Annotated in this window: 70 protein-coding genes (2 of these 70 cut by a window edge); 65 read left to right on the top strand and 5 right to left on the bottom strand. The window is 30.6% G+C overall.

The features are described from left to right. The 16 genes from IAI10_RS08145 to IAI10_RS08070 all read left to right on the top strand — a co-directional run. Nucleotides 1-203, top strand: partial view of a DUF881 domain-containing protein gene (locus tag IAI10_RS08145; protein WP_315672804.1) — the end only. 514 nt of this gene lie to the left of the window's left edge; the window shows 203 of its 717 coding nt (coding positions 515-717); its start codon lies off the left edge, out of view; its stop codon occupies nt 201-203. A gap of 16 nt (nt 204-219) precedes the next feature. Beyond that, the gene (locus IAI10_RS08140; RefSeq protein ID WP_315672803.1) at nt 220-558 is read left to right on the top strand and encodes a small basic family protein; all 339 of its coding nucleotides are present in this window, start codon (nt 220-222) and stop codon (nt 556-558) included. Nucleotides 559-571: 13 nt separating this feature from the next. Beyond that, complete coding sequence (locus IAI10_RS08135) at nt 572-1,306, top strand: DUF881 domain-containing protein (RefSeq protein WP_315672802.1); 735 nt, start codon at nt 572-574, stop codon at nt 1,304-1,306. 92 nt (nt 1,307-1,398) lie between these two features. Then, complete coding sequence (locus IAI10_RS08130) at nt 1,399-2,064, top strand: YggS family pyridoxal phosphate-dependent enzyme (RefSeq protein WP_315672801.1); 666 nt, start codon at nt 1,399-1,401, stop codon at nt 2,062-2,064. Between the two features lie 20 nt (nt 2,065-2,084). Then, a complete protein-coding gene (locus IAI10_RS08125; protein WP_315672800.1) occupies nt 2,085-2,534 on the top strand; it encodes a cell division protein SepF in 450 nt (149 codons plus the stop codon). A gap of 15 nt (nt 2,535-2,549) precedes the next feature. After that, nucleotides 2,550-2,795, top strand: a complete 246-nt coding sequence (locus IAI10_RS08120; RefSeq protein WP_315672915.1) for a YggT family protein — start codon at nt 2,550-2,552, stop codon at nt 2,793-2,795. An 8-nt stretch (nt 2,796-2,803) separates the two neighbouring features. Continuing rightward, the gene (locus tag IAI10_RS08115) at nt 2,804-3,571 is read left to right on the top strand and encodes a YlmH/Sll1252 family protein (protein ID WP_315672799.1); all 768 of its coding nucleotides are present in this window, start codon (nt 2,804-2,806) and stop codon (nt 3,569-3,571) included. Between the two features lie 16 nt (nt 3,572-3,587). Next, nucleotides 3,588-4,190 (top strand): DivIVA domain-containing protein, encoded by a 603-nt coding sequence (locus IAI10_RS08110; RefSeq protein WP_315672798.1) that lies wholly within the window; start codon nt 3,588-3,590, stop codon nt 4,188-4,190. Between the two features lie 164 nt (nt 4,191-4,354). Next, nucleotides 4,355-4,966 carry a TraR/DksA C4-type zinc finger protein gene (locus IAI10_RS08105; RefSeq protein ID WP_315672797.1) on the top strand — a complete coding sequence of 204 codons (612 nt, stop codon included), beginning with the start codon at nt 4,355-4,357 and terminating at the stop codon, nt 4,964-4,966. 27 nt (nt 4,967-4,993) lie between these two features. Further along, a complete protein-coding gene (lspA, locus tag IAI10_RS08100) occupies nt 4,994-5,440 on the top strand; it encodes a signal peptidase II (protein ID WP_315672796.1) in 447 nt (148 codons plus the stop codon). After that, nucleotides 5,440-6,357, top strand: a complete 918-nt coding sequence (locus IAI10_RS08095; protein WP_315672795.1) for an RluA family pseudouridine synthase — start codon at nt 5,440-5,442, stop codon at nt 6,355-6,357. Before lspA ends, IAI10_RS08095 begins: the two co-directional genes overlap by 1 nt. Nucleotides 6,358-6,568: 211 nt before the next feature. After that, nucleotides 6,569-7,111, top strand: a complete 543-nt coding sequence (pyrR, locus tag IAI10_RS08090) for a bifunctional pyr operon transcriptional regulator/uracil phosphoribosyltransferase PyrR (protein ID WP_315672794.1) — start codon at nt 6,569-6,571, stop codon at nt 7,109-7,111. 29 nt (nt 7,112-7,140) lie between these two features. Beyond that, complete coding sequence (gene uraA, locus IAI10_RS08085; RefSeq protein ID WP_315672793.1) at nt 7,141-8,430, top strand: uracil permease; 1,290 nt, start codon at nt 7,141-7,143, stop codon at nt 8,428-8,430. 83 nt (nt 8,431-8,513) lie between these two features. Continuing rightward, nucleotides 8,514-9,278 carry an exodeoxyribonuclease III gene (locus tag IAI10_RS08080; protein ID WP_315672792.1) on the top strand — a complete coding sequence of 255 codons (765 nt, stop codon included), beginning with the start codon at nt 8,514-8,516 and terminating at the stop codon, nt 9,276-9,278. Nucleotides 9,279-9,347: 69 nt separating this feature from the next. Further along, entirely contained in the window at nt 9,348-10,463 is a 1,116-nt protein-coding gene (locus IAI10_RS08075) for a class I SAM-dependent RNA methyltransferase (RefSeq protein WP_315672791.1), read from the top strand. Between the two features lie 111 nt (nt 10,464-10,574). Beyond that, nucleotides 10,575-11,453 (top strand): polysaccharide deacetylase family protein, encoded by an 879-nt coding sequence (locus IAI10_RS08070; RefSeq protein ID WP_315672790.1) that lies wholly within the window; start codon nt 10,575-10,577, stop codon nt 11,451-11,453. A gap of 18 nt (nt 11,454-11,471) precedes the next feature. On the opposite strand, the gene IAI10_RS08065 is transcribed toward IAI10_RS08070, so the two are convergent. Further along, nucleotides 11,472-13,196, bottom strand: a complete 1,725-nt coding sequence (locus tag IAI10_RS08065) for an NFACT RNA binding domain-containing protein (protein ID WP_315672789.1) — start codon at nt 13,194-13,196, stop codon at nt 11,472-11,474. 178 nt (nt 13,197-13,374) lie between these two features. On the opposite strand from IAI10_RS08065, the gene IAI10_RS08060 reads away from it, so the two are divergent. The 38 genes from IAI10_RS08060 to scpB all read left to right on the top strand — a co-directional run bounded on the left by IAI10_RS08060 (nt 13,375) and on the right by scpB (nt 43,463). Beyond that, nucleotides 13,375-14,892: a GspE/PulE family protein gene (locus tag IAI10_RS08060; protein WP_315672788.1), complete on the top strand. Its 1,518-nt coding sequence runs from the start codon at nt 13,375-13,377 to the stop codon at nt 14,890-14,892. Further along, nucleotides 14,879-16,069: a type II secretion system F family protein gene (locus tag IAI10_RS08055; protein WP_315672787.1), complete on the top strand. Its 1,191-nt coding sequence runs from the start codon at nt 14,879-14,881 to the stop codon at nt 16,067-16,069. The genes IAI10_RS08060 and IAI10_RS08055 overlap by 14 nt, the downstream gene beginning before the upstream one ends. A 15-nt stretch (nt 16,070-16,084) precedes the next feature. Then, entirely contained in the window at nt 16,085-16,462 is a 378-nt protein-coding gene (locus IAI10_RS08050) for a prepilin-type N-terminal cleavage/methylation domain-containing protein (protein WP_315672786.1), read from the top strand. Next, nucleotides 16,458-16,904 carry a Tfp pilus assembly protein FimT/FimU gene (locus tag IAI10_RS08045; RefSeq protein WP_396334359.1) on the top strand — a complete coding sequence of 149 codons (447 nt, stop codon included), beginning with the start codon at nt 16,458-16,460 and terminating at the stop codon, nt 16,902-16,904. Before IAI10_RS08050 ends, IAI10_RS08045 begins: the two co-directional genes overlap by 5 nt. Continuing rightward, nucleotides 16,888-17,325 carry a hypothetical protein gene (locus IAI10_RS08040; RefSeq protein WP_315672784.1) on the top strand — a complete coding sequence of 146 codons (438 nt, stop codon included), beginning with the start codon at nt 16,888-16,890 and terminating at the stop codon, nt 17,323-17,325. Before IAI10_RS08045 ends, IAI10_RS08040 begins: the two co-directional genes overlap by 17 nt. Then, nucleotides 17,282-17,791 (top strand): prepilin-type N-terminal cleavage/methylation domain-containing protein, encoded by a 510-nt coding sequence (locus IAI10_RS08035; protein ID WP_315672783.1) that lies wholly within the window; start codon nt 17,282-17,284, stop codon nt 17,789-17,791. The genes IAI10_RS08040 and IAI10_RS08035 overlap by 44 nt, the downstream gene beginning before the upstream one ends. A gap of 77 nt (nt 17,792-17,868) precedes the next feature. Next, nucleotides 17,869-18,183 (top strand): hypothetical protein, encoded by a 315-nt coding sequence (locus IAI10_RS08030; RefSeq protein ID WP_315672782.1) that lies wholly within the window; start codon nt 17,869-17,871, stop codon nt 18,181-18,183. Nucleotides 18,184-18,202: 19 nt separating this feature from the next. Then, a complete protein-coding gene (locus tag IAI10_RS08025) occupies nt 18,203-18,874 on the top strand; it encodes a hypothetical protein (RefSeq protein ID WP_315672781.1) in 672 nt (223 codons plus the stop codon). 40 nt (nt 18,875-18,914) lie between these two features. Then, nucleotides 18,915-19,325, top strand: coding sequence for a hypothetical protein (locus IAI10_RS08020; protein WP_315672780.1), 411 nt, complete (start codon nt 18,915-18,917; stop codon nt 19,323-19,325). A 4-nt stretch (nt 19,326-19,329) separates the two neighbouring features. Next, nucleotides 19,330-19,722 (top strand): hypothetical protein, encoded by a 393-nt coding sequence (locus IAI10_RS08015; RefSeq protein ID WP_315672779.1) that lies wholly within the window; start codon nt 19,330-19,332, stop codon nt 19,720-19,722. 202 nt (nt 19,723-19,924) lie between these two features. Continuing rightward, entirely contained in the window at nt 19,925-20,482 is a 558-nt protein-coding gene (gene efp, locus IAI10_RS08010; protein ID WP_315672778.1) for an elongation factor P, read from the top strand. Between the two features lie 25 nt (nt 20,483-20,507). After that, on the top strand, nt 20,508-20,903 hold the full coding sequence (locus IAI10_RS08005; protein ID WP_315672777.1) for a CD1247 N-terminal domain-containing protein: 396 nt from the start codon (nt 20,508-20,510) through the stop codon (nt 20,901-20,903). A 143-nt stretch (nt 20,904-21,046) separates the two neighbouring features. Next, nucleotides 21,047-21,964 carry a stage III sporulation protein AA gene (spoIIIAA, locus tag IAI10_RS08000; protein WP_315672776.1) on the top strand — a complete coding sequence of 306 codons (918 nt, stop codon included), beginning with the start codon at nt 21,047-21,049 and terminating at the stop codon, nt 21,962-21,964. Nucleotides 21,965-21,966: 2 nt separating this feature from the next. Further along, complete coding sequence (spoIIIAB, locus tag IAI10_RS07995) at nt 21,967-22,482, top strand: stage III sporulation protein SpoIIIAB (RefSeq protein WP_315672775.1); 516 nt, start codon at nt 21,967-21,969, stop codon at nt 22,480-22,482. 57 nt (nt 22,483-22,539) lie between these two features. Continuing rightward, a complete protein-coding gene (gene spoIIIAC, locus IAI10_RS07990; protein WP_315672774.1) occupies nt 22,540-22,737 on the top strand; it encodes a stage III sporulation protein AC in 198 nt (65 codons plus the stop codon). Between the two features lie 8 nt (nt 22,738-22,745). Then, on the top strand, nt 22,746-23,129 hold the full coding sequence (spoIIIAD, locus tag IAI10_RS07985) for a stage III sporulation protein AD (protein ID WP_315672773.1): 384 nt from the start codon (nt 22,746-22,748) through the stop codon (nt 23,127-23,129). Between the two features lie 8 nt (nt 23,130-23,137). Continuing rightward, on the top strand, nt 23,138-24,295 hold the full coding sequence (gene spoIIIAE / locus IAI10_RS07980; RefSeq protein WP_315672772.1) for a stage III sporulation protein AE: 1,158 nt from the start codon (nt 23,138-23,140) through the stop codon (nt 24,293-24,295). 39 nt (nt 24,296-24,334) lie between these two features. After that, nucleotides 24,335-24,886: a stage III sporulation protein AF gene (gene spoIIIAF, locus IAI10_RS07975; RefSeq protein ID WP_315672914.1), complete on the top strand. Its 552-nt coding sequence runs from the start codon at nt 24,335-24,337 to the stop codon at nt 24,884-24,886. 55 nt (nt 24,887-24,941) lie between these two features. Beyond that, entirely contained in the window at nt 24,942-25,538 is a 597-nt protein-coding gene (spoIIIAG, locus tag IAI10_RS07970) for a stage III sporulation protein AG (RefSeq protein WP_315672771.1), read from the top strand. Between the two features lie 42 nt (nt 25,539-25,580). After that, complete coding sequence (locus IAI10_RS07965) at nt 25,581-26,108, top strand: SpoIIIAH-like family protein (protein WP_315672770.1); 528 nt, start codon at nt 25,581-25,583, stop codon at nt 26,106-26,108. 80 nt (nt 26,109-26,188) lie between these two features. Beyond that, complete coding sequence (locus IAI10_RS07960; RefSeq protein WP_315672769.1) at nt 26,189-26,581, top strand: Asp23/Gls24 family envelope stress response protein; 393 nt, start codon at nt 26,189-26,191, stop codon at nt 26,579-26,581. Between the two features lie 132 nt (nt 26,582-26,713). Next, nucleotides 26,714-27,121, top strand: coding sequence for a transcription antitermination factor NusB (gene nusB, locus IAI10_RS07955; RefSeq protein ID WP_315672768.1), 408 nt, complete (start codon nt 26,714-26,716; stop codon nt 27,119-27,121). 9 nt (nt 27,122-27,130) lie between these two features. Then, complete coding sequence (locus IAI10_RS07950) at nt 27,131-27,976, top strand: tetrahydrofolate dehydrogenase/cyclohydrolase catalytic domain-containing protein (RefSeq protein WP_315672767.1); 846 nt, start codon at nt 27,131-27,133, stop codon at nt 27,974-27,976. Further along, nucleotides 27,966-29,168 carry an exodeoxyribonuclease VII large subunit gene (xseA, locus tag IAI10_RS07945; RefSeq protein WP_315672766.1) on the top strand — a complete coding sequence of 401 codons (1,203 nt, stop codon included), beginning with the start codon at nt 27,966-27,968 and terminating at the stop codon, nt 29,166-29,168. Before IAI10_RS07950 ends, xseA begins: the two co-directional genes overlap by 11 nt. Before the next feature lie 2 nt (nt 29,169-29,170). Beyond that, nucleotides 29,171-29,395: an exodeoxyribonuclease VII small subunit gene (locus tag IAI10_RS07940; RefSeq protein WP_315672765.1), complete on the top strand. Its 225-nt coding sequence runs from the start codon at nt 29,171-29,173 to the stop codon at nt 29,393-29,395. Continuing rightward, complete coding sequence (locus IAI10_RS07935; RefSeq protein WP_315672764.1) at nt 29,392-30,261, top strand: farnesyl diphosphate synthase; 870 nt, start codon at nt 29,392-29,394, stop codon at nt 30,259-30,261. The genes IAI10_RS07940 and IAI10_RS07935 overlap by 4 nt, the downstream gene beginning before the upstream one ends. A gap of 25 nt (nt 30,262-30,286) precedes the next feature. Beyond that, nucleotides 30,287-32,146, top strand: coding sequence for a 1-deoxy-D-xylulose-5-phosphate synthase (gene dxs / locus IAI10_RS07930; protein WP_315672763.1), 1,860 nt, complete (start codon nt 30,287-30,289; stop codon nt 32,144-32,146). An 18-nt stretch (nt 32,147-32,164) separates the two neighbouring features. Next, complete coding sequence (locus tag IAI10_RS07925) at nt 32,165-32,989, top strand: TlyA family RNA methyltransferase (RefSeq protein WP_315672762.1); 825 nt, start codon at nt 32,165-32,167, stop codon at nt 32,987-32,989. 11 nt (nt 32,990-33,000) lie between these two features. Then, nucleotides 33,001-33,858, top strand: a complete 858-nt coding sequence (locus tag IAI10_RS07920) for an NAD(+)/NADH kinase (RefSeq protein WP_315672761.1) — start codon at nt 33,001-33,003, stop codon at nt 33,856-33,858. A 3-nt stretch (nt 33,859-33,861) separates the two neighbouring features. Beyond that, entirely contained in the window at nt 33,862-34,314 is a 453-nt protein-coding gene (locus tag IAI10_RS07915; protein ID WP_315672760.1) for an arginine repressor, read from the top strand. A 19-nt stretch (nt 34,315-34,333) separates the two neighbouring features. Then, entirely contained in the window at nt 34,334-36,043 is a 1,710-nt protein-coding gene (recN, locus tag IAI10_RS07910) for a DNA repair protein RecN (protein ID WP_315672759.1), read from the top strand. Between the two features lie 252 nt (nt 36,044-36,295). Beyond that, nucleotides 36,296-37,525 (top strand): SpoIVB peptidase, encoded by a 1,230-nt coding sequence (gene spoIVB, locus IAI10_RS07905; RefSeq protein WP_315672758.1) that lies wholly within the window; start codon nt 36,296-36,298, stop codon nt 37,523-37,525. Nucleotides 37,526-37,856: 331 nt separating this feature from the next. Beyond that, nucleotides 37,857-38,666, top strand: coding sequence for a sporulation transcription factor Spo0A (spo0A, locus tag IAI10_RS07900; protein ID WP_315672757.1), 810 nt, complete (start codon nt 37,857-37,859; stop codon nt 38,664-38,666). 175 nt (nt 38,667-38,841) lie between these two features. Then, nucleotides 38,842-39,501, top strand: coding sequence for a stage II sporulation protein M (spoIIM, locus tag IAI10_RS07895; RefSeq protein ID WP_315672756.1), 660 nt, complete (start codon nt 38,842-38,844; stop codon nt 39,499-39,501). Between the two features lie 271 nt (nt 39,502-39,772). Beyond that, nucleotides 39,773-40,654, top strand: a complete 882-nt coding sequence (locus IAI10_RS07890) for a site-specific tyrosine recombinase (protein ID WP_315672755.1) — start codon at nt 39,773-39,775, stop codon at nt 40,652-40,654. 106 nt (nt 40,655-40,760) lie between these two features. Beyond that, nucleotides 40,761-41,927 carry a D-alanyl-D-alanine carboxypeptidase family protein gene (locus tag IAI10_RS07885; protein WP_315672754.1) on the top strand — a complete coding sequence of 389 codons (1,167 nt, stop codon included), beginning with the start codon at nt 40,761-40,763 and terminating at the stop codon, nt 41,925-41,927. 194 nt (nt 41,928-42,121) lie between these two features. Beyond that, on the top strand, nt 42,122-42,877 hold the full coding sequence (locus tag IAI10_RS07880; RefSeq protein WP_315672753.1) for a segregation/condensation protein A: 756 nt from the start codon (nt 42,122-42,124) through the stop codon (nt 42,875-42,877). After that, entirely contained in the window at nt 42,864-43,463 is a 600-nt protein-coding gene (gene scpB / locus IAI10_RS07875; protein ID WP_315672752.1) for an SMC-Scp complex subunit ScpB, read from the top strand. The genes IAI10_RS07880 and scpB overlap by 14 nt, the downstream gene beginning before the upstream one ends. A gap of 111 nt (nt 43,464-43,574) precedes the next feature. Here scpB and ytfJ read toward each other — a convergent pair whose 3' ends face one another. Both ytfJ and IAI10_RS07865 read right to left on the bottom strand, forming a co-directional pair. Next, entirely contained in the window at nt 43,575-43,970 is a 396-nt protein-coding gene (gene ytfJ / locus IAI10_RS07870; protein ID WP_315672751.1) for a GerW family sporulation protein, read from the bottom strand. Nucleotides 43,971-44,005: 35 nt separating this feature from the next. Continuing rightward, nucleotides 44,006-44,491, bottom strand: coding sequence for a DUF2953 domain-containing protein (locus tag IAI10_RS07865; protein ID WP_315672750.1), 486 nt, complete (start codon nt 44,489-44,491; stop codon nt 44,006-44,008). Nucleotides 44,492-44,726: 235 nt separating this feature from the next. On the opposite strand from IAI10_RS07865, the gene IAI10_RS07860 reads away from it, so the two are divergent. The 7 genes from IAI10_RS07860 (at nt 44,727) to rd (ending at nt 52,495) form a co-directional block, all read left to right on the top strand. Beyond that, nucleotides 44,727-45,821 (top strand): D-alanyl-D-alanine carboxypeptidase family protein, encoded by a 1,095-nt coding sequence (locus IAI10_RS07860; protein ID WP_396334358.1) that lies wholly within the window; start codon nt 44,727-44,729, stop codon nt 45,819-45,821. A gap of 284 nt (nt 45,822-46,105) precedes the next feature. Beyond that, on the top strand, nt 46,106-47,092 hold the full coding sequence (locus tag IAI10_RS07855) for a sulfide/dihydroorotate dehydrogenase-like FAD/NAD-binding protein (protein WP_315672748.1): 987 nt from the start codon (nt 46,106-46,108) through the stop codon (nt 47,090-47,092). Continuing rightward, complete coding sequence (locus IAI10_RS07850) at nt 47,089-48,366, top strand: FAD-dependent oxidoreductase (protein WP_315672747.1); 1,278 nt, start codon at nt 47,089-47,091, stop codon at nt 48,364-48,366. The genes IAI10_RS07855 and IAI10_RS07850 overlap by 4 nt, the downstream gene beginning before the upstream one ends. Nucleotides 48,367-48,667: 301 nt before the next feature. Continuing rightward, nucleotides 48,668-51,079, top strand: coding sequence for a PEP/pyruvate-binding domain-containing protein (locus IAI10_RS07845; RefSeq protein ID WP_315672746.1), 2,412 nt, complete (start codon nt 48,668-48,670; stop codon nt 51,077-51,079). A gap of 632 nt (nt 51,080-51,711) precedes the next feature. Continuing rightward, nucleotides 51,712-51,906, top strand: a complete 195-nt coding sequence (locus IAI10_RS07840) for a hypothetical protein (protein WP_315672745.1) — start codon at nt 51,712-51,714, stop codon at nt 51,904-51,906. 79 nt (nt 51,907-51,985) lie between these two features. Next, nucleotides 51,986-52,114 carry a hypothetical protein gene (locus IAI10_RS07835; protein ID WP_315672744.1) on the top strand — a complete coding sequence of 43 codons (129 nt, stop codon included), beginning with the start codon at nt 51,986-51,988 and terminating at the stop codon, nt 52,112-52,114. A 216-nt stretch (nt 52,115-52,330) separates the two neighbouring features. After that, a complete protein-coding gene (gene rd / locus IAI10_RS07830; protein WP_315672743.1) occupies nt 52,331-52,495 on the top strand; it encodes a rubredoxin in 165 nt (54 codons plus the stop codon). A gap of 56 nt (nt 52,496-52,551) precedes the next feature. Here the strand turns inward: rd and IAI10_RS07825 are convergent, their stop codons facing one another. Then, entirely contained in the window at nt 52,552-53,043 is a 492-nt protein-coding gene (locus tag IAI10_RS07825; RefSeq protein WP_315672742.1) for a QueT transporter family protein, read from the bottom strand. 270 nt (nt 53,044-53,313) lie between these two features. Here IAI10_RS07825 and IAI10_RS07820 point away from each other — a divergent pair, with 270 nt between their 5' ends. Genes IAI10_RS07820 through IAI10_RS07810 form a run of 3 tightly spaced genes read left to right on the top strand, consistent with a single transcriptional unit; the run spans nt 53,314 to nt 56,415 of the window. Further along, on the top strand, nt 53,314-54,558 hold the full coding sequence (locus IAI10_RS07820) for a pitrilysin family protein (protein ID WP_315672741.1): 1,245 nt from the start codon (nt 53,314-53,316) through the stop codon (nt 54,556-54,558). A 12-nt stretch (nt 54,559-54,570) separates the two neighbouring features. Next, a complete protein-coding gene (recX, locus tag IAI10_RS07815; protein ID WP_315672740.1) occupies nt 54,571-55,203 on the top strand; it encodes a recombination regulator RecX in 633 nt (210 codons plus the stop codon). 30 nt (nt 55,204-55,233) lie between these two features. After that, nucleotides 55,234-56,415 carry a transglutaminase domain-containing protein gene (locus IAI10_RS07810; RefSeq protein WP_315672739.1) on the top strand — a complete coding sequence of 394 codons (1,182 nt, stop codon included), beginning with the start codon at nt 55,234-55,236 and terminating at the stop codon, nt 56,413-56,415. A gap of 31 nt (nt 56,416-56,446) precedes the next feature. Here the strand turns inward: IAI10_RS07810 and IAI10_RS07805 are convergent, their stop codons facing one another. Then, nucleotides 56,447-56,803, bottom strand: coding sequence for a tetratricopeptide repeat protein (locus IAI10_RS07805; RefSeq protein WP_315672738.1), 357 nt, complete (start codon nt 56,801-56,803; stop codon nt 56,447-56,449). 291 nt (nt 56,804-57,094) lie between these two features. Between IAI10_RS07805 and IAI10_RS07800 the strand changes: the two genes are divergently transcribed. Further along, nucleotides 57,095-57,671, top strand: partial view of an acyl-CoA dehydratase activase-related protein gene (locus IAI10_RS07800; RefSeq protein WP_315672737.1) — the beginning only. The gene runs 3,707 nt beyond the window's last position; 577 of the gene's 4,284 nt are visible here — the first part of the coding sequence; it begins with the start codon at nt 57,095-57,097; the stop codon falls past the right edge of the window.

The following is a 57,671-nucleotide window of genomic DNA, read 5'->3' as shown; positions in this document are numbered from 1 at the left end:
GTGATAAAATATCTCCTAGTCAAAGAATAACGATTAAGGCTATAGGAGATAAGACAAAATTGGAGCAATCTTTAAAATTTGCGGGGGTATTTGATTATTTAGATTTACCTAATTATACTTATGAAATATCCACATCAGATTCTGTAAAGATTCCAAAATACAGTAAAGAATATAAAAATGATTATTTAAATCCAGTAAAATAGTTTATGAGGTGAATTTATGGTTGCTATATTAGGAATGTTAGTTGGTATTATAATAGGAATAGTTTGGAATGTAAATATTCCAGAAAAGTTTTCGCCATACATCTCTGTGGCTATTTTAGCCTGTCTTGATTCTGTATTTGGAGCTATAAGGGCTAACCTATCTAAAAATTTTCAGGCAGATATATTTATATCTGGTTTTTTCGGCAATGCTGCTTTAGCAGCGGCTTTGGCTTATTTAGGAGATAAATTAGGTATTCCCATATACATAGCAGCAGTTATAGTTTTCGGAGGAAGAATATTTGATAATTTTGCAATTATAAGAAGACTGCTAATAGAAAAAGCAAGATCCCGCTAATGAGGTGATGTATGTGAAGGCCAATGAAATGAAAATATTTGTTTTTATTGCATGTGTTATAATAGGAATAATGATATCTATGAATATAAGTTTTGCTAATACTACACCTACGGTTATACTTAGTGCTGAACAATATAAGCAGGCTATAGATGAAAGGACCCAATTATACAATCAGATATCTGAATTACAAAGCCAGTATTGGAAAAATAATTCTAAGTTAAAGGATTATACCAACATCGATACTTCTAGTTCAAAGGTTGTAAGTGACATGAAAAATGAATTGGAAAAAAATGATGTCATATTAGGCAATGAAGCAGTTACTGGAAAAGGATTAAAAATAATGTTAGATGATGCAGACACTAATTTTGATAGTACTGAGACCGTGAGCGAAGAAGAGAGATGGGTAAGAATAATTCATAATACAGATATTTTGGAAGTGATAAACAGTCTAAGAAATGCAGGAGCCCAAGCAATATCCATAAATGATCAGCGTATACTTAGTAATTCGGAAGTATATTGCTGGGGACCATTTTTGAAAATAAACAATGTAAATTTATGCGCTCCATTTTATATAAATGTTATAGGAAATTCAAATGCAATAAAAGATTACATGACAAATGATGAGGGATATCTTACTTATTTAAAATATCGAAACATAAGAGTAAGTGTGGATACAGTAGATAATGTAAAAATTCCGGCTTACATAGGAGACATAGATAATAAGTATGTTAAAGAAACCAAAAAATAAATATAAATTTTAATAAAAATTAAAGGGAAATTTGATTTTATGAAGAATATATATTTGAGAAGAGAATTTTCCTACTGTAGGAGGGGTATATTTTGGAAATAAGAGAAAATGTTAGGGCCCTAAATAACCTCTTTAGATCTCAAGTGAAATTAATCGCTGTAAGTAAGACTAGAAGCTTGGAGGAAATGGAATTAGCCTACTTGGAGGGAATTCGAGATTTTGGAGAGAATAAGGTTCAGGAACTTGTGGATAAACATGAAAAATTTCACACTGATGTTAGGTGGCATCTTATAGGTCACTTACAAAGAAATAAGGTGAAATATATAGTAGGCAAGGTATATCTGATACAATCTCTAGACAGTTTAAGGCTATTAGATGAAATTGAAAAGCAATATGCAAAAGAAAATAAGATTGCTAATGTGCTTATACAAATAAATATAGCCAAAGATCCTAATAAGTCAGGTGCTTTTGAGGAAGAAATAGATGAGATGATTTCTGCTATAGAAAATTGCAAGTATGTGAAAGCAAAAGGTCTCATGGCTGTAATTCCTAAGGGAGACGAAGTAGAATGCAGAAACTACTTTGGAAAAATGAAAGGTATTTTTGAGAATTTAAGTAGTAAAAAATTAAAAAATGTTACTATGGAATACTTGTCTATGGGGATGACAGGAGATTATATGTGGGCTGTAAAAGAAGGCTCAAATGTAGTCAGGATTGGTGAAGGCATATTTGGAAAAAGAAATTATAATAATATATAATATATAGGAGGTATATTTTTATGGCAAAAGTATTTAACAAGGTGATGGGATTTTTAGGATTGGAAGATGAATATGATGATGTAGAAGAGGTAGTTGAAACTGAAAGAGAGGAAGAAGTAGAAGTAAATGCTCCAGTTTCTCAGTTTAACAAGAAGCAAAGTAAGGTTGTAAATATACATAGTTCAAATTCTGCAAAAGTTGTAATCATGAAGCCTGTTACATTTGACGAAGTAACTAATATTTGTGATGATTTAAGAAATAGAAAGATAGTTGTAGTAAATACTACAAGCTTGGATCCTAAAATTGCTCAAAGAATGTTAGATTTTATGAGTGGTGCTAGCTACGCTTTAGATGGTGAATTGCAGGAAGTTGAAAGAGGAGTGTATGTATTATCACCTTCAACTGTTGAAGTTACTAATGAATTAAAAGGTGAATTGTCAAGTAAAGGATTGTTTAGCTGGGCAAAATAAGGGGAGGCGTTCGCAATTTTTATAAGTACATTCATCACTTTACTTATAAATCTTCTTGAATGGTGCATCGCTATAGATATAATAATTTCTTGGGTTATGCCGGATAAAAACAATACATTTATATCTGTACTGAAAAGTTTAACAGAGCCATTGTATTATCCAGGAAGAAAAATTCAGGAAAAAATATTGCCAGACCTTCAATTAGATTTATCGCCAATTGTTGCATATTTTATTTTAGCATTTATAGGAAGTTTGGTGTAGTTATAAATATGAAAAAAGATGACTTTATTAGCATGCTTAATTTAGCTGACAATGAATCAGCGTTAAAGCTTTTTGACAGATTTTCTTTAGCAGAGAAAACTGGAAAAACAGTTTTTTCAACAGATTTTTACCCTCCTAATGTCTGGGCAAGAGTTATTTCTTCTGCTGAAAGTTTAAGAATTCCTATAGAAGCTTTTGGAGCTTTTCAAGAAGCTGAACGTAGGATGTTAGCATTTAACTTTGACACTAATATGGATTTTCCGATGATTTTATTTAAAATAATTAATAAATCTAAGTTTTCTCAGCTTACTCATAGAGATTATCTTGGAGTTCTAATGTCATTAGGGATAAAAAGAGAGAAGCTGGGAGATATTGTTGTCAGTGATAATGAGTGTTATGCTGTAGTTTTCGATGAACTATATTCATACATAGAATCTAGTGTAAAACAAATTGGAAAGTCACCTTGCAGTGTGGTTAGATTGGAATCTTTTGATGATGTTCCCTCAATTAATTTTGAGGAAAGCATTATCATATCTACTTCTATGCGATGTGACAGTATAGTAAGTGCTATAACAAGATTATCAAGAGCCAAAGGTGTGGAGCTTATTAATGGCGGTAAGGTTCTTGTAAATTATGTAGACATACGTGAAAAAGACTATGAAGTAGAAGTTTTATCTACTGTTACTATAAAAGGATATGGAAAGTATAAGATATATGAAGTGATAGGTAGCAGCGGCAGTGGAAGATTAAAAATTAGGATAAAAAAATTTGTATAAGTTGAGGTGTTAGCTAATGAAATTAACAGCAATGGATATAAATAATAAAGAATTTAAAAGATCCTTAAGAGGTTATAGTGCAGAGGAAGTTGATGAATTTATAGAAAAAGTAGCAGAGGATTATGAAGCAATATATAAAGAAAATTCTAATTTAAAGGAAAAGTTATCTTCACTTAATGAAAAAGTAGATCACTACTCAAAAATAGAGTCCACTATTCAGAATACATTAGTTCTAGCTCAAAATGCTGCGGAGCAAGCAAAGGCTTCTTCACAAAAAGAAGCTGAATTTATAATAAAGAATGCTAATGACACTGCACATAAAATCATCGAAAAGGCTCATAATGATATAATAGATGTCAATAAAGATTATGATAAGGTTAAACAGGAATTTGTTAAATTTAGAGCTAAGTTCAGAAACTTTATGAAAGTTCAAGTAGATACTTTTGATGAACTGGAAAAGGACTTTATAAAAAATTATAGCGTAGGTTCCGTTATTGAAGATGTTGAAGAAAAAGAGATTGAAGAAGATACAAAGATGGATATAAACAATCTTGAAGACACAGCTTTTGATAATGATGAATTAAACGAAATTAAAAAGTTTTTTGTAAAAGATAATTAATATAGAATATAAGATTATAATTTTAATTATTAACTTATGCATTTATATGCATAAGTTAAGTTTTTATCATTGGAATATACTGGCGTTATAAAAATTCGTACCCTTGGTAGAATAAATATATAAATTAATAATGAAATCTACCAAACTAAGAGAGGTGAAAGGGTATGGATAATAATAGATTAAATTTTTATAAAAATGCCTTATTGAAGGAAAGAAAGCGAATTGAAGATTTAATTGAACAGCTAAAGAGAAATCAAGTAATAGGAACAAATTTTGAAGCATCTTCGGAATTGTCATTTTATGACAATCATCCTGGTGATTTGGCATCAGAAATGAATGATTTGGAACGAGGAAGAGCTTTTGAGAATAACGAAATAGCTATATTAGAAAAAATAGAAGATGCATTAAAAAGCATAGGCAAAGGTGATTACGGAATATGTAAGAATTGCGGAGATAAGATTTCTGAGGAAAGGCTAAATTTTATACTATATACTAGATACTGCATAAAGTGTCAAAATACTATAAGTGATATGGCCGAAACCAGGGATTTATATAGAAATGAGACTCAAAATTATCTCCTAAAGCCTTTTGGCTATGGGCACGATGACTATCATGAACAATTAATTTTTGACGGCGAAGATACATACCAAGCTGTTGATAAATTCAATAAATTAAAAAATGTTTATGAATATTTTGAAGAAAACGAAGAAGAAGGCTACGTAGAGCCCATAGAGAAAATAAGCAATGATCAATATAGGAGTCAATTACCGGACTAAGTTTTATTGTTTACAAGGGGGATGTAAATGGAGTTTATCATAATAGTATTAGGCATAATAGCAGACCGAGTTACTAAAATAGCAGCAGCAAAAGCACTTTCAGGTGGAAATGAAGTAGTAATTATTAAAAATCTCTTTTCTTTCTCATATGTAGAAAATGTCGGAGCTGCATTTGGCATATTTGCAAATAAGCAGATAATACTAAGCATTATAACTTTGATAATACTTTCTTTAATTATCTTTTATATGTATAAATCCAAGATTAAATCCAAGTTTTTTAGGATAGGCGCATCCTTAGTAATTGGCGGTGCCATAGGAAACTTAATTGATAGAATATATAGAGGATATGTAATAGATTTTATTTTACTTCACTACAAAGATGTATATAGCTGGCCCAATTTTAATGTAGCAGATATTTGCGTAGTGTTTGGAACAATTTCATTAGCAATATATATATTAAAGGATGTCAAGTAATGGAACAATTTTTATACAATGTTGATGAAAGTCAAGCAGGAATGCGAATAGATAAATATTTAAGCGAATTAATAACAGATAAATCAAGATCTTATATACAGGAAATAATTAACCGTGGTAATGTAAAAGTAAATGATAAAATTGTAAAAAGTAATTATAAGATTAAAAATGCTGATTCTATACTAGTTGATATTCCAGAGCTTGAAATTTTAAGCGTTGAACCTGAAGATATTCCTCTAGATATTATCTACGAAGACAATGATATAATAGTAGTAAATAAACCTCAAGGCATGGTGGTGCATCCTGCAGTTGGTAACTATTCAGGAACTATGGTTAATGCACTTCTGGCTCATTGTAAGGATCTATCGGGAATAAATGGAGTTATAAGACCTGGAATAGTTCATAGGATTGACAAGGATACCTCTGGAGTTCTTGTGGTAGCCAAAAATGATTGTGCTCATAATAGTCTTAGCGAGCAGCTGAAAGACCATACAATGAATAGAATATATATAGCTTTGGCTGAAGGAGTAATAAAGCAGGATGAAGGTAAAGTAGATGCCCTATTAGGAAGACATACCGTTGACAGATTGAAATTTGCGGTAGTTAAGGATGGCAAGAAAGCAATTACTCATTTTAAGGTGCTGGAAAGATACAATAATGCTACCTTGATTCAATGCAAATTAGAGACTGGAAGAACTCATCAAATAAGAGTTCATATGGCTCATATAGGGCACCCGCTGGTTGGAGATCCACTGTATGGATATAAAAAACAAAAATTTAATCTGCAAGGACAAATGCTACATGCAAAAACCTTAGGTTTTATTCACCCTACCACTCATGAATATATTGAGTTTAATTCTGAGCTGCCAGGGTATTTTGTAAAAATACTCAACATTTTAAAAAGCGAGTTGAAATAATATTTGAATTGTGATATTATTTCTATGATATATAGGATTTAAATTTAATACCGCTACCTTTAAACGATCCTGTGAGGTCGTAAGGCTTATTTAGATAAATTTGGGATATTCAATTGCCTTACCCTTTTTGGGTTGGGCAATTTTCTTTTATTAATAAATATCATACTAATAGCCAAGCAGTAAATAATAAAATGGGGAAGAAGGTGAATTTGTGGAATTAAAGTCAGTGCTTTTAGATGAAAAAGCTCTTCAAAGGACTCTTACAAGAATTTCACATGAAATCATTGAGAAAAATAAAGGCGTAGAGGATGTAGTACTAATCGGAATAAAGAGAAGAGGATATCCTATAGCTGAAAGAATATCTAAGAAAATTGAGGAGATTGAAGGAATAAAAATTCCTGTTGGAAGTGTGGATATAAGCTTGTATAGAGATGATCTTAAAAAAATAGCTGATGTACCTAAAATTAATGATAGTCATTTGGGGGTAGCTGTAGAAGATAAGAAAGTTATATTAGTGGACGATGTTGTATATACAGGAAGAACTGCCAGGGCTGCCATTGATGCAGTAATATCTGTAGGAAGGCCACAGATGATAGAGCTTGCAGTGCTTATAGACAGAGGGCATAGGGAGCTTCCTATAAGAGCAGATTTCGTGGGAAAGAATGTACCTACATCAAAATCTGAAATTATAGCTGTAGAATTAAAAGAAAGTGATAATAAAGAGGACTCTGTTAAAATATTTGATATTAATTAAAAATTTTAATATATAACTAGGGGGAAAAGATGAAAGATTTTGTAGATGTAGAAGAAAAACTTCCGTTAGGTAAAACTATACCGTTAAGTTTCCAGCACCTATTTGCTATGTTTGGTGCCACTATACTTGTACCTAGCATGTTCCATATTAATCCTGCCATTGCGTTGCTTATGAATGGAATAGGAACTATACTTTACACAATAATAACTAGAGGAAAAATACCTGCTTACCTAGGATCTAGCTTTGCATTTATAGCTCCTGTAACAGCGATAATTGCATCAACTTCCTTTGCTCATGCTCAGTCGGGATTTATATTCTTTGGTTTATTCTTTGTGATAATGTCTTTCGTAATAAGATATGCAGGAACCGCTTGGATAGACATAGTTATGCCTCCAGCAGTTATGGGATCTGTAGTAGCAGTTATAGGCTTAGAACTTGCACCTAATGCTGCAAGTCAAGCTGGACTTGTAGTAGCAGCAGGTGCTACGCTTCCTAAATATACTTTGCTTGTATCCATGGTTACATTGGCAGTAGGAGTTATAGGAACTGTTGTATTTAGAAGATTTATGAAGGTTATTCCAATACTTATTGCGGTTGTGGTTGGATATATTTTAGCTTTGCCATTAGGTTTAGTTAAAACCTCTGTAATAGCTCAGGCACATTGGTTTGCACTTCCTAAGTTCACTGCTCCAGTATTTGATTTGAATGCAATAATCATGATAGCCCCAGCTTGTCTAGTGGTATTTGCCGAACATGTAGGACATCTTATTGTTACAGGTAATGTTACAAATAAGGATCTAATTAAAGATCCAGGGCTTCACACTTCATTGTTAGCAGATGGTTTAAGCAACATTGTTTCAGGCTTTGCTGGTTCACCTCCAAATACAACTTATGGTGAAAATATCGGAGTTATGGCAATCACTAGAGTTTATTCTGTTTGGGTTATAAGAGGAGCAGCGATTCTTGCTATATTGTTTTCTTGCATAGGAAAGATTGCAGCCATAATTCAAGTTATACCTGATCCTGTAATGGGAGGAGTAACGATTTTACTTTATGGAGTTATAGCTATATCAGGAATAAGAATGTTAGTAGAAAACGCTGTAGATTTCAGCAAAAATTATAATATGGTGTTAGCAGCTGTTACTTTCGTAATAGGAGTTAGCGGAGCTTCTATAAAACTTGGACGTACTGGCGCAACAATCAAAGGAATGGCGCTTGCAGCAGTGGTTGGAGTTATATTGTCCTTGTTGTTTTATGTTTTGGATAAGCTAGGACTTATGAATGAAAAATATGAACCTAACCCTTCAAATAAAAAATAATAGTTTATATTTTCTTAGTAACTGATATAATCTATATATGATATAGATTATATCAGTTATTTTTTTAATAAGAGGTGATAAACTTGGAAATATTATCATGGAATGTTAACGGTCTTAGAGCTGTTATGAAAAAGAATTTTAAAGAATGGCTGTTAGAAGCCTCTCCAGATATATTATGTATTCAAGAAACAAAACTGCAGGAAAATCAGCTTATAGAAGATATAACTAATATAGGTGAATATAAATCCTATTATAGCTTTGCAGAGAAAAAAGGTTACAGCGGAGTTGCCACCTATACAAAGGCTGAACCTAAAGCAGTAAGGCATGGTATTGGCATAGAGGAGTTTGACTGTGAAGGAAGAATACTTATTACAGAATTTGAGGATTTTGAACTTATGAATATATATTTTCCTAACGGTCAGCGAGACGAAGAGAGATTGGATTATAAATTAAGGTTTTATGATGCGCTGCTGGATTTTGCAAATGGGGAAGTTAAAGCAGGAAAGAAGCTTGTCATTTGTGGAGATTATAATACAGCTCATACAGAAATGGATATAAAGAATGCCAAAGCTAATGAAAAAACTTCAGGATTTTTGCCCATAGAAAGAGCTTGGATTGATAAATTTATTGGTGAAGGATATACGGATGTATTTAGAAAGCTTAATCCAGATACAATAAAATATTCCTGGTGGAGTTATATGTTTAAGGCTAGAGAGAGAAATACAGGCTGGAGAATAGACTATCATTTCGTATCTAATAATCTGATGGATAATGTAGCTGAAGCTGATATATTAAATGAGGTCATGGGATCCGACCATTGTCCTGTAAGTATAAAATTAAACTTATAGAGTATATTAGAACAACACTGATTTAAAACAGAGCCTAAAAAAATTACATAGTTGAGCAAGGAGCATTATATGGAATATGAATTAATAGCAACCTCTACTTTTGGCATAGAAGCTATAACAGCTAGAGAGCTAAAAGACTTGGGATATGATGATTTAAAAGTAGAAAACGGCAAAGTAACTTTTAAAGGGGACGATATGGATGTAGCCATAACTAATATATGGCTTAGAACAGCAGATAGAATTCTTATAAAGATTAAGGAATTTACTGCTAGAAGCTTTGAAGAGCTATTTCAAGGTACAGTAAATATTCCTTGGGGAGATATTATACCTGTAGATGGCAAAATGCATGTGGTAGGAAAATCTATAAAGTCTACTTTGTTTAGTGTTTCTGATTGTCAATCTATAGTAAAAAAAGCTGTTGTTGAATCTATGAAGCACAAGTATAAAAGAGATTGGTTTGAAGAAGATGGACCTATTTATAAAATTGAAGTTGCACTCTTAAAGGATGTAGTTACTCTGACTATTGATACATCTGGCGCAGGGCTTCATAAAAGGGGATATAGAGAAAATGCTGGAGCAGCACCTTTGAAGGAAACCTTAGCTGCTGCATTAGTTATAATAAGTAAATGGGATAATAGCAAAGTTCTGTCTGATGTGTTCTGTGGTTCAGGGACAATACCTATTGAAGCAGCAATGATAGGAAGGAATATGGCACCAGGCATAAATAGAAGCTTTGTGTGTGAAGAATGGCCCTCTATGGACCCTGCTATCTGGAATCAAGTAAGAGAAGGAGCTAGGAAGGCTGTTAATTCAGAGGATTTTAAAATATTTGCTTCAGATATTGATGGAAGAGTTCTTAAAACTGCTAAAGAAAATGCAGAAAAGGCAGGAATATCCCAACATATATTTTTTCAGAAGCTGCCTATGCAAGAATTTTCTTCTAGCAAAAAGGGAGGATATATAATAACTAATCCTCCTTATGGAGAAAGGTTAGGAGAGAAAAAAGAGGTTGAAGAGCTTTATAAAATCTTAGGAAGCAAATATGAAAAACTTAACAACTGGCAATTTTATGTTCTTACAGCTTATGAAGGATTTGAAAATATTTTTGGATATAAATCAAGTAAAAATAGAAAACTTTATAATGGCAAGATAAAATGTTATTATTATCAATACATGAATAAATAGTTTTATTTTTAAATAAGGGAAGGCATATTGCATTCCCTTATTTCATATTTATCTATAAATTTATGAAACTTTAATTTAGATTTGTAGTATTATTTATAGGGGGATGATAGCTTGAAAAAAAAACACATCAGAATTAATAAAAAAAGGTTCTTAAAAACTATAGGGACAGTTACGGCTTTAGCAATTATTTTTTTCATAGGTTTTTTTTCAGTAAACAAGTTAATTGAAAATAAAAAACCCAAAACTGCTGCTGTAAATGTAAAATCAGTTCAATCTGCTGCAAATAATAATACCGTACCTAAAAATGAAGTTAAAGAAAATAGTGCTAATCCAGCTTTCACTACTAATGTTCCTGCAGGTGAGTACAAGCCTTGGCAGGAAAGAAGAGGTGATGGTAAAAAGATTGCTTATCTGACTTTTGATGATGGACCGTCTATTAACACTCTTAAAATATTAAATATTTTAAAGCAAAATAACATAAAGGCAACCTTCTTTCTTATAGGAAAGAATGCAGAGAGCAATCCTGATTTAGTAAAAGAAGAGATAGCAGAGGGACATGTGGTTGGCAATCACACATATAGCCATCCCATAAGCTATTGGAAAATAGGCCCGGAAAAGCTTATGGAAGATGTGAATCATGCTGATAGAGTATTGAAATCTATTTTAGGCGATGAATACAATAAAAAGCTGGTTAGATTTCCGGGAGGCTACATGGGGCATGGTGAAGTAGTGACTCCTTATAAAGAGGCAATGATTAAAGCCGGATATCATTTTGTGGATTGGAATGATGAAACAGGAGATGCAGACCATAATAATGTACCAGTAAATATGCTTGTAGCAAACCTTAAGAAATACACTAATATTGCTAATAGCAATACCTTAGTGGTACTTATGCATGATGCTGCTGCAAAGAGTACTTCTGTGCAGGCACTTCCGCAGGTAATAGAATATTTAAGAGGAAAAGGATACGATTTTGGGGTATTAGAATAAAAGCGGCATAGGCCGCTTTTATATTTTTTCTAATTTAATATCATAAGGATCTACATATAAAGTTTTGTTTGTTGAGTAAATAACCATTCCAGGTTTAGCTCCAGCTGGCTTTTTAACATTTCTTACTTCAGTATAATCTACAGGAACTTTTGTAGAATTTGAAGCCTTACTGTAGAAAGCAGCTAGTATAGCAGCCTCTGTTAATGTGTTATCAGGAATATCTTTTGCTTTAGCTTTTATTATTACATGTGAACCTGGAATATTTTTTGTATGCAGCCAAGTATCTGTTTTATCCGCAAACTTTAAGGTCAAATGATCATTTTGAATGTTATTTTTGCCTACATAAATCTCTATTCCGTCATTGGACTTAAAGTGAAGGGGACGAGAAGGCTTTATTTTATTTTTCTTGGAGCTCTTTTTATATCTTATATATCCAGATTCCACCAATTCCCTTCTGATTTCTTCTATATCATCATAATTTTCACTGGCAGAAACATTAGTCAATACAGAATTTAAATAATCAAGTTCATCTTGATTTATTTTAAGCTGAAGGATTGCACCTTCTTCAGATTTTTTCAGTTTATTATACTTCTTGTAGTAATATTGAATGTTTTCAGAAGGAGTTTTGTTGGAATCCAAAGGTATATCCACATATTCGCCATTATCAATATAATAATTCAATAATTTTACAGATTTTTCACCAACTTTCAACGAATAAAAATTTGCAGTTAAAAGCTCTCCGAAAAGTGAATATTTATCTTTTTCTTTGCATTCTTCTAATGTATGTGTTAATATAGCAAATTTTTTATTGCATCTTTCAATATTGTTCATAAGAAGTTTATGCAAATCTGAGCTTTTTTGATTAAGCCTATCCTGCTTATCTTTTTCATAATAAAAAGTATCTAAAAGTCCGCTGGCAGTATTGAAACTTTTGGTATTTAGATGCTTAAGAACTTGAAGATTTATGCAGTGAAAGTCTTTATAATTATTTTTATCATCAAAATATAAAGTAAACTCAAAAGAAGAATTTTTCATTTTTGAAAAAAAAGCAGAACATACATCATAGTAAGCTTTCCATTCGTTAGAAATTTCTTTTAAGCATAAGCCGTGAAGCTCCTTTGACACTAAGGAACTGACTCCTGAAAAAACATTAGAAAATAATTTTTCATTAAAGCTAAGCTCATGAGATTTTATATAGCTTTCAAATTCATCATAAGAAAAAGACATTGGATTTAGCTTATCCGTACTTGGGGGATATACATAGGTAGTATTTGGATACAAACATCTATATGTATTTATATCAGGAGTAATATGTTTAATACTATCCATTACTATGTTGTCTCTCTGCCTTACAAGGCTTATATTGCTGTGTCTCCCCATTATTTCAATAATAATAGAATAAATGCTGTTAAAACCCATTTCGTCTGTATTTTCTACATCTATGATAAGAATTCTATCATTGCCTAGCTGATGTACATCTATTATTCTTCCACCCACTAAATATTTTCTCAACACCATGCAGAACATAGGTGCTTGAATAGGGTTTGGTTTTGTTATATTGGTAAAGTGTATCCTAGGATAAGAAGAGCTTGAACTTATCAATAATTTCTTGCTGTAGGAACTGCAGCGAATTCCCAAAATCACTTCATCTTTTTCGGGTTGATTAACTTTATCTATTCTTCCATCAATGATGCATTTAAGCTCATTGTAAAGAGCATTTAGAAATATACCATCTAGTGCCATGTTGCAATCATCCTTTCGTAAAACATGCAATTGAAACGGTTTTATTTATATGTTATGCCATATTAGTTTAATGTGTCAAGTAAAGCATTCAAAACAAAGCCAAAAAATAAAATTTATGACCTGATTAAAAAATATTATTTTGTAAATAATTTGAATAAAATGCTTCGTTGGAGGTAATATGGAAAATAAAAATATTCAATGCATAAATTTGGACAGCATAGATAAAGCACTCTTTTCTATCATTCCCATGGAATTTGTACTTAAAAATAAGATTTTGCCTATAAAGCAAGAAGAAAATACTCTTTTTGTTGCTGTATCTGCTTATGATGCTGAAGTATTAGGTCAGCTTAAGATAATGACTAGATTAAACATTAAGTGTATTAAAATTGAGGATATGAAATTAAAAAGTTTGATTAAAGAAGCTTATCAAGTAATAGGCATAAATAAAGCTATGAAAGACTTATTGGAAAGCATAAAGAAAGTAGAAGGGGCTTCTGCTTCGAAAATAGGAACCAAGGCAGAGATAATGGAATCTCCAGCAGTAAAATTAGTTGAATATATGATAAATGAAGCAATAATTAAAAATGCTAGCGATATACATATAGAGCCAGGTGAAAATGAAGTCAAAGTCAGATATAGAATTGATGGTAAATTATTTGATGCACTGACTATACTTAATGAAATATACAATAATATTGTGGTTAGAATTAAAATTCTTTGCAATATGGACATATCAGAAAAAAGGATTCCACAGGATGGAGGCTGCCAATATAAACTTAAAGAAGCGGATTATGATTTAAGGATATCTACTATACCAGTAATATTTGGAGAAAAAATAGTAATAAGGATTCTTTCTAGCAAAGATGAATTTTCTTCAATAGAAAAATTGTATTTAAACAAAGGAGATGTAAATTTATTAAGAAAGCTTTTATTGAAAAGCCATGGAATCATACTAGTTACAGGACCTACTGGCAGCGGAAAGACAACTACTCTATATTCCATGCTGAATGAATTAAGAAAAAGGAATCTTAATATTACTACTATTGAAGACCCAGTGGAATATACATTACAGGGTATTAATCAGATAAATGTGAATATAAAAGCAGGGATAACCTTTGCCAGGGGACTAAGGAGCATCCTCAGACAAGACCCCGATGTGATAATGATTGGAGAGATAAGAGATGAAGAAACTGCTGCCATAGCTATAAGAGCGGCTATAACCGGACATTTAGTTATATCCACGCTTCATACCAATGGCACCTATGCTACTATAGATAGACTTTTAGAGATGGGTATAGAAAAATATCTTTTAGCAGATGCACTAATAGCAGTTATATCTCAAAGATTAGTGAGAAAGATTTGTACTAAGTGTAAGAAAATATATATCCCAAATGAAGAAGAAAGGAATATTCTAAAAGAAAGCTTAAAGGGAAATGCTTATAAAGGGACGGGATGCATCAGCTGCAATCACAGTGGTTATCATGGGAGAGTGGCTGTGAGTGAAATCCTTATGGTAGATGATGAAACTAAAAGATTTATAATGAAGAAAAATAATATTTACATAAAACCTCAACAAAGCAATATGATAAAAAATGCTATGGATATGATAACAGAAGGTATAACAACTATAGAGGAATTGATGATTTTATCAAACGGAGACATTCACTTAATGGGTGAGCAATGTGAAAAAATATAAATATGTTAGCCTGACTCAGGCAGGAAAAATAAAAAAAGGTATATGTAATTTTAATGATGAGGAAGAATTAAGGAAACATGTTTATGGCAAGGGTGAATATTTAGTACAGGTCAAAGAAATCAAGAAAATTTATTTAGCACAATATAAAGGCAGGATAAATTCAATGGAACTTTCGGTGCTATGCAGACAGATATCCTCAGCATTGGAAAGTGGAATAGGAATTTTACCAGCCTTAGGAATGGTTTCTAAACAAATTAATAAGGGAAACATATTAAGAAAATTTAATGAAGTAATTGGATATTTAGAGCAAGGATTGATGCTTCATGAGGCTTTATATATTTTATCGGATTTTTTTCCTAAATTTATGATTGATATGGTAAAAATAGGAGAAAGTACAGGTAGATTAGATACCGTGTTTGATAAACTTTCAAAGCATTATTACGATGAAAGCTGTCTTAAGCAAAAGCTTATAGGAGCAGCTATATATCCTCTATTTATTTTTATCACATGTATAATAACAGTAGCGATTTTAATGATGACAGTTATACCTAGTATGGTGGATATGATAAACAGTTTGGGTGGAAAAATTCCAATTGTTACAGAAATGATTTTAAACTTTAGTATATTTCTAAAGCATAATATAATAATTTTAATATTTATGATTTCTTTGGTGATTATTACTAGTTACTACTTTATAAAAAACAATAAAATAGATTTCTTTATGATAGTAAAACGTCTGCCACTTATTGGAAAAGTATGTGTAAGAAAAGAGATTTATAAAATAATTGAATGTATAACCATACTATATGGAAGTGGGTGCAGTATTTTAAAATCCCTTGAAATAGCTTACGAAATTACTAACAGCAATCATGTGAAAAGGGAAATATTTGAGGCAATAAAGGTTATGAAGGAAGGTGGAAGTGTATATGATACGTTCTCATCTATAGACATCATGGATGAACTTACTATTTCATTTGTAAGCCTAGGCGAGGATACAGGAAAATTAGATTACATGCTTACAAAATTGCTGAAAATAGTAGAAGAAGATATCAACATAAGACTTCAAAAAATAACTCAAATGATAGAGCCTGTTGCCATAATAATAATCGGAGTATTAGTAGGAGGAATAATAATATCTATAGTAATTCCTATGTTTAGTATTTATGATAGTGTATAGAAAAAGGTGAGAGCAGTGAAAAAATCTCAAGGATTTACTTTAATTGAATTAATCATTGTATTGGCGATCCTAGCTATAATAGCATCAATAGCAGAAGCTAATTATTCCTATATTATTGGTAGTGCCAAAAATAAATGCGCGGTAAGTAAAGGAAATGAGATATATGAGGCTGCAGTTATAATATATGTAAATGATGAAAATACCATAGTAAAAACAGACGTAATAAAGGGAGTTAAGGATATTACTGATGAAGATATAACTATAAATAATATTGAAGATAAAAAGATGTCAATTGAGTATTTATACGATAACAGAACATATTCTATGAACATTAATTTCTCAAAAGAGGAATTTAATATAATGGATAAAGATGGGAGATGTATAAGCAATTAAAAGAAAAGCTGTTACTTTAATCGAACTTATAATAGTTTTAGCCCTAATGTGCATTTTATCAACTATTTTTGCTGGATATATAACTAATTATAAAAAAACTACAAAATTGCTAGCTGAAAAAAGTTTTAGCAATAATATTATAGGCTATGTAAATAATGCTAAAAGTTATTGCTATGAGAATAGGGTTGACGCTACTTTATCTGGTGATGTTCTTGGGAATAAGCTAATACTTTCTAATGGAGTAAAACAACTAAGCATATTTAAATTTCCTAATAATTATAAAATCATAAGTGCTGTTAATTTAAATGGAAAGGGTTTTATAATGATTCACAGCGATGGATCAGTCTCATCTAAACTTAGAATCAATTATCAAGATAACGATAATAAAAAAAATAAAGCTATAACAATAAGCTGGGGTATCGGGTATGTGGAATTTTCATAAAAAGGGCTATATGCTGCTAGAAGCTTTAGTAGCCTTATCAATGGTTATGGTATTTATAACTACTGCTCTGTCTATAGAATTATCAACATTAAAGTTAATTAAATATGACAAAAAATTAGAAAATTATATGGATATTATAGATATTATAGAGGCTTCTATTGATAATAAGTATAAATATGATGAGATAGAAAAATTAAAGGAAAGCCCTATATGGTACATCAATGATGATGATTTAAATTATAAATCCATAGAAGATAGGGGATTTGCGGAAGCTTTAAATCCAATTGCATTTACTCCATCAAATATAGCTATAGATGTAAGCGGAGAGAAAATATTAACTGTTCACATAGTTGCAAGAGTAAAGGAAGGTACCAGAAGTGAAGTTTTGGAACATAGATGTTATAAAGCACAATACAAATAAAGAAAAGGGATTTACATTAATTGAATGTATTATAGCTTTGTCTATATTAACTATAGTATTTTTATGCATAGCGAAGGTATTTAGTCATTATAGCTCTCTATACGGCAATTATAATATCAGTCAAAAGGAAGAGTCTAATGTGGATGAAGCCTTTAGGATTATATCCAGTGCAGTTGAAAAAGGCAATGATGAAATAAGAACTGCAAGTGGCACTATAAGGATGCATAAGGTAGTAGAAAGCGATGATATAGTTTGTTTTTTACATACTGAAGATAACAATTTAAAATTTGAACATATAGTTAATGGTAAAAAAGATGGCACTGGCGGGTTGATATTGGAAAGGATAGCCAATATAAATATAGAGCAGTATAGTCAGACAATATATATAGAAATTGTAATGGAAACGGGGAATAAATATACAAAATGTTTAAATGCCAATCATCAAAATGTAGTAGAGGATATGTAATTATTTATGCATTATTTATTGGAATTATAATATTGAGTTTGATTCTATCTATTTATAAAATGGCGGTTTACAAAGATATGAGATTAGCTCAAAAAGCAAGCAAATATAATTACAATGAAGAGAGAACACTTGAAAGAGAAACTATTTTTAATCAACTATTTATATCATTAAAAGATAAAGGAGTATTAAGCAGCAAGGAAGATACTATAAAGTGTATGAGAGATAATCCTACTCTAGTTGATATTATATGCGGTAAATCTAATTCTAAATTTGATAATGCAGGTGATTTAATAAGGCTGGAATACAGGGGAAGTTCTTACGAGGATGTAATACAATATTATGATATAAGGGTTTCTATGAATAAAATGGATTTTATTTTAAAAAAATTCTAAAGGAGTTATATATTTTAAAGTGAAAACAAAGGTGTTAATATTAAAAGAGGATAATATTGGAGAAGCAAAGCAAAGAATTAGTTCGGATAGTAAGGCAAATTACTGTTTTGTCTTATATGAAGAAGACATATGTATTATTAACATAAAATTGCCTAAAGTAAAAAAGAAACTTATGGACAAAATTGTAGAAAATCAAATGCTGCATAAATTTATGAACATGGAACAAATAAGCTTCAGTTATTCAATTAATAATATAAACAATAATATTTGTGATGTTTTTGTATACTGCATAAATAGTTATAAATTGGAAATATTAAAAGAAATGAATAAAAAAAGAAGAGTAAGAGGGATATATTTAATACAATTCTGTTATATGGAATATGTTATTAGAAATTTCAATGTCAACACTTTCTTAATAGCAGCGAAATCAGGAGATACTTTATATTTTATAGGCTGCGAAAAAGGAAAGCTTAAGTATAGCTCTATTTTAAAAATAAATGAACTTCAGGATGTAAACAGTTTTTTTATTGCTGCATTACAAAGTGCATTTACAAATAATGATGATGAACAAGTGTATTTACTAAATTGCAGCGAATATTTTGATACTAGCTTTCCTAAAACTCATATAATAAGAGTAGATTGTTTTCAGGAGGAGATTTTAATAAAAAAATATGTTGAAGAAATTAAATGAAAAAAATGATTTTACTCCGCTGTGGTACAGAAGAAAGTCTATGGGAAAAGAGATTAAAATACGAATAGGCGTCATATTAATTATTTTCGTATTAGATGTCTTTATATATTTGTTTTATATAAAAGATGAAAAGAGTTATTATAGCAATGAGAAAATAAATTTGACTAACAGCACTATACCTAACAAACCTAATGAGGTTATTCATCAGCTAGACAGTTATGACTATTATGGTTATATAAAAAAAGATTTAGTTAAAGATATTAATATTAATGAAATTGATTGCGCAGGTAATCAAATAGATATGAAGGTAAGCAGTAACAAGCAACAGGTACTTTTGGATTATATTTGTGCTATAGGAAAGGAACAGAATTTAAAAATATCTGAATTATCACCTATAGAAAGCAGTAAAGATGGTTATAATATGAGAATAAAGATATTATTCAAGAGGTAGCTGTATGAGAAAAAATGTATTGAATGTATTGGGAATAATTTTTATATTATTTATGTTTGTAGAAATTATTTTTATTCATAATAAGATATATTCTAAAAAAGAAATAGAAAATATCCATAAAGATAAACCTATTAATAATATTGTTTCTGCTGAAGGTTTATCAGATGGAAAATTGGAATTGGGAGATTTATTGAATAATTTGTATGCTATTGAGAAAAATATAAAAGTAAAATCAATATCATTGAACAATAATGAAGCTAAGGTAGATTTAGAAGTCATGGATGAAAAAGGTATTGAAGATGTAAAAGCAATTAATTCAAAAGTTAAAATTCAACATATAAATAAAAAGGCAGATTCAAACATGAGTATTACATGCATATTTGAAATAGAAAAGTAATTAAAATATGTATAAAACAAGCATATTTTAAAATAATAATTGCAAATACAAAATAGTTTTGATAAAATAGGATTGGTCTGTAAGTATTTAATATACATAAAGTTTAATATAGGTATGGTAAATGAAGTTGGATTAAAAAACTTATCCTATTCATAGTGCTATTTACCTTTAGTTAATTAATTTGATTTTGGAGGGATACTGAATGATTTCAGCAGGAGATTTAAGAAAAGGAACTACTTTTGACCTAGATGGACAAGTATATACAGTAGTTGAATTCCTACATGTTAAGCCAGGAAAAGGAGCAGCTTTTGTAAGAACTAAACTTAGAAATGTTATTTCTGGAGGAGTTACAGATAGAACTTTTAACCCTACAGAAAAATTGCAGGATGTTGTTATTGAAAGAAAAGAAATGCAGTATTTATATACTGATGGAGAACTTTATTATTTCATGGATCAGGAAACATTTGAACAGATTCCTTTAAACTACGAAAAAGTAGAAGATGCAATTAAGTTTTTAAAGGAAAATATGTTTGCTGTTATAAAATTCTACAAAGGAGAGGCTTTTTCAGTAGAAGCTCCAAATTTTGTTGAACTTCAGATAATTGAAACTGAGCCAGGTTTCAAAGGAAATACAGCAACTAACACATTAAAGCCAGCTAAAGTAGAAACAGGAGCTGTAGTAGGTGTTCCTTTGTTCGTAAATGAAGGAGATATGATAAGAATAGACACTAGAACAGGGGAATACATGGAAAGAGTTTAATCCTTATAAAAAAGGGAGTGGTTATATGGAATCTATAAAATCTAAGATGACTTATATTCAAGGTATGATTGAAGGTCTTGAGTTAGATTCACAATCTAAAGAAGGAAAAGTTATATGTGAAATAGTAAAGGCACTTGAATTAATATCGGATAAAATATCAGATATTGAAGAAACTCAATTGAATTTACAGCTTTATTTAGAAGCTATTGATGATAATATGCAAGATATAGATGAAAGCTATGATGAATGTTCAGAGTATGAAGATGAATTTGATGAAGATTCATTTACAGAAATACAATGTTTAGATTGTGGTGAAAAAATTTATGTAGATAAATCCATAATAGATAACCATGAAAATATAAAGTGCCCTAACTGTAGTGGAGATATAATAAAAAATTATTTTAAAAATATAAATCAATAGTAAATATTCAACAAAAAAATCCTTAAGGAAATCCTTAAGGATTTTTTTGTTTGTTAGTAATAAATTGGGCACTAGTAAAATATGAATTAAATATGAAAGGAGGTGAAATATTACTCTGAAATATTTTTAGAGTGATAAAAATTATGAACACAAAAGAGATAAGAGATATTTTGCCTGAAACCATAAAAAGAGCTTTATTTGAATATAGTAATATGGATTACCTGCAAGAGATAAGAATAAAGGTTAACCAACCAATAATAGTACAAGATAGAAATGAAGAACACATAATAAGCTATAAGGTAAATAAAGAAGATATGAAAATAATGATGCAAAGGATTAGTAATTATTCCATATATGCCTTTGAGGAAGAAATAAGACAGGGCTTTATAACTATAAATGGCGGGCATAGAGTTGGGCTATGTGGAAAATGTGTTGTAGAAGACAATAGGGTTAAAACCATAAAAAATATATCATCCATTAATATAAGAATATGTAGACAGATTATTGGGTGCTCTGATCGATTTATGAATTATCTATATGAAAAAAACCGAATGCTTAATACTATAATTATTTCTCCGCCTAAATGCGGGAAAACTACTATATTGAGAGATATTGCAAGGAATGTATCTAATGGCATGAGAAGTATTAATAGTACAGGTAAAAAGGTTTGTATAGTAGATGAAAGAAGCGAGATTAGTGCCTGTAGTGAAGGCATTCCACAGTTAGATGTAGGAATAAGGACTGATGTACTTGATAATTGTATGAAATCCGAAGGCATAATGATGGCAATAAGAAGCATGTCTCCTGATGTTATTATATGTGACGAAATAGGAACAAGTAAAGATATGGAAAGCATACTTTCTGCAATGAGCTGCGGAGTATCTATAATAACAACTATCCATGGGGACGATATTCAGGATTTTTTACAAAGGATAGTATTCAAAGAACTCATTGACAATCATGTGTTTAAACGAGCTATAGTGCTCAGTAATAGGCGGGGAGCAGGTACTTTGGAGAATATATACAACCTTGAAAAAATGGCTTCTGCTATGGAGGTATAAAAATGATTAAAACAATGGGAATATTGATAATAATATTATCCAGTACCGCTTTAGGATTCATGTTAGCAGAAAATATAAAAAAGAGATACATACAACTTAAGGAGTTACAAGCGGCAGTATTTCAACTTCAAAATGAAGTGTTTTATACAAGAACAGAACTGCCGGAAGCTTTTAGGAGAGTGGGTGATAAATGTAAATTTCCTATAAATAACTTGTTTAACAATGTTTCCAGGATGCTTGTAGAAAATGAAATAAATAGTGTATACGAAGCTTTCGACTATAGCATGGATAAAGATAAAAATCTTTATATAACAAATGAAGATAAGGATATACTGCTGAATTTAGCCAGATCCTTAGGCGAATCTGATTTAGAAGGACATAGAAACTCTTTTGAACTTACCAATAATGATTTAAAATACAGAATTGAAGAAGTAAATATGAAGTTAAATAAAGATAAAAAGATGTACAGATATTTAGGGTTTTCTTTTGGGGCAGTGGTAGCGATATTGCTAATTTAAAGAGTTCTTTTAGTGCTATTGTTAGCGTCTTAACAAAATACAAGGAGGTAAAGTGAAATGCTAGATGTGAGTCTACTTTTTAAAATAGGGGCCACAGGAATATTGTTAATAATATTAGATAAGGTACTTAAAAGTAATGGTAAGGATGACATAGCAGCCATAACAAATTTAGCGGGGATAGTAATAATATTAATGATGGTTATAAATCTTATTAATAAACTTTTTGAAGCAGTGAAAACTATGTTTTCTCTTTAGGTGAAAAAATGGATATTGTTAAAATAGTTCTATTCGCTTTCATAGCTCTTTTCATAATCCAAATTTTTAAGGGGAAAAGAGATGACATAGCTATACAGATAAGTATGGTTGCCGGAGTAGCTATATTTTTGTTTATGATTTCAAAAATAACTGCTGTAATACAGTTTCTGCAACAATTAGCAATTAAAGCAAATATAGATGTAACTTATTTAAACATAGTAATAAAGATTTTAATTATTGCTTATTTAGCTTCGTTTTGCAGTGAAATATGTAAAGATGCAGGGGAAAGCAGCTTAGCTTCGAAGGTAGAGTTTTGCGGAAAAATATTAATATTAGTTATGGCAATCCCAATTTTAATGGCTGTATTGCAGTCAATTCTAAAGATACTGTAGGTGAAAAAATGAAAAGGTACATAGTTATTTTTGTATTGATAATGATATTTTGCGTCCCTTTGAGGGTATGTGCAGATACTAATAATGCTGGACTAAACAGTAATGAGCAAGCAAAAGTTGACAGCCTTTATGACTATATAAACAATATGAAAGATAAATTAGATGGGTTAAATGATTTAGATATAAATCAGTATGTAAATAATTATATAAGCAGCGGTAAAAGTGATATTTCCATGAACAAAATATACGGTGTTGCCATTAAGTATATTTTTAAAGAATTACTTGCATCTGCAAAATTAATGGTGTCCGTAGTAGTTATTGCAATATTGGCAGCGCTAATAAATAATCTGCAGTCAGCTTTTTCAAATGATAAGCTGGCTAATATAGCTTTTTATGCATGCTATTCTGTTTTGATATTGGTTATATCTAAAAGCTTCTTGTTAGGGATAGACCTTGCAAAGACTACAATAAACGGAATGGTAGATTTTATGATGTCTCTAATTCCCGTACTTATAATGCTTATTGCAGGAAGCGGAGGAGTATCTGAAGCAACGGTTATGGATCCTATAATAGTGACAGGAATTAATGTGGCGGCAAGAATATATGTTACAGTAATAATTCCACTAATATTAGCTGGATTCATATTACAATTTGTAAATAATATATCTGATGAATACAAAGTAGACAAGCTAAGCAAGCTAGTAAATCAATTTGCACTTTGGGCTCAAGGAATACTGATGACCATATTTATTGGAGTGATTACTATTAGAGGCATAACCTCAAATACAATGGATGTGGTGACCACTAAAACTGCTAAGTTTGCTGTGGACAATTTTATTCCTGTGGTAGGTAAATGCCTTTCAGATGCAATATCCACAGTGGCAGGATATTCTCTTTTACTTAAAAATGCATTATCAACTTTAGGACTTATAATAATTGTCATAGCTATGGCATTACCCATAATAAAAATATTTATTATGGCTATGCTTTATAGATTTACAGCAGCTATGGTAGAACCCATAAGTGATAAGAGGATAGTTAATTGTATAACCTGTGCAGGAGAATCTTTAATACTTATTATGTCATGCCTTATATCTGTTACGGTAATGTTTTTTATTATGATTTCCATACTAGCCTCTTCCGGAAAAGTATTAGTAGGAAGCTAAATATTCTACACTAAAGAAAGGATGTTTAATTTGGAGAGTATGCGTGGATGGATAATTAATATTTGTACAGCTGTATTTTTTATTACGGCGGTAGAAATGATTATGCCAAATAATAACTTTAAGAAATATTCAAAATTTGTATTAGGGCTCATACTTATAGTTGTTATTATGAATCCTTTAATAAAAATGCTAGGCAATAATAATATGGATACCTACATTAATCAGGGAATAAATAGTCTTTATTCTACCAGTAACAACTTGACTGAAGATAATAATAGTACTCAAAGTACAGTTGATACTTTTGAAGAAAACTTAAAAAAAGTTTGTGAAGATAAATTAAAGCAAAAATATCCTAAAGAAAGTTTTGGGGTGGAAGTTAAAGCTAAATACGATAAAGATAAGAAAATCTACAATATTGCTAATATTGATATTACTGAAAATTCTGATGCTGTAAAGCCTATTGAGAAAATAGAGATAGGAAAAAGTGAGCAGGAAGGCAGTGATAAAAAAGAAACTGAGCATGCCTCAGAAATAAAAAGTTTTTTAGGCAGCGAATTAGGTATATCACAAAATATTATAAATGTAAGCTGAAAATATGATTTGAATTTCACAATGGAATCATAAAACAAACAAGGAGGATAGGGAGATGGACTTTAATAAATTAACAGAGTTGTTAAATAAGTTGACTAATAAAAAGAATATGTCTAATATAATTATACTTTTTTTAGCGGGCGTATTGCTGTTAATTGTTTGCGATTTTTTTAAAGGAAGCTCAAAAGAATATAATGCGGATACCAATGCGGCTAAGACAGCGGCTACTGCATCTATATCAGGAAGCAGCGATTTAGATGCATCAGAAACTAAGCTTGAGTCTGAATTAAAGAATATTTTATCAGGAATAAAAGGAGTGGGAAAAGTAGATGTTATGATACATTTTTCTAGCGGGGAGGAGACGGTACCGGCTATAAATTCTCAAAATGGCAAAAGTACTACTACAGAAACTGATAATCAAGGAGGGAAGAGGGAGACAACACAGAACAACGAAAGCACTACTGTTGTTATGAATTCGGATAACGGAGAAAACAAACCCGTTATAACAAAAAAAATGACCCCGGCTATATCAGGTATTGTAATAGTAGCACAAGGAGCTGATGATGCAGATGTGAAAGATGATATCACATCCGCGGTTTCAAGTTTGTTTGGAATACCAAATTATGAGGTGAGTGTATTTTCCATGAATTAGAAGCATATAATTTATTAGAAAATAGATGGGAGGAATAGATATATGAATAAAAAACAAGCAGGGATAATAGTTACTTTATTAGCACTAATAGTATGTGCTGGAATACTGGCAGCAAAGGTGAATGGATCTTTAAATCAGGTTACAGGAGATGGTTTTGATACTTCGGGCTTAGCTACGTTTAACAAGGATAATAAAACTTCGAGCACAAAAACAACTAATGATTATTTTACAGTGGCTAGAAATAAAAAGGTGCAGGATGATAACCAAAACCTGTCTCAACTTAAAACTATAGCTGATGACAAAAACATGACAGATGAAAACAGAAAGCAGGCTCAACAAAAACTATCAGAAGCAACAACTGCCAATAACTATGAAAAAAGAATAGAAGAGGTGCTTAAATCAAAAGGTTTTGAAGATGCAATATGCTATTTAGAAAGTGACAATAAAAAGGCAAGAATTATAATTAAATCAAATTCAAATGAACTTTCTCCAAGTCAAGGAGCTCAAATACAGGATACTGTTAAAAGCGTGGCAAATATAACAAATGTTGAAGTTCAAATAAAGCAATAATATTTGTAAAGCTGAAGCATATTTGATATAATTAACTAAAGAAAAATATTTTGCATTTAGCAAAATTAGGAGGGTCGCATATGGACGAAAATTTAAACAACTTACCTAATACAGGTATAGTGAAGATATCTGATGAAGTTGTTAGCGTAATAGCGGGTTTAGCTGCTGCTGAAATAAAGGGCATAACTGGAGTTAACGCAGGTATAACAGGTGGTATAACTCAGATATTTTCAGGAAGAAAAAATCCTTCAAAAGGTATAAAAGTTAATATGGATGAAAATAGTGCTTCCATTGATATGATGGTAGGCGTAGAATACGGACTGAAAATACCAGAAGTAGCAAAGAACATTCAGGAAAATGTTAAAAAGGCGGTAGAAACTATGACTGGTCTCAATGTTTCTACAGTAAATATTTATGTGCAGAATGTAATTGTACCAAAGAGTGAAAATAATATAGAAATAGAAGAAGAATAAAGTTACACCCTCTGTATTAAGAGGGTGTTTCCATGTTTACATATTTTTTTAGATTAATATATTTTAATATATATTTTTTGTAAAATAGTTGATAATAGAATAATAATATATAATTTATTTAAGGAGATTAATATGAACAGAAGTAAAAGCAGAGAAGAAGCTATGAAATTATTATTTCAAATGATGATAAATAAAAATACAATAGATGAAGAGATAGAAATTTATAATGAAGACGGAGAAGATAAGGCAGGAGTAGATATGAAGTATATCGAAAAGGTACTTAAAGGCGTGGATGAAAACCTGGAGCAGGTAGATAAAAAAATAGAAGAAAATCTTGTAAATTGGAAGATAAATAGACTATCTAAAATAAATCTGGCAATACTTAGAATATGTGCTTACGAAATGATTTATGATGAAGAAATTCCAAAGGCAGTTGCTATTAATGAAGGGATTGAATTAGCTAAAAGATATTCTGATGATAAGTCCGGTAAATTTGTAAATGGCGTTTTAGATAAGATTAATAAAGGATTATTATCATAGGAGGCTGTTATGGCTAATATAATCGATGGTAAAAAAATAGCAGAAGAATATAAAACTGAAATAAAAGTACTTGTGGATGAGCTAAAGATGGCAAACAAGCAAATTCCTTGTTTAGCAGCTATAATTGCAGGAAATGATGGAGGATCACATTATTATTTAAATAGCGTGATAAAAAACTGTAATTTGTTAGGAATCCAAACGGAAGTAAAGAAATACGATGAATCTGTCACAGAAGACGAACTTATAGAAGCCATAAAAAGTATGAATAAAGATGATAAAATTCATGGAATAATGTTATTTTTACCATTGCCTAAAGGTATAGATGAGAAAAGAGTCAGCTCGGCCATTTCATATAAGAAAGATGTGGACTGCTTAACGGATATTAACAACGGGAAATTTTATAAAGGGGAAAAAAGCTTTAAACCCTGCACTGCTCAGAGTGTTGTAAACCTAGCTAAAAGCACAGGAATAACTTTAGAGGGTAAAAATGTGGTTATAATAGGCAGAAGTAATATAGTTGGAAAACCTACGGCTCAGCTTATGTTAAATGAAAATGCTACTATAACTATATGCCATTCAAAGACGAAGAATTTAGTTGAAATCTGTAAGAGAGCAGATATATTAGTATCCTGTATAGGAAAAGCAAATTTTATAACAGGAGAATATATTAAAGAAGGAGCAATTGTAATAGATGTGGGCACATCATCTGTGAATGGTAAAATAACAGGAGATGTTTTATTCCAAGAAGCAAGTGAAAAAGCCAGTTTTATAACTCCTGTACCAGGAGGAGTGGGAGCTGTTACAACCACTTTGCTCATAAAAAATGTTTGTGAGGCGTTTTTAAATGTATATTAAAGTATTAACGGTCACTGAACTAAATGGTTATGTAAAAAAAATAATGGACAATGATTTTATTTTAAGTAACATAAGTGTAAAGGGTGAAGTATCCAATTTAAAATTTCACAGCAGTGGTCATATATACTTTTCTTTAAAGGATGAGTACTGCAAAATTAATGCTATAATGTTTAAAAGTGATGCTGAAAAAATTGATTTTAAATTAGAAGATGGCATGAATGTTGAAATTCAAGGAAGAGTGTCAGCTTATACAAAAGAGGGAGCATATCAACTGTACTGCACTAAAATTAAGCAAGAAGGTATAGGTGATCTCTATGTTGCCTTTAATAAGCTGAAAGAAAAACTAGGTAAGGCTGGGCTATTCAGCGAGGATCATAAAAAGAGCATACCAAGGTTTCCTGAAAAAATAGCTGTTATAACTTCACCTACAGGTGCGGCTATAAGAGACATTATAAATGTAGCCACACGAAGAAATAAAAATATGGATATACTTATCTATCCTTCACTTGTTCAAGGGAAAGATGCGCCTTATAGCATTGTAAAAGGAATACAATTTTTAAATACGCTAAAGGATGTGGAAATTATAATCCTTGCTAGAGGGGGTGGATCTATAGAAGAATTGTGGGCCTTTAATGATGAAGAAGTAGCATATGCTATCTACAATTCTAAGAAACCTATAATAACAGGTATTGGTCACGAAATTGACTTTACCATTGCAGACTTCGTCAGTGACAGAAGAGCTCCTACCCCATCATCAGCAGCGGAAATTTCTGTACCTTTGCAGGATGATTTATTAAAAATGGTTTTTGAAAAACAGGATAAGTTAAAAAGATTGTATGAAGGTATAATTTCAGAAAAGAAAAATAATGTTGATAAGCACAGAAGATTGCTAGAAATAAATGATCCTTCCAATTATATAGTAAATGCGTATAATTATATAGATAATCTTAAAACACGTATGAAAAACAATATGAAAACTAATATAAAATTGCGAGAAGAAAAACTTGCAAAACTTAATGCTTTGCTAAGTGCACATAATCCACTAAATATTTTGAATAAAGGATATTCCGTTATACAGGATGATCAGAACAACATTATAAGCAGCAAAAGTGAGCTTATAAAACAAAAAAGTGTTTTAATTACTCTAAAGGATGGAAGAGTAATGATGGATGTAGAATTCAAAGGAGAATGATTATGGCTAAAAAAAAGGATAGTTATGAAAGCCTCATGGCCAAGTTACAGGAAATTGTTGAAAACATGGAAAAAGGAGAATTATCATTAGAGGATTCTATAAGATTTTATGAGGAAGGAATAAAAACTAGCAACTCTTTATATAAGATGCTTAAAGAAGCAGAGGGAAAAATAACTATTTTGAATGAAGAAAAAGAAACTAGTTTTGAGGATGATGATCTAAAATGATTTTAAATGATTTAAAAGATGAAATAGATATATGGCTTAACAATTATTTTTGCGGAAAAGAAGGGTATAATGAAAAAATCTATGAAGCTATGGCTTACAGCATTAATGTTGGAGGGAAAAGAATCCGACCAATTCTTATGCTTTTGACCTATTGTCTATATAACGAAAATTATAAAGATATAATGGAAGTTGCTGCTGCGGTAGAGATGATACATACCTATTCACTAATTCATGATGATCTGCCTTGCATGGATGATGATTGCTTAAGAAGAGGAAAGCCAACTAACCATAAAGTTTTTGGTGAAGCAATAGCTGTGCTGGCAGGTGATGGACTTTTAAATGAAGCTATGAATATAATGTTTAAGTATTCTTCTAAGCATGATTGTGCTGCATTAAGAGCCTGCGCTATGATTTCAGAGAGCAGCGGAGTGGAAGGTATGATAGGCGGACAGGTAGTAGATATACTGGCTGAAAATAGAAAAATAACAGTGGAAGAATTAAGTTATATGCATAGAAAAAAAACAGGTGCGCTCATTAAAGCTTCTATATTATCTGGAGCAATACTTGGAAATGCTCCTTCCTCAGATATTGATATATTAGAAAAGTATGGAGAAAAATTAGGACTTGCATTTCAAATTAAAGATGATATATTGGATGTAATAGGCGATGAAGATACTATGGGGAAAAGTGCGAAAAAAGATGAAAATGAAAATAAAAGCACATATGTTTCAGTATTTGGTATAGATGAGTGTATAATTAAATGTGAAAAGCTTACGAATGAATGTATTAAGCTTTTAGATTCAGTTTCAAAAGACACTTCCGAGTTAAAGCAGTTGACAAAATTCCTTTTAGATAGGAAAAATTGATTTTGAGCGAAAAGGAAGATAAAAAATGTATGATATACTAAAAAGGTATAGTAAACCATCCGACATTAAAAATATGTCTATGGATGAGCTTAATAAATTTAGTAGTGAAATAAGAAGTTTTTTAATTGAAAAGGTGTCTAAAACCGGCGGACATCTAGCATCAAATCTAGGTGTGGTTGAAATAACCTTAAGTTTATATAATGTATTTGATTTTTCAAAAGATAAAGTTATATGGGATGTTGGACATCAGTCCTATGTTCATAAAATACTTACAGGAAGAAAAGATAAGTTTGATACTCTTAGAAAATTTGGTGGGATTAGTGGGTTTCCTAAGCCGGAAGAAAGTGAATATGATTCCTTTAAAACAGGTCACAGCAGTACTTCTATATCGGCTGCTTTAGGAATGGCGATTTCCAGAGATTTAAATAATCAGAAGCATAATGTGATAGCTGTTATAGGAGATGGTGCCCTAACAGGAGGTATGGCTCTTGAGGCACTTAATTATATAGGATACAAAAAAACAAAATTGATAATAATTTTGAATGATAATCAGATGTCTATTGGTAAAAATGTAGGAGGAATATCTACTTATTTAAGTACGTTAAGATTGGATCCTGCATATAACAAGTTTAAGCAAGAATTTAATTCTACTCTTTTAAAAACTAATATAGGTAAAGGAGTAGTTAATAGTATAAATAAAATAAAGGACAGCATAAAACAATTTATTGTGCCAGGAATGCTGTTTGAAGAGATGGGCATAAGATATATGGGACCTATAGATGGTCATAACATTAGAGAAATGAGCAAAGTGCTATCCATGGCAAAAAATTTGGATGAGCCTGTTATCATTCATGCAATCACAAAAAAAGGTAAAGGCTGTGAGTATGCAGAAAAAAATTCTGATAAATATCATAGCGTAGGTCCTTTCAATTGTGATAATGGAGAAGCTTGTGCAACAAAAACTGAAACTTACTCAGATGTATTTGGAAAAGAGATTGTAAGCCTTGGGGAAAAAGACAGTAAAATCGTAGCTATAACGGCAGCCATGAGAGATGGCACAGGGCTTAAGGAATTTGCTAACAAGTTTGATGACAGATTTTTTGATGTTGGCATAGCAGAGCAGCATGCTGTAACTATGGCAGCAGGCATGGCAAAGGCTGGATTAAGACCATTTTTTGCAGTATATTCCACTTTTCTTCAAAGAGCCTATGATCAAGTTCTGCATGATGTTTGTATTCAAAATTTACCAGTAGTTTTTGCTATAGATAGGGCTGGAATTGTTGGCGAGGATGGAGAAACACATCATGGCGTGTTTGACATATCTTACTTATCACATATGCCCAATATGACAATATTGGCACCTAAATGCAAGAATGAACTAAAAATTATGCTTAGGTGGGCTGCAAAGCAAAATTCACCTGTAGCTATACGATATCCAAGAGGTGGAGATGTAAGCGGCACACAGCTTAAGGCTATAGAAAGCGTAACTCCTGGAAAATGGGAGAGCTTATGTGAAGAAGGAAATATAGTTTTAATAGCCACAGGAAGAATGGTTGGTCAAGCGATTTTGGCTAAAAATAAATTAAATGAAAGAGGAATAAATGTATCAGTAGTTAATGCTTATTCAGTAAAACCTATTGATACTGACATGATTAAAAATTTTTGCGAGAAAAAATATAAAATAGTTACAATAGAAGATAATATGATGATAGGTGGTCTTGGAAGCATCGTAGATGAATATGTAAATTCCTTAGATCTTAAAACAACAATCATGAACTTAGGCTTCAAAGATGAATTTATTCAACATGGCAGTGTTGATATATTATATAAGTTATATGGACTAGATGTAGATGGAATAGTTTCCTCCGTAGAAAAGCTTATATAAAAACTTAAAGGAGAAAGTATGAATCAGGAAAAAGCAAGATTAGATGTGATTTTGGTAGAGAGTGGAGTGTTTGAATCTAGAGAAAGAGCAAGAGCTAGCGTAATGGCTGGTGAAATATTTGTTAACGATGTTAAAGTTACCAAATGTGGACAACAGGTAAATAAATCAGATAATATTGTTTTTAAAGGAAATAAAATGCCATACGTAAGCCGAGGTGGATATAAATTAGAAAAAGCTATAAAAGAGTTTAATATAGATTTAAATGGTAAGGTATGTATGGACATTGGAGCTTCTACAGGTGGATTTACTGATTGCATGCTTCAGAATGGAGCTTCTAAGGTATTTGCTGTAGATGTAGGGTATGGGCAATTTGCTTGGAAACTTAGGACAGATGAAAGAGTTGTATGCATGGAAAGAACAAATATAAGATATGTAACCAATGAACAAATTGGTGAGTTATGCGATTTAGCATCTATAGATGTATCTTTTATATCTTTAAAAAAAGTTATACCAGCTGTGTCTGCACTTTTAAAAGAAGATGGTGAAATTTTGGCGCTTATAAAACCTCAATTTGAGGCAGGGAGAGAAAAAGTAGGCAAAAAGGGTGTTGTCAGGGAACAGAGCACTCATAAGGAAGTTATTAGTGAGATAGTTCAATTTGTAAAAGGTGAAGGGCTAAACACTTTAGGATTGGAATATTCACCTATAAAAGGCCCGGAAGGCAACATAGAATACTTACTGTATATTTCTAAAGATTCCTCTATAAAAAGCGAATTAAATGAGAAAACTATAGATGAAATAGTTAAAAGTTCTCATGATAGCTTAGAGCAAAAGCAGCCATAATAGGAGGAAATATGAGAGAGATAGGATTAAATATTAATAGTTCAAAAGAGAATAGTACTTACATTTTAGCTGATGTTTGTAATGTTATAAAAGATACTTTTGGTAATGAAGCTAATATACACATATTTGAAGATGGCGAAATCGAGGAGTATGTCCAAAAGAACGATTTAGAAATAATGATAGTATTGGGCGGAGATGGAACTATTATAAGAGCAGCAAGGGCTTTATGCAAATATAGCATTCCTATATTAGGTATAAATATTGGAAACTTAGGTTTCCTTGCTAGTGTTGAAACTGGAGATATAAAAAAGGCTTTTGAATATATTAAGGAAAATAAATATAATGTAGAGGAAAGAATGATGATAAGCTGCAGCATAAATCATGAAGGGCAGCTTAAAGAGTTCTTTGTACTTAATGATGTAGTGGTGTCTAAAGGTGCATTATCAAGAATGATTAAGTATAAGATTAGTGTAGATAATAATCTATATGCTGATTTTAGTGCTGATGGTATAATCATATCCACTCCTACTGGATCAACAGCTTATGGATTGTCAGCAGGGGGTCCTATTATTCATCCTTCTTTAAATTTGATAGAAATAATTCCTATATGTCCTCATGTAGCTGGAATGAGGCCTCTTATCATAGATTGCAACAGTGAAGTAATAATAGAAACCAAAGGATGGAAAGAGAGTATTTTTATGACTATAGATGGTCAGGAGTCACTAAAATTACAAGAAGATTCATTAATAGGTGCTAAGATGGCTCCATTTAAATGTAAGCTTATAAGGTTACAAGATTATGATTATTTTAAAGTTTTAAGAGAAAAAATCATATGGAGAACTAGAGAAATAGGATGTGAAGGGGAATAAGATATGAAGGTTTTACGGCATGCTAAAATTATAGAAATAATTAACTCAAAAGAAATTGAAACGCAGGAAGAATTAGCTGAAGAGTTAAAAAAATGTGGTATGGATGTTACTCAAGCTACCGTATCCAGAGATATAAAAGAGCTAAAATTAATTAAGGTTTTATCTAACAGCGGAAAATATAAATATGTTGCTATAACTCCTGAACAAAATTTTTTATCTAACAAGCTAGTAGCTATATTTTCTCATACAGTATTATATGTGGAAAATGTAGAAAATATGGTGGTGCTTAAAACTATTTCAGGTTCAGCATCAGCTGCAGGTGAGGCTATTGATTCATTGGGATTTGATGAAATCGCAGGAACTATAGCGGGAGATAATACCTTATTTATATTAGTAAGAACTAAAGAAAAAGCTCAGGAGCTAGTAAAGAAAATAAAGAAGCTCTTAAATAATTAGGTGATAGGAGGTATAAGGAGTGCTTCTCCAAATCAATATTAAAAATTTTGCTTTAATAGAGAATTTAAGCATTAACTTTGATGATGGCTTTAATGTTCTTACTGGTGAGACTGGTGCAGGTAAATCTATATTAATAGATGCAATAAATTTTGTCTTAGGTGGAAAATTTAATAAAGATATAATACGTACCGGCGAAAATAGTACATTTGTAGAAGCTATATTTACTATAGATTTTACTAACGAAAATATTATTGATGCTCTAAAAGAACTTGACATAGAATACGACGACTTAATAATCATAAGTAGAGAAAGCTATAACAGTGGCAGAAGTATAATAAAAATTAATGGAAAAACTGTTATTCTTTCTGCGCTTAAACGAATTAGTGAATTGCTTATAGATATACATGGTCAGCATGAAAATGTTAGATTATTAAATTCAGCAACGCATATTACATATTTAGATAATTTTTGCTTAGATGAGCTTAAGGAGCCTTTGAAAGAATATACTTCAAATTATGACAAGCTTCAATATATTATTCATAAAATTCAGGAGCTTGAATATGGTGAAGAGGATAAAGAAAAAATTGTTAGTTACATAAAATTTCAAATTGATGAAATTGAAAAATCTAAATTGTATGTAGGTGAGGATGAGGAACTAAATGAGAAAATAAATATCCTCACAAATTCTGAGAAAATAAGCAGGGTTCTGAATAAAAGCTATGAAGCCTTGTATAATGGGAACGAAGAAAGCCCTTCATTATATGATTCCTTAGACTATTTAATTAAAGAACTTAGATCAATAGAAAATACAGTGAAGAAGGTTAAGGATATTTCAGATAGCTTAGAAGAAGCATATTACAATATTGAACAAAATATTTCTGAAATAAGATCTATAAAAGATAACTATAATTATGATGCTAACGAGTTAGAAGAAGCGAATTCAAGGATATACGAGATAAGCAGATTGAAAAAGAAATATGGAGATAGTGTAGAGGACATATTGGCTTATAAAAATAAACTTCTTGAAGATTATGAAAATATAATAAATAAGGCAGAAATAATAGATAAGCTTAATAAAGAAAAAAAAGCTATTGCAGAAAAGTGCATGGAGATAGCTGGGAGGATGCATGATATCAGAATAAAGAATGCAATGATTCTGGAAAAAAGCATCAAGGAAGAGCTAAGTTATATTGGTATGGGAAAAAGTACTTTTAAGGTCAGTATAATAAAAGAAGAAAGCTTAAGAAGCAATGGTTTATCAAAAGTACAATTTTTAATATCTACGAATCCAGGTGAACCCTTAAAAGCTTTAGATAAAATAGCTTCAGGAGGAGAACTTTCAAGAATAATGCTTTCGCTTAAAAGTGTTTTTGTAGATAAGGATAATATACCAACAGTGATTTTTGATGAAATTGATACAGGAATAAGCGGAGCTGTGGCGCAAAGAGTAGCTGAAAAGATGTATAAAATTTCTCAAAAACATCAAGTGTTTTGCGTAACTCACCTTCCTCAAATTGCTTCTATGTCTGATATTCATTATTCAGTATCTAAGAAAGTAGATAAAGATAAAACTTATACTATTGTAAAAAAATTGAGCTTAGATGAAAAAGTTACGGAAGTAAGTAAGATGATAGGCGGAGTAGAAGTTACTCAAATCACTTTAAACAATGCAAGTCAACTTATTGACATGGCGAAGAATATAAAGAACACCTTAAAACATAGCAAATAATGAATAAAAAACAAAATAATAGAAATAATATAACCGTAGAACTTAAACTGCGGTTATATTTTTTTGCATAGTTTTAGCAAAATTTATACATATAAATAAATTTGTATTCTCAAAAAAGGTTTTTTTAATACAATAGTGTGACTTGAAGATTCTATAGGGTAGTTATGGAATGAACACTATATTTATTATAGCATAAGAGTCATCAATCTAGGATAAATTAAATGCATAAGAAAATAAAAAGGAGGTAAAATCGTGAGGAAAAATAAAAGAATTAAATTAATATGTATTTTAACTCCTATAATAATTTTTATTGCATTTAGCTGTTTCTCCATATATAAGGTACCAGACACAGTATTTCTTCATAGCAATCAAAATATCAATTTAAAATATGTAAATAGTTTGTTTACGTGTAACGATTCAATAGCTGTAGATACCATAGGAAACAAAAGTCAACAAAAAGAAAAATTGCAGCTGAAACTCTTAGGATTACTTCCTGTAAAAAATGTGAATGTTCAAAGAATACCTGATATGCAGGTATATCCAGGAGGAAATAGTGTAGGAGTAAAATTGAATACTAAAGGGGTTTTAGCTGTAGCACTTAACGATATAGATGGTGATAATGGTAAAATAACCAGCCCAAGTGCAAAAGCAGGTATAGAAATAGGAGACAATATATTAAGTATTGATGGAAAAAAAGTAAGTGGAGCTGAAACATTGGCAAAATATATTAACGATAGTAAAGGAAAAGAAATTAAAGTAGAATTATTAAGGAAGGGGCAAATATTGTATAAAAGTTTGCTTCCTGAGTATGTTAAATATGATGAAAAATATAAAATAGGCCTATGGGTGAGGGATAGTAGTGCAGGAGTAGGAACACTTACCTTCTATGATCCTCAAAGCGGTATATTTGGTGCATTGGGACATCCGGTTACAGATGTGGATACAGGCACTAATTTAAACATTGAGAATGGAGAATTAGTTAATTCATCAATTGTAAAGATAAAAAAGGGAGTAAAGGGAACACCTGGAGAATTAAAAGGTATATTTGTAAATGAAGAAAATATTTTAGGAAACGTAAAAAAGAATACTGAATGTGGAATTTTTGGAGAAGCTAGTAAAGAAATTGTATCTAATTGTAACACAAAGAAAATGAAAATAGGCTTAAGAGATGAAATAAAAATAGGAAAAGCATATATATTAACAACTATAGATAGTGAAGGACCTAAGGAATATGATATAGAAATTGAAAAATTGTTGAGTCAAGAAAAGCCAGGACCTAAAAGTATGGTTATAAGAATAACTGACAAAAGATTATTAGAAAAAACTGGAGGCATAGTTCAAGGTATGAGCGGCAGTCCAATTATTCAGAACGATAAAATTATAGGAGCGGTGACTCATGTCTTAATAAACAAGCCTGATACAGGATATGGAATTTATATTGAATGGATGATTAATGATTCGAATATTTTGGAAAATGGATAATATATATAGTAATAAGTATTATTTTATATAAATAGTAATAAGTCTGCTATTATAACTTTGATAAATATACTAAAGCTGCGGATATCCTTGTTATAATAGCGGTTTATTATTAAAATTATGTAAAAAGGCAAAGAAAACAATTTTAATAATAATTGTTCTTTTTAGTTGTATTATAGTATAATATTAGAGTTAAAAAGCATTTGAAAATTATTGGAATGCTTAGTGGATAAATTTAGCAAAAAAATTTTTGAATGTTAGAAGGATTTCTTTTGAGTTTGTCGAATAATTAATTTGTTAAGATATGGAATACGATATTGGAAGGAGAACAAAGATGGAAGAATCTAAAATAACCGTGCTTATAGCCGATGATAACAAAGAATTTTGTAACATACTGAATGATTATTTATTAAATCAAAGAGATATTGTTGTAACAGGAATAGCAAAAGATGGGTTGGAAGCTCTAAAATTAATTGAAGAAAAAAAGCCGGATTTGGTAGTGCTAGATATAATAATGCCTCATTTGGATGGATTAGGAGTTTTGGAGAGATTAAATTCCATGAATATGATAGACAAGCCAAGAATAATTGTGCTATCCGCAGTTGGACAAGACAAAATTACTCAAAGAGCTATTACGCTAGGTGCAGATTATTATGTAGTTAAACCCTTCGATATGGATGTGTTTACTAAGAGAATAAGAGAGATGTTTAATAATACTATTTCTAGTGAAGAGAAGCGAAAAACGGTACCAATAGTTGAGACTGAAGCTAGATCCCCTAAAGCTGAACCTATGGACTTAGAATCAGAAATTACTAGTATCATACATGAAATCGGTGTACCAGCTCACATTAAGGGCTATATGTATTTAAGAGAAGCTATTACCATGGTAGTTAGCAATATGGAATTACTTTCAGCTGTTACTAAAGAATTGTATCCTTCCATAGCTAAAAAATATAATACTACAGCTAGCAGAGTTGAAAGAGCAATTAGACATGCTATAGAGGTAGCTTGGGGAAGAGGACAAGTAGAAACTATAAATAAATTATTTGGTTATACCATACATAACGATAAGGGTAAGCCTACAAATTCAGAATTTATTGCTATGGTTGCAGATAAATTAAGATTAAAAAATAAAGTGAGCTAAGAATTAAAATAATATTTTTATATAAATGTTTGTGTGAAAATCAGGAGAGAGTGCTAGATAAACTATAGTGCTCTCTTCTGATTTTTATAAACTAAGCATATAAGTCCTCCTAAATACATAGATATTATTGAATCAACTTTAATATAAAAAAGATAAACCCTAAGGAGGAAATATAATGATGATTAAAAGAAGGAATAACAATAGCAATATCAATATAACTAAGCACATGCAGGAAAATTTGGGATTATATCTTTTAACTATTTTGTGCTTGTTTACAGGAATGATATTGGGTATATATACTATAAGGTATATGGAAAACAAAGAAAGAGAAGATCTCATAAATTATTTTTTAACATTCAAAGGTAATATAAAAAATGCAGAGGTAAATCAATGGTATATAATAATAGAAACTTTAAAAAATAATTTACCTATACTAGTAGGAATATGGCTGCTGGGAGTTACTATGGTTGGACTACCAATTATACTTATAATAGATATAATAAAAGGGTATACATTAGGGTTTACTTTATCGTTTTTGTTTATGAGTTTAGGACTAAAAGGTACTGTATTTGTACTAATAGGAGTTCTGCCGCAAAATATAATCTATCTGCCTTGTATAATAATAGCATCTGTATTGGCTATGAAGCTTTCTGTAAGCAAATTAAAAGAAAAATTTAATAGGGATGCATATAGAAATGCCTATAGTTTTACTAGTTATTCTCTAGCATTTATAATAATCCTTGCCTTAATGATAATAGGAGCTTTTTATGAGGCTTATATCACTCCTAATGCCATAAAAGCAGTGGCAATTAGCTTAGGAAGTGTGGATATATGAAGTATGTACATAAAAATGTAATAAGATATGTAAAATTATATTTAAAAAGTCTTTTTATTATTTTTATTTTGGGATTTATAATGCCCATCATATTGGATTATTCTTTATTTTATGTTTATACCAAAAATATAAATTACAGGAACAGCGTATTTGTGGGTAATTTTTATAATGACACAAATATATTAAATACTTATTTGTTACTGCTAAAAAGATACATAACATATATGTGTAAAATTTATTGATTATATATTTATGGGAAGTGGGTGATAAAATGAATGAATTAGTAGATGAATACTTAGTACATATTTGTAAAAACAAAAATTTAAGTGATAATACGATAGAAGCTTACAAAAGAGATTTAGATGGATTTTCAAGATATTTGACTGAAAATAAATGCACTTTTTTTAACGCAGATGATTTGACCATAAAAAGCTATATACAATTTCTTGAAAGTAACGGTAAAAAGCAATCCTCTTTAGCAAGAAGCATAGTTTGTATAAGAAATTTTTATAAGTATTTACTAAAGGATAATTATATCGAAAAACTTCCATCAATAGATTATGAATTACCTAAAGCGCAGAGATGCTTACCGGAAATTCTCACGGTAGAAGAGGTAAATAAATTGTTATGTTCTCCTGATACAAGCACCATTAAAGGAATTAGGGATAAGGCTATGTTGGAATTAATGTATGCTACAGGAGTAAAAATAACAGATATGCTGAATTTAAATATAGAGGATGTAAATTTAGAATTTCAATATGTTAGATTTAGAAATGATAGAGGAGTAGAGAGGATAGTACCCATAGGAAAATATGCAGTGGAGTGGATAAAAAAGTACATGGATGTCAGGCATTTGTATAAACCTAAGCGGAATGATATAATTTTTTTAAATATTCATGGGGAGATAATGACTAGACAGGGATTTTGGAAGATTGTTAAATATTATGCTGAGCTATCTAAAATTCAGAAGCCCATAAATTTATATACATTAAGACATTCTGTAGCAGTGCATATGATTGAGAATGGAGCTGATATAAAAACTCTTCAGGAATTAATGGGATATAAAGACATATCAGCTGTGCAGATATATTTAGATATAATAAGTCAAAAAAAGATGCTTGAAGTATATAAAAAAAGCCATCCAAGGGCTTAAATTATAAATTTTTATATATTTATGATTGCAAAAAGCAGAGAGAAATATATTTAATTTAATAATAACAATAATATTGGTAAAAATAATTGTGAAAGGAGGATTAGAAATGAAAAAAATCACAGTTAGATTTACCAATATTTTTTTAATAATATTAACATCGCTAAGTTTATTCGCTGTTCCGGTTAAAGCTGAAGAGGAAGGCATAAATGTTGAAGCTAAATCTGCCATATTAGTAGAACCAGTCACGGGGAAAGTTATATATGAAAAAAATTCTCACGAAAAATTTGCTCCGGCATCTGTTACAAAAATAATGACAATGCTTCTTACTATGGAGAAGGTAGACAGCGGTAAAATAAAACTTAGCGATAAAGTAACTATAAGTGAAAATGCAAAAAAAATGGGTGGAAGTACAATGCTTTTGGACACTGGAGAAATTAGAACGGTGGAAGAATTACTAAAAGGAGTGGCTATAGCCTCTGGTAATGACGCAGCTGTAGCTTTAGCAGAGTACATTGGAGGCAGCGAAGAGAACTTTGCTAAGATGATGAATCAGAGAGCTGTGGAACTCGGCATGAAAGATACAACCTTTAAAAACTGCAATGGATTACCGATTGATGGACATATTACAACGGCTTATGATATTTACATCATGTCAAAAGAACTACTTAAGCATCCAACTATACTAAAATATACAGGAACATATATGGAAACTATATCGGAAGGAAGAAAGACTCCTATCGAATTAGTTAATCATAATAAACTGGTAAGATTCTTTAAAGGTTGTGATGGATTAAAAACTGGATTTACTCAGGAAGCCAAATACTGTATTTCAGCTACAGCTAATAGAGATGGAGTAAGGGTACTATGTGTTATTATGGGAGCTCCAACCTATAAAAAAAGGAATAGAGATGCAAGCATGCTTCTTAACTATGGATTTTCTAAATATGAAAGCAAGAAAATTGTAAGCAAAGATGATGAAATTCAAAAGATAACCCTTAATAAAAGAGGAGATAAATTTATTATAGCTAAATCCTGTGAAGATGTTCTTGTTACTATTGAAAAAGGAAGTAGTCCTAAAATAACTTCGAAACTTAAACTAGATTCAAATAAAAAAGTAATAAAAAAAGGTGAAGTCATAGGTATATGTGAGTATTATGATGGAAATAACCTGATAGGCACTGCTAAAATATACAGCGACAGGGATATAAAGAAATCAGGGTTCTTTGATAATATTAAGTCTGGTTTTAGGAACATATTTAAAGGTTCAATATAATCAATAATATCCAAGCTTAACCAATATTAAATTATGAAAATATAATAGAATTCATAATTTAATATTTAAGCTTGGATATATTTTAATTATTTATATAAAGTTGGACTAAAGGATTTTTATATAGAATTTAGGCAGAATTAATGATATATTAATAAAGGTTAATATGTTTTATATTGCATAAACGAGGTATGGATATGGATTATAATATAAAATTAGAAAATTTAAATTTCGAAGGTCCATTTGATTTATTACTTCATCTTATAAAAAAGAATGAAATGGATATATACGATATTAAGATATATGATATAACTAATGAATACTTGAGTTATATAAAAAAAATGAAAGAAATAGATTTAGAAGTTACATCTGAGTTTATAGTGGTAGCTGCTACATTGCTGGAAATAAAATCCAAAATGCTTTTACCTAAAGCGGAAAATGACAATAAGGAAGAAGAGGACCCTAGAGCCAATCTGATAGAAAAACTTGTAGAGTACAAAAAATTTAAAGCCGTATCAGAGTTCTTAAAAGAGGTAATTAAAGAAAATGGACAAACTTTCTCTAAGAAAGCTGAAATAATAGATGATTCTTTATCTGAAAATGTTAATGAAGATGTGTTAAAGAATATAACTATGCTTGACTTGTATAATTTGTATAATGAATTAATAAATAGATATAGAAATAAGATAAATGAGAATAATACATTATTAACCCAGATACCAGTGGATAAATTTAAGATTGAAGATAAAATGATTCAGATAAGCACAGCTCTAAGAAAAGGAAAGAAATATAATTTTAAAGAATTAATTAAAGATTGCAGCAGTAAAATCGAAGTGGTGGTTATGTTTTTAGCTCTTTTAGAACTTATCAAGATGAGGGATGTGATGGCATTCCAGGAATATAGTTTTTCTGATATTTATGTAGAAAGGATAGAGGTTGATGAAGGACAATAATATTTTGCAGATAGAAATAAAAGAGACCAACTCTAATATTAGATATTATTCTATCATAGAATCTTTGCTTTTTGTAAGCGGTGAGCCGATGAAACTAAAGGATATAGCTAGTATATTAGAATTAAGCCCAGCATTTACTAAAAAAGTTTTGAAAGAAATGATGTTTATATACGAAGATAGAGGGGTAAAGCTTATAAGAATAAATGATGAATTCCAATTAGTTACTAAGTCAGAGAATAGTGAATATATTCAAAAGATATTAAAAACAAACTCCAGACAATCGCTTTCTCAGGCATCCTTAGAAACTCTAGCTATAATTGCATATAAACAACCTATCACCCGTATAGACATAGACGAGATAAGAGGGGTGAAAAGTGATAGCGCAGTAGCTAAACTTTTAGATAAAAAATTAATTAAAGAATCGGGAAGGTTAGATGCTCCAGGCAGACCAATATTATATTCTACAACAGATGATTTCCTGAAACAGTTAAATATTGAAAATATAAAAGAATTACCTTCATTAGAAGTCATAGTAGAAAAATATATGAAAGAATATCAGGAAAATACAGAGGAAATAACCCATTAGATTTGAGTTATATAGATATGAATGATGGAAGCAAATAGAAAAGCAATGCAAACTTTTTTATTTGCTTCCATCATTTTTTAATTATAACTTATATGTAGTGAAGCTTTTTTATTATTGATTTTTTTCACAGGAATCATTTCGACTTTTAGCTCCCTTTATCATATCTATAATCTGTGGAATATAGTCAATAAGCCTATCACATGGATTATCGTGCTCTACAGAAAGAAGTTTAACATTATCTCCATTTATAACAATAAAGGCTACAGGACGCAGTGATACACCGGCACCGCTAGCTCCGCCAAAAGGATATTTAGTTTCGTTATCAACCTTATTAGAAAATTCGCTTCCTCCAGATGCAAATCCAAAACTTACTTTTGATATGGGGAGTATGAAGCTTCCATCTTTACTTTCTATAGGATCTCCTATTATAGTATTGACATCAATCATATCTCTAATATTTTCCATGGTGCAGCCCATAAGACCTTCTATAGGATGATTATTTACCATAAGTATACCTGACTTCTAGTCAGGCTTCACCTCCTTCAAATATATATTCTTATAAGTATGTATATAATTTTTACTAAATTAAAAGAAAATATACTATTAATTCTAAAATTTAGCATGGGCTTATTAAAATTAGGTATAATATCAAATTTGTAGTTTTTGATTTTGAATACTGAAGAGAGAAGTTCGTATACGAAAGAATTCATATTTTGAGCTACACCAAAAAATATTCCGGTAAATGCAGCATCTTCAAAACCATAATGCATTTCTAGGCTCAGGTCCAATCTAGGCTTAAATTTTATATTTATGAGTTTTCTTAGTCTAGATAATCCATTTTTTAAAATAAGCTCAGATTTCTTCTTTTTGCTATTATTTTCCGTATAATTATGTTTTTTTTTAAAATTTACTTTCCTATCAAAAACATAAATTTGCAATTCATTATTTTCGTAAATAGTTTTTAATTTTATTTTTAAGGGCATAATAAGCACGATAAGCACAGTTAATGCGATAAATGTAAAGATCATATACATACCTCCCAACATAATGTAGTGTATCCATAAATATGATATTTATTATTTAATGCCAAAAATATTAAAAGTTTTGTATAGTAAAACTAATAAAATATTATCAGATATATATACTAAGAAGAGATTTTTGTAAAGCAACTTAATGGTACAAGTTGGAACTAGGTATTTTTAGAATGCAATAAAATAATCATTAAGGCAGGTGTTATCATTGAAAAACAAATTTTTTATAGCTATGTTACTTGTTTTTTTTATAGTAGGAGTTTCTGTTTCGAATATATCTGAAGAGGCTTATGGTATGGAGTTAGTTAAAGAACCTAACATAAACGCTAGATATGCTGTAGCTGTTGATGGCGAGACAAAACGAGTGCTCTATGATAAAAATGCTAAAACTATAACTCCTATGGCTAGTACTACAAAGATTATGACCTCCTTGGTGGCATTAAGATATGGAGATTTAGAAAAAAATATAGAGATAAGCAGTAAAGCAGCGGCCATAAGAGGATCAACAGTAGGATATAAAAAAGGAGAGATCGTTACTTTAAGAGAATTATTGTATGGGTTAATGTTAAGAAGCGGTAATGATGCGGCTATAGCTATATCAGAAGGAATTTCAGGAAGCACAGATGAATTTATGAAATTGATGAATGAGTATGCTAGCGGGCTTGGAATGATAGATACACATTTTGAATCTCCTCATGGATTAGACAGTCAAAATCATTATACTACGGCATATGATCTTGCTTTGATAACTTTGGAAGCTAAAAAGATAGAAGAGTTTAATAAAATTGTGTCCACAAAGGATATAGAGACCTCAGAGTATGGATTTACACGAAATTATCACAACATAAATAAAATATTATGGCAGATTCCGGAAGCTAACGGAGTTAAAACAGGATACACAGGTCAAGCAGGGAAATGTCTTGTAACATCAATAGACTTCCAAGGCCATGATATAGTAATAGTAACTATAAATTGTCCAGAGAGGTGGAATGAGACAAAAAAAATACAGGATTACATTAGCAGCCAATACGACTATGTAAACATATCACAAGCAAATCAAATACTTAAGGATTTTAAAATTAGTGGTGGGAAGGAAAAATTGAACTTAAAAAGTTCTAAAGATATATATTTTCCTTTGAAAAAAGGCGGCAAATTAGAAACAAAAGTAGTATTATCCAAAAATATTCATGCACCTATAAAAAATAATGAATCCATGGGAATATTGCAAATATATGAAGATGGTAAACTTATATGTAGAAAAAAATTGAATGCTAATGAAAATGTAGAAGAGAATATTTTTCATAAAAAGATATTTTGGATATTTTAACTGAAATAGCGTAATTATCACATCTTCTAGATATATAGGTATATAGAAAACTAGTTAACTATATATCTAGTTATAGTGATATCAAGGTTTTAGCTGATGTTAATCAAATTTCAATTAAGAAGGAAGAGGTAAAAAATAATAGTTAAGCTCTGTTTTAAATCAGTGTAAAAATCAACATCGATTTAAAACAGAGCTTTAATTATTTAATTTTTTCAAAATAGTAACAAAAATATTAAAAGTAAATATTTTATTAGTATAGGATGGATGGAAAGGCAGGTAAACATATGAATCATGAAATAGCTAATTGTATTGACTCTGGAACAGAGTATTGCCCTTGCCACTTAGCAGAAGTAGGTGAATGCATACTCTGTTCTCGATTATCAGGTAAAACATTTTGTGACTGCAATAATTGGAATGGTGTTTGTATATATACTGAATTTATTAATAATAGTAACAAGCCTAAAGAAAATAGGAAAAATTATATTTGTAAGGTGTTGGATAAAGCGAAAATCCAGCAAGGAACCATAGAATACACTTTAAGCACACCATATAAAATAACTCAAGATTTAGCGTATCCAGGTAGCTTTATTTTTATCAGATCCCCAAAGACTTTTCAGTTTTATGACACCCCAATATCTATAATGGAATGTAATTTAGAAGAAAACTGGATTAAATTTGTGGTAGAGATAAAAGGAATAAAAACAAAGAATATAGAGGCAATAGAGAAAAATGACAATATGCTTATTAGAGGTCCATTTTGGAATGGAATTTTTGGGTTGAAAAATATATATTCCGCAAGAGATGGAGTGTCCATTGTAATAGCAAGGGCCATAGGACAGGCTCCAGCAGTTCCCGTTATAAAAAAACTACATGAAAATGGCAATAGAATAATAGCTATATTAGATGATGCAGTAGGAAAAGAGTTATTTGTTAATAAATATTTAGAAAAATACCAATGTGAAGTGATAAGATGCAGTACCATATATGAGGATGGAAATCTTACGAAAGAATTAAAAGATTTGCTAACTACTATTACTGAAAATGAGCATGTGAATTTATTGCAATGTAATGGTCCTGACATATTAAATAAAAATATTGCAGAATTCTTAGATGGAAAAGTAAAAATCTCCTGTTGCAATAATGCTAAAATGTGTTGCGGTCAGGGAGTGTGCGGGAGCTGCAGCACTAAGTATGATGGAAATATTACTAAGCGATTATGTAAGTTACAGGTGGATCCAGTGAAAATATTTGAAGGGAGAAGATCTATATGAAGGTTATAATTATCGGCGGAGGTTGGGCTGGAGTATCAGCGGCTTTGACAGCCAAAAAAGCAGGTGCGGATGTGGAAATCTTCGAAAGAACTGATATGCTTTTAGGTCTTGGAAATGTAGGGGGCATTATGAGAAATAATGGCAGATTTACAGCTGCTGAAGAAATAATAGCCATGGGAGCAGGAGAACTCATAGATATCACAGATAGAAATTCAAGACATGTAAATATAGATTTCCCAGGCCATAATCATGCTAGTCTTTATGACGTTAATAAAATTGAAGTGGATGTACGAAACTTTCTTGAAGAAAGAGATATAAAGGTATCTTTTACAGCTAGAGTAGTTGACATAGAAAAGCAGAGCAACCACATTAAAGGAATTTATTTGGAAGATGAGAGCTTTCATGAAGCTGATGTTTTTGTTGAAGCTACAGGGTCTACGGGACCTATGGGGAATTGTTTGAAATATGGCAATGGATGTGCTATGTGTGTTTTAAGATGTCCTACATTTGGACCAAGAATTAGCATTAGCGCAAAAGCAGGAGCAGAAGATTACCATGGAGAAAGAGAAGATGGTTTATTCGGCGCTTTTAGCGGTTCTTGTAAATTAGCCAAGGATAGCTTGTCAGAAGAAGTTGTAAGTGAATTAAATGAAAAGGGAGTGGTAATACTAAAGGTACCTCCAGAAGATGTTAATATGGATAAGTTAAAAATAAAGGTTTGTCAACAGTATGATCTTCCCGAATTTGCTCAAAATATAGTACTGCTGGATACTGGCAATGCAAAGCTTATGAGTTCTTTCTATCCATTAGCTAAATTAAGAAAAATAAAGGGATTAGAACATGCAAAATATATTGATCCTTATGCCGGAGGAAAGGGCAATTCAATAAGATATTTATCTATGGCTCCTAGAGATGATACTATGAAGGTCAAAGGAATAGATAACTTGTTTGTAGGTGGTGAAAAAGCAGGATTGTTTGTAGGACATACTGAAGCTATGGTCACTGGAGCTGTAGCAGGAACCAATGCAGTTAGACAGGCAATTGGGCAAGAGCTTCTTATTTTGCCAAGAGAAACAGCTTCAGGAGATATTATTGCTTATGCAAATGAAAAGATAGAGACAACTGAAGGCAGACGAAATAGATATACCTTTGCTGGGGCAGGTTATTTTAAGCATATGCAAGAGGCAGGGCTTTATACCACGGATGTAAAGGAAATTGAAGATAGAATTGAGAAGACTGGACTTAAGGATGTGTTTAAGAGAAAATTTATCTAGAAAGTTGTAGTAAGAAGCTCACTGATATTCTTGAATATAAAAGTTAATATTACTTGTATATGGGAAAAATAATACCCCAGCGGTGCTAAGCTTCCTCTGGTAATCTGACAAAATATTTTATCATAAAAATAATAAAATATCAAGAAAAAAGTAGAAAAGAGAAGGCATAAAGATATTCGTATAGCTATCCTATATAGTAAATAGCACAGGGATATTTGTTTGTTTGTAAAATTATTCAAGCATAGATATAATTAATACACTGCCGGCAAGTAAATTTAAATTAATGAGAAGAGGTAGTAGAATGATATCTATGTTATCAGATTTATCTTTGACACAAAAAAAGAAGTATGGCACAAAAGCTAGCTCCTTGGGAGAACTCATAAGAAATTCTATAAATGTTCCAATTGGCTTTGCATTGTCTTCTGAGTTTTTTGATGAATTTCTTAAGATTAATAATTTTGAGTACAGTGCTCAGAATTATTTGATTTGCAATGAAGAGATTAAAAGATTTATTTTGAAAGCTGAATTTTCAGAGGACATGGAGGTAATGCTGCATAGATTTTTTGAAAATATAGCTACAGATATAAATCAGCAGCAGTTTGCGGTACGTTCTTCGGCTTTATGTGAGGATAATGAAAACTATAGTATGGCAGGAATGTTCTCATCCTTTATAGAGTTAAGTTCTTTTGAGAAAATTAAAATGAGTATAAAAAAATGTTATGCTTCTTTGTTTTCAGATAAAGTCATGGAATATTTTGCTGACAATAATCTGAATTTTAAAGAATTGAAAATGGCTGTAATTATACAGAAATTTATATCAGGTGAATATTCTGGAGTTAACTTCTCAGTGGATTCTATCGATATGGACAAGAATATGATGCACATGAATATTGTTGAAGGCACTTGCAATAATTATGTAGATGGAAGAGCAGAATCTATATTTTACAAAGTGAATAAGGAGACTGGCGCTTTGGTAGAGAAAAACCTACCTGAAGGGATGCGTGAACCTAACATAGACGTGATAAATAGATTGTATGAAAAAACCATCCAAGTAGAAAGAATATTTAATACCTATCAAGATATCGAATGGACAATTAAAAATGGAGATATTTTTATACTTCAAGCAAGACCAATCACCACATTCAGAAACAAGGAATTTAAAGTTAATTGGGAAAATGATAATGATAGCAATTATACTTGGTACAAAGACGGAGACAAGCCATATGAACCCCTTGTTAATGAACTAAGTTTACTTGAAGGAGAAGCGTTAAACAGCGGATTGCATCATGCAGGTACTCCTAATTTATATAGTTATTATTGTGTACAAAATGGATATTTTTTCTTTGCAGATAGAGAAATGCAAGATAGTAAACAAAAGAAAGATAAACTTCTTGAAAAAATAAAAGATCTGCATAAGGATTATAAAAATATATTTCAAGATGAGATATTGCCAAAGCTTCTATTGTATAAAAATGAGTTGGATAATTATATAAGAAAAAGACTTACAAGGGAGGAAACATCTGAATTCCTTAAAAAAGCTGTAGCATATATGCAGTTCTTATCTTGTAATCATGAAACTGTAACGCATGCTTGTGATTATATGGATGCTTTTATTGAATACTGTAAAAGTATAGATGAAGGAATAAAAATAGATGATATATATGACCTTGTATTTAGGATTAGCATATTGAATAGAGAACGTGAATTTTATATTAGTATGGCTGAAGAGATTGCTTCAAATCAAGTTTTGTTGGATATGTTTATGGATTGCAAATATAATAAGCTTTTATACAGTAGAATAATAAACGAACCAAAAGGTGAAAAACTTGTGGAAATCATAAAAGATTATATTAAAAATTTTGGAATGTGCAATATGGAGGAGGATATAAATAATCCTTATTCTCAAATTATTCTGGAAGCACCAGAAAAGGTAATTGGGCATGTACGCAGGTTCTTGAACTTCAGTGCTAAAAACTTTAAAGTATCTATTGAAAATTCGCTTAAAAATAAGGAAAAAGTAAAGAATCATTTGTTGAGTAAACTAGATGAAAATAGTAAAGAGGAGTTTCTTAATAGATTGAGCTTGGCAGAGAAAGCGTATATATCGAGAGATAATCATCATTTCTATTTTGAAAGAATGATAAGATCATATATACGTCCGGCATTGCATAAAGCAGAAGAGGAATTGCTAGCAAATGCTTCACTTAGTTGCAGTGGAGATATATATTTTCTCAATTTAAAGGAAATCGAAGAAGGGTTAAAAAAAGCTATTGATTTTAGTGATATCGTAAGAAAAAGAAAAAGCATTTTTGATTGGCAGAAAAAGTTATTGGTACCGGATATTATTGGAAAGAGACCTGAAGAAGATATGCTTGAAAATAATGAAAAAGAGGATACCTATAGTGATTTGAAAGGTATTTCTGGGCTTAGAAAGAAAGTTAGAGGAAAGGTCAAGGTTGGAATTCCTAAGCAGCTTGAACAGGATGCAATATTGGTTCTTCCATTTACTCGCTGTGGCGAATTAGAAGCTATCTTTAATCATGTAGTTGGAATAATTGTAGAGAATGGTTCACCTTTTGAGCATTTAGGTATAATTGCAAGAGAAATGAATATACCAGTTATATATAATGTGAAGAATGCTACGTCACTTTTAAAGGAAGGTGATGAAGTTATTCTTGATGGGATAAATGGAATAGTAACTTTGATAAAATAAAGTTGTTTAATAAAAATCCTATTCTTAGTATTTTGTTTTAATGTATAAAAATAGATTCAAAGCCGTAGGAGAGGAGCATCTCCTACGGCTTTGAATTAATGCCGCTTATATCCTCAAGAACTTTAGATATAATTGATATTATTGCTTATTCAAATTAGAAGATGAAAACTAAAGACATAGAAGAAACTGGTATACTTTTCTTTGAGTAGAGAGTAGTGACAGTTTAATGATGTTCTTGAAAGGGGTTTTTGCACCCTTTGTAATAACTCTGCTTGTATCTGGGAAATTTACACCACTGGGGTCAATGTCAAGAAAGGTAAATGTTAAGAACATATTAAAAAATAAAGATTTCATTTACTTCTATTTGCTAGATTAATAATAAATTTGCAGATGTTTTTTTTTTACAGAGTTACAATTTGGTGCACTTCAAAGACTTTACATTCTTCGTTTTATACAAGCGCAGCAGTATTTTTATTCTTGCAACCAGATATGCTACTCATATTTATTGGACCAATAATAGAAAAACTTAACGCTAAAAGGATTTTCATGTTTTCCTTAATTGGACAAATAGTATTGCTGTCAATTTTACCTGCTTTTTCCATGTTTTAGGAATTTATATACTGTTAATAATTATGTTTATGTCTTCGCTTACGAGCAACATAACCTATCCTATAGAAGATACTATAGTTCCTCAGATTGTGGATACGAAGGAGTTGGTGGCGGCAAATTCACTGCTTACTGTGACTTATAAGATTTTTGATTCTTTATTTAATGGTATATCTGGATTTATGTTGGTTACTTTTTCAACAGTGACACTGATTTGGTAGGGTAACTACTGCTGTAGATACGCTGATTGGGATAGCAATGCAATTAGGATCTCTATTTGGTAGATGGGTGGCTAAGGCTTTGCCTTTTTACTATGCCATGTGCTTTTCAGGAATATCAATTATATTAACAGTGATGTTTTATTATATTTATAAAGAAATAAATTCACTTGTACATGTTGATAACATAAATAGAATAGAGCAGCAGTAATATAAACTTTTGCTTTGCAATATTTACAGCGGATATAGAGAGTGTATAATTTGCACAAAGTTTTTATTAATACTAGCACTTATTTTTATATGGAAAAATGGAGAATGTTAAATAAAAATATATTTATATGTGGAAATTATTTAATAATTATTATATAATAATTACAATAAATATTGTAAAAGATATTATAGAATTATAGGAGGAGATGTGATACTCATGAAAAAATATGTTTGTGTAGTATGTGGTTATATTTATGATCCAGCAGAAGGAGATCCAGATAACGGAGTTGCTGCAGGAACTTCATTTGAAGATATTCCTGAAGATTGGGTTTGCCCTCTTTGCGGAGTAGGCAAAGATCAATTTGAAGTTGTTGAAGATTAATTAGTTAAAATAAAAGCTAGTATATCTAAAATGTATAGATATACTAGCTTTTATATTTATAAGAATAGTTTTTTTAGCTTTGGATTTTTCTCTATGAAAGTCATTAATAAGATACCTAATACATAAGCGCATATAAATTCTCCCCAGCCTACCTGCAGTGCGGATAACCAAAAGGGCAATCCTAAAGAATATTTAAGCACTAGAGCAACTATGACTGCATTTACTAAAACTGGCGGAATAGGAGCTATAAATTTTTTGAATTTTATATTGCTTTTTCCTATAAAATATGTGATTAGAGAGGCTATTAGAGTAGCACCCGTACCGAATATCAAATCCGTGATACCGTTAGGACTCCATAAATTTGCTATAAAGCATCCAAGAGTAACTCCAACAGCATAGCAAGGCGAAAGCATAGGTAAAATAGTAAAGGCCTCAGCAAACCTATACTGTATATTGGAATAGCTTGTATAAGTAAAAAATAAGGTTAAGACGGCATAAAGAGCGGCAATAAGAGCGCCTCGTGCCATTTGGTGTGTTGAAAATTTCATTTAATTACCCCCTAGTTTTATTTATAGACAGGATGGTTTCGAACTGTCTATATTCAATTGGAATACTCACCTATTTTATCAAACAAATTAAGTCAAGTCAATTTCAATAATATATGTTTCAAAAATCAATAAATTTGCGTGTTTAATTTCTTTAGCGTCAGTATCAATTATGATATAATAAATGATGCTTCAAAATTTATTAATCAAAAGACATATTCACATTATTTTGAAGTATAATCAGAATTAAATAAAAGAATTTAGGAGTAATATATGGATTATAAACATTTCGATGCTAAAGATACAGTGCTTGAAAATGGACTTAGAGTGGTTACTATAAAGAAAAATACAAATATTGTATCGATAAATTGTGGAATAAAAATAGGAGCTATAGATGAAGAAGAAAATGAAAAAGGATTAGCTCATTTCATTGAACATATGCTTTTTAAAGGAACTAAGCATAGAGACAACGAAAGATTAAATGAGGAACTGGAGCTTTTAGGCGGAGATTATAATGCATATACGGATTATACCTGCACCGTGTACAGCATTACAGTATTGAAAGAAGAATTTAAAAAATCCGTGGAGCTGCTTTCAGATATGATAATAAACTCCACATTTCCTAAAAAAGAGATTGTTAGAGAAAGAGAAGTAGTATTAGCTGAGCTCAGCAGTAGTAACGATGATATAGAAGACTACAGCTTTAAGATGATAAACAAAATAGCTTATGAAAAAAATCCTATAAAATATGATATAATTGGGGAAAGAAAATCTATAAAGAAATTCACACAGGACTTTGCCCTGAAATTTTATCATAGGTACTATGTTCCTAATAATTCTGTTATAGTCATAGCATCCTCTATGGAACACAATGATGTATTGAATATAGTAAAATATAATTTTAGTCACTGGAATTACAAAGAAATTCAAAGAAAAAAATGTTTTTTAGAAAGAAATAAAAGCTTAAAAAAGATAAGCTATAAGAACAATGTGGAGCAAAGTACTATAACCTATCTCTATAATTTTTACAATTTGTCTAAGGATGAAGAATTAGCCTTAAGAGTATTGAATCATAGGTTGGGAGAAAGTGCTAATTCCATACTTTTTAGAGAACTTAGAGAAAAAAGAGGGTTAGCCTATGATGTATACACTCATTTGGATACAACTCATCAGATAAAAACATTATATATTTACACTGCAGTAAAGGACAAATCCATAGAAGAAGCCATAAATATTATAGATGATTGTATTAATGGTATTACAAATGGAAGCATTGATATAAATGAAAAAGCATTAATATTAATGAAGAAAGTAATGAAGACAGCAATAACCTTAACTGTGGAGGACTCAGCTGATTTATCAAGTTATGTTTTGCACCAGTGCTTAGAAGAAGAAGATAAGTTTGAATTTAAGCAAGATATGGAAAAGCTTGAGATATTAAACAAGCAGCAAATTTATGATGTGGCAGTAAAAGTGCTGCAAAATCCTACTATACACATATTAAAGCCTAGGAAATGATGGAGATAACTTATGCAAGGAAAGATAACAAAGATAGAATTACAAAAAAACAATAAAAATAGAGTTAATATTTTTATAGACGATGAATATTCTTTTAGTGCATCCACAGAGCTTGTATATACGTATAAATTAGAAAAAAACAAGGTCATTGACATAAAAGAAACCGAGAGCATAGTAAAAGAAGATAATTTTCTTAAGGCCAAAACTTCAGCACTTAGGATTATTGAAAAGACCACTAAAACCCAAAAGGAAATGAAAGATAAGCTTATTCAAAAAGGATATGAAGAAGACATAATAAATAGAGTAATGGAATTTTTAAAAGAATATTCTTTTGTGGATGATGGAAAATATGCACAGATGTATATAAAAGATAAAATAGGAACAAAAGGAAAAAACAAAATAAGATTTGAATTGACTAGAAAAGGAATATCTGAAGATGTACTAAATCCTTTGCTTAATGATAGCACAAAGGAAAAAGAGTATGATGGGGCAAAAGCAGCAGCTTTAAAAAAATATAATTTAATTGCTAAAAATGAAAGTGATAAATCTAAAATATATCAAAAACTTGTAAGATTTTTAATGTCTAAAGGTTATGACTATGATATAGTAAAAGACATAGTAAAAAGTATTTTGAGAGAAGAGTAATATAAGGTAAGACTACTTTAATTTAAGGGTGTGAGTATTTTGAATATTAATATAGTTTCAGCTGCACTACTGATAGCACTTTTGTACCCGATTATTAAGGGCTTTATAACTGGCTTTTCATCTAACGGGTTAAAACGAGATATTTGGAATTTAGAAGCTGATTTAGGCCTTATAGCTGCTATGATTGCAGGACTATCCTTTGTAAAAAAGATATTTATACAGCATGATCCAGGTATATACATGAACATATATACAAATTTACCTGATTTTATTAAAAACACCTTTGAAGAGCAGCCTAGACTTATATATCTAGTAGCGCTTCCTATATTTATATTCATATTATATGAGATAGTAAAAGGGATTTTTTATATAATAAATTCTTTATCGATATTTCCTTTATTAGATGTTATTGAAAGTTTCATTTCAAAATTAAATCCGATGCTAAAAAGGATTATAGCAGCAGTTTTTGAATTACCAAAAGCTATATGTTATGTAATAGTGTTAACCTTTATATTTAATATATTATCTATAATAAATGTAAGCAAAGATTTGAACTCATATATTAATAAATCTAAGGAATATAATTATGTATGTAAGAGTATAATTGTTCCTATAGCTAATTCAAGCGTAGCCAAGCAGCTGCCTAATATAATAAATAATTCATTTAAAATTCAAATAAAGCAGCCTTCAGGCAACTCTGGAGAATCACCGAAAGCTAACAACGACAGCGGTGTTGTTTACTATAATGGAATAACTTTGGATGAAGGAGTAAAATCTGATGGGGAAATAAATAATTATGCTAAAGGGCTTGTAAAAGGACTTACAACAGATAATGAAAAAGCAAAAAAATTATATGATTGGATTGGGTCTAATATCCAATATGATAATGAGAAAGCAGATAGAATATTAAATAATGATTTTAGTGAAGCTTCTGGGGCTATTGCTGCTTTTGATACTAGAAAAGGTATATGCTTTGACTATGCATGCCTTTATGTTGCTATGAGCAGGGCAGTTGGAATTCATGTAAGATTAATAACTGGTGAAGGTTTTAATGGTACTAGTTGGGTAGGACATGCATGGAATCAATCTTATGTTAATTCAAAATGGATTAATGTAGATACTACTTTTTATAATGGGGGTAACTATTATAACAGTAAAAGATTTAGTTTAGATCATAAGGATGCAAGCTTGGCTGGAGAATGGAATTCTTAGAATTAAATTTAAAATCCACTAATATCATTTATTAGTGGATTTTTTTATAATCCTGCATGATTAGATTAATTGCTTTATCACATTCAGCATCGTTATTATCAATGCTCCAGGCGGTATTAAAATATATTAAAGCTTTTTTTCTATCTTTAATCATAGCATAGCAGTAGGCTAGATTAAAATAGTATTTGCTGTCACTCCTAAGTTCAATAGCTTTTTTTAATATGGCAATAGCTTTGTTAAATTCTTTAAGCTTTATTAAACAGACCCCGATATTGTAATAACTGGCAGCTTCGTTATCTTTTATGTCAATGGCTTTTTTATAGAATTCCATAGCTTTTTCATATTCCTTAGAAACATAAAACTCATTGGCTTTTTCAAAATAACTCATAAGTGAACCTCCTAAAAATGTTTTGGTAAGATTTATTTAAATGGCTATGTTTTAAAAGGATGTTGATAAAGGCTTTGATTGCCTAGGCATGGTTTCTTTCAGAACCCTAGGATAAATTAAATCTCTAGATAAATATATTCTCAGAAGTGGAACATATTACATAAATAATTATTGTCCGTTTAGAATATTTTAATCATTAGAAAATAATTATTTGACTATATTTTTTCTAAGTGATAAAATTTCTTAAGAAATAAATTTTCTATTATAGCATGAATAGATAGGATGGTAGATATGAGAGAAATTTTTCATTTGGGTATTGATGTTGGATCAACCACTGTAAAATTAGTAGTACTCAATAAAAATGCAAAAATAGTTTATAGTGAATATAGAAGGCATTTCTCGGATATAAAGTCAACTATAATTGATCTTATAGAGGATGCATATAAGAAATTTGGTGACAGTGAGATAACTATAATGACCACTGGATCAGGTGGATTATCAGTATCTAAATGGATGAATATTAGCTTTATTCAAGAAGTAATAGCATGTACCCATACTGTTGAAAAATATATACCTGAAACCGATGTTGTCATAGAATTAGGTGGAGAAGATGCTAAAATAACATATTTTAAAGGCGGATTAGAACAGAGAATGAATGGAACCTGTGCTGGTGGTACAGGTGCTTTTATTGATCAGATGGCTGCTCTTCTTCAAACTGATGCTGCTGGTCTTAATGAACTTGCCAAAAGCTATAAGGTTGTGTATCCTATAGCTGCAAGGTGCGGAGTGTTTGCAAAAACAGATATTCAGCCTCTATTAAATGAAGGGGCAGCTAGGGAAGACATAGCCGTTTCAATATTTCAATCTG

This window comes from Clostridium sp. 19966, assembly GCF_032335695.1.
GTDB lineage: Bacteria > Bacillota > Clostridia > Clostridiales > Clostridiaceae > JACTOJ01.
Note: the sequence above shows the minus strand (reverse complement) of the source record. Positions and strands in the feature narration are given on the sequence as shown.

Excerpts from the sequence above, each read along its gene's own strand:
- IAI10_RS08140 (WP_315672803.1), top strand. The coding sequence starts at position 220 with ATGGTTGCTATATTAGGAATGTTAGTTGGTATTATAATAGGAATAGTT.
- IAI10_RS08125 (WP_315672800.1), top strand. The coding sequence starts at position 2,085 with ATGGCAAAAGTATTTAACAAGGTGATGGGATTTTTAGGATTGGAAGAT.
- IAI10_RS08115 (WP_315672799.1), top strand. The coding sequence starts at position 2,804 with ATGAAAAAAGATGACTTTATTAGCATGCTTAATTTAGCTGACAATGAA.
- IAI10_RS08110 (WP_315672798.1), top strand. The coding sequence starts at position 3,588 with ATGAAATTAACAGCAATGGATATAAATAATAAAGAATTTAAAAGATCC.
- IAI10_RS08105 (WP_315672797.1), top strand. The coding sequence starts at position 4,355 with ATGGATAATAATAGATTAAATTTTTATAAAAATGCCTTATTGAAGGAA.
- lspA (WP_315672796.1), top strand. The coding sequence starts at position 4,994 with ATGGAGTTTATCATAATAGTATTAGGCATAATAGCAGACCGAGTTACT.
- IAI10_RS08095 (WP_315672795.1), top strand. The coding sequence starts at position 5,440 with ATGGAACAATTTTTATACAATGTTGATGAAAGTCAAGCAGGAATGCGA.
- uraA (WP_315672793.1), top strand. The coding sequence starts at position 7,141 with ATGAAAGATTTTGTAGATGTAGAAGAAAAACTTCCGTTAGGTAAAACT.
- IAI10_RS08075 (WP_315672791.1), top strand. The coding sequence starts at position 9,348 with ATGGAATATGAATTAATAGCAACCTCTACTTTTGGCATAGAAGCTATA.
- IAI10_RS08065 (WP_315672789.1), bottom strand. The coding sequence starts at position 13,196 with ATGGCACTAGATGGTATATTTCTAAATGCTCTTTACAATGAGCTTAAA.
- IAI10_RS08060 (WP_315672788.1), top strand. The coding sequence starts at position 13,375 with ATGGAAAATAAAAATATTCAATGCATAAATTTGGACAGCATAGATAAA.
- IAI10_RS08040 (WP_315672784.1), top strand. The coding sequence starts at position 16,888 with ATGTGGAATTTTCATAAAAAGGGCTATATGCTGCTAGAAGCTTTAGTA.
- IAI10_RS08030 (WP_315672782.1), top strand. The coding sequence starts at position 17,869 with ATGAGATTAGCTCAAAAAGCAAGCAAATATAATTACAATGAAGAGAGA.
- IAI10_RS08020 (WP_315672780.1), top strand. The coding sequence starts at position 18,915 with ATGGGAAAAGAGATTAAAATACGAATAGGCGTCATATTAATTATTTTC.
- IAI10_RS08015 (WP_315672779.1), top strand. The coding sequence starts at position 19,330 with ATGAGAAAAAATGTATTGAATGTATTGGGAATAATTTTTATATTATTT.
- efp (WP_315672778.1), top strand. The coding sequence starts at position 19,925 with ATGATTTCAGCAGGAGATTTAAGAAAAGGAACTACTTTTGACCTAGAT.
- IAI10_RS08005 (WP_315672777.1), top strand. The coding sequence starts at position 20,508 with ATGGAATCTATAAAATCTAAGATGACTTATATTCAAGGTATGATTGAA.
- spoIIIAA (WP_315672776.1), top strand. The coding sequence starts at position 21,047 with ATGAACACAAAAGAGATAAGAGATATTTTGCCTGAAACCATAAAAAGA.
- spoIIIAB (WP_315672775.1), top strand. The coding sequence starts at position 21,967 with ATGATTAAAACAATGGGAATATTGATAATAATATTATCCAGTACCGCT.
- spoIIIAC (WP_315672774.1), top strand. The coding sequence starts at position 22,540 with ATGCTAGATGTGAGTCTACTTTTTAAAATAGGGGCCACAGGAATATTG.
- spoIIIAD (WP_315672773.1), top strand. The coding sequence starts at position 22,746 with ATGGATATTGTTAAAATAGTTCTATTCGCTTTCATAGCTCTTTTCATA.
- spoIIIAE (WP_315672772.1), top strand. The coding sequence starts at position 23,138 with ATGAAAAGGTACATAGTTATTTTTGTATTGATAATGATATTTTGCGTC.
- spoIIIAF (WP_315672914.1), top strand. The coding sequence starts at position 24,335 with ATGCGTGGATGGATAATTAATATTTGTACAGCTGTATTTTTTATTACG.
- spoIIIAG (WP_315672771.1), top strand. The coding sequence starts at position 24,942 with ATGGACTTTAATAAATTAACAGAGTTGTTAAATAAGTTGACTAATAAA.
- IAI10_RS07965 (WP_315672770.1), top strand. The coding sequence starts at position 25,581 with ATGAATAAAAAACAAGCAGGGATAATAGTTACTTTATTAGCACTAATA.
- IAI10_RS07960 (WP_315672769.1), top strand. The coding sequence starts at position 26,189 with ATGGACGAAAATTTAAACAACTTACCTAATACAGGTATAGTGAAGATA.
- nusB (WP_315672768.1), top strand. The coding sequence starts at position 26,714 with ATGAACAGAAGTAAAAGCAGAGAAGAAGCTATGAAATTATTATTTCAA.
- IAI10_RS07950 (WP_315672767.1), top strand. The coding sequence starts at position 27,131 with ATGGCTAATATAATCGATGGTAAAAAAATAGCAGAAGAATATAAAACT.
- xseA (WP_315672766.1), top strand. The coding sequence starts at position 27,966 with ATGTATATTAAAGTATTAACGGTCACTGAACTAAATGGTTATGTAAAA.
- IAI10_RS07940 (WP_315672765.1), top strand. The coding sequence starts at position 29,171 with ATGGCTAAAAAAAAGGATAGTTATGAAAGCCTCATGGCCAAGTTACAG.
- IAI10_RS07935 (WP_315672764.1), top strand. The coding sequence starts at position 29,392 with ATGATTTTAAATGATTTAAAAGATGAAATAGATATATGGCTTAACAAT.
- dxs (WP_315672763.1), top strand. The coding sequence starts at position 30,287 with ATGTATGATATACTAAAAAGGTATAGTAAACCATCCGACATTAAAAAT.
- IAI10_RS07925 (WP_315672762.1), top strand. The coding sequence starts at position 32,165 with ATGAATCAGGAAAAAGCAAGATTAGATGTGATTTTGGTAGAGAGTGGA.
- IAI10_RS07920 (WP_315672761.1), top strand. The coding sequence starts at position 33,001 with ATGAGAGAGATAGGATTAAATATTAATAGTTCAAAAGAGAATAGTACT.
- IAI10_RS07915 (WP_315672760.1), top strand. The coding sequence starts at position 33,862 with ATGAAGGTTTTACGGCATGCTAAAATTATAGAAATAATTAACTCAAAA.
- spo0A (WP_315672757.1), top strand. The coding sequence starts at position 37,857 with ATGGAAGAATCTAAAATAACCGTGCTTATAGCCGATGATAACAAAGAA.
- spoIIM (WP_315672756.1), top strand. The coding sequence starts at position 38,842 with ATGATGATTAAAAGAAGGAATAACAATAGCAATATCAATATAACTAAG.
- IAI10_RS07890 (WP_315672755.1), top strand. The coding sequence starts at position 39,773 with ATGAATGAATTAGTAGATGAATACTTAGTACATATTTGTAAAAACAAA.
- IAI10_RS07885 (WP_315672754.1), top strand. The coding sequence starts at position 40,761 with ATGAAAAAAATCACAGTTAGATTTACCAATATTTTTTTAATAATATTA.
- IAI10_RS07880 (WP_315672753.1), top strand. The coding sequence starts at position 42,122 with ATGGATTATAATATAAAATTAGAAAATTTAAATTTCGAAGGTCCATTT.
- scpB (WP_315672752.1), top strand. The coding sequence starts at position 42,864 with ATGAAGGACAATAATATTTTGCAGATAGAAATAAAAGAGACCAACTCT.
- ytfJ (WP_315672751.1), bottom strand. The coding sequence starts at position 43,970 with ATGGTAAATAATCATCCTATAGAAGGTCTTATGGGCTGCACCATGGAA.
- IAI10_RS07865 (WP_315672750.1), bottom strand. The coding sequence starts at position 44,491 with ATGATCTTTACATTTATCGCATTAACTGTGCTTATCGTGCTTATTATG.
- IAI10_RS07860 (WP_396334358.1), top strand. The coding sequence starts at position 44,727 with ATGTTACTTGTTTTTTTTATAGTAGGAGTTTCTGTTTCGAATATATCT.
- IAI10_RS07855 (WP_315672748.1), top strand. The coding sequence starts at position 46,106 with ATGAATCATGAAATAGCTAATTGTATTGACTCTGGAACAGAGTATTGC.
- IAI10_RS07850 (WP_315672747.1), top strand. The coding sequence starts at position 47,089 with ATGAAGGTTATAATTATCGGCGGAGGTTGGGCTGGAGTATCAGCGGCT.
- IAI10_RS07845 (WP_315672746.1), top strand. The coding sequence starts at position 48,668 with ATGATATCTATGTTATCAGATTTATCTTTGACACAAAAAAAGAAGTAT.
- IAI10_RS07840 (WP_315672745.1), top strand. The coding sequence starts at position 51,712 with ATGTTTATGTCTTCGCTTACGAGCAACATAACCTATCCTATAGAAGAT.
- rd (WP_315672743.1), top strand. The coding sequence starts at position 52,331 with ATGAAAAAATATGTTTGTGTAGTATGTGGTTATATTTATGATCCAGCA.
- IAI10_RS07825 (WP_315672742.1), bottom strand. The coding sequence starts at position 53,043 with ATGAAATTTTCAACACACCAAATGGCACGAGGCGCTCTTATTGCCGCT.
- IAI10_RS07820 (WP_315672741.1), top strand. The coding sequence starts at position 53,314 with ATGGATTATAAACATTTCGATGCTAAAGATACAGTGCTTGAAAATGGA.
- recX (WP_315672740.1), top strand. The coding sequence starts at position 54,571 with ATGCAAGGAAAGATAACAAAGATAGAATTACAAAAAAACAATAAAAAT.
- IAI10_RS07805 (WP_315672738.1), bottom strand. The coding sequence starts at position 56,803 with ATGAGTTATTTTGAAAAAGCCAATGAGTTTTATGTTTCTAAGGAATAT.